General features: G+C 61.0%; 52 protein-coding genes, 4 tRNA genes, 1 pseudogene and 1 riboswitch (1 of these 58 only partly in view). Of the genes and pseudogenes, 40 read left to right on the top strand and 17 right to left on the bottom strand.

Annotated elements, in window-relative coordinates:
* The 7 genes from ACM6IM_RS27650 to astE form a co-directional block, all read left to right on the top strand.
* Positions 1 to 560, top strand: partial view of an aspartate aminotransferase family protein gene (locus ACM6IM_RS27650; RefSeq protein ID WP_201193296.1) — the 3' portion only. Its footprint begins 661 nt before the window's first position; only the last 560 of its 1,221 coding nucleotides appear in the window; its start codon lies off the left edge, out of view; it ends in the stop codon at positions 558 to 560.
* A 126-nt stretch (positions 561 to 686) separates the two neighbouring features.
* The gene (gene aruF, locus ACM6IM_RS27645; RefSeq protein WP_192305789.1) at positions 687 to 1,706 is read left to right on the top strand and encodes an arginine/ornithine succinyltransferase subunit alpha; all 1,020 of its coding nucleotides are present in this window, start codon (positions 687 to 689) and stop codon (positions 1,704 to 1,706) included.
* Positions 1,707 to 1,777: 71 nt separating this feature from the next.
* A complete protein-coding gene (gene astA / locus ACM6IM_RS27640; protein ID WP_414866843.1) occupies positions 1,778 to 2,803 on the top strand; it encodes an arginine N-succinyltransferase in 1,026 nt (341 codons plus the stop codon).
* Positions 2,800 to 4,269 (top strand): succinylglutamate-semialdehyde dehydrogenase, encoded by a 1,470-nt coding sequence (gene astD / locus ACM6IM_RS27635; protein WP_414866918.1) that lies wholly within the window; start codon positions 2,800 to 2,802, stop codon positions 4,267 to 4,269. The genes astA and astD overlap by 4 nt, the downstream gene beginning before the upstream one ends.
* Before the next feature lie 166 nt (positions 4,270 to 4,435).
* Positions 4,436 to 5,782 carry an N-succinylarginine dihydrolase gene (astB, locus tag ACM6IM_RS27630; RefSeq protein WP_192305794.1) on the top strand — a complete coding sequence of 449 codons (1,347 nt, stop codon included), beginning with the start codon at positions 4,436 to 4,438 and terminating at the stop codon, positions 5,780 to 5,782.
* Between the two features lie 19 nt (positions 5,783 to 5,801).
* On the top strand, positions 5,802 to 6,092 hold the full coding sequence (locus ACM6IM_RS27625; protein WP_192305796.1) for a topoisomerase II: 291 nt from the start codon (positions 5,802 to 5,804) through the stop codon (positions 6,090 to 6,092).
* Positions 6,093 to 6,104: 12 nt separating this feature from the next.
* Positions 6,105 to 7,115, top strand: a complete 1,011-nt coding sequence (gene astE, locus ACM6IM_RS27620; protein ID WP_414866842.1) for a succinylglutamate desuccinylase — start codon at positions 6,105 to 6,107, stop codon at positions 7,113 to 7,115.
* Between the two features lie 150 nt (positions 7,116 to 7,265).
* Here the strand turns inward: astE and ACM6IM_RS27615 are convergent, their stop codons facing one another.
* Together ACM6IM_RS27615 and ACM6IM_RS27610 are read right to left on the bottom strand one after the other, a co-directional pair.
* Entirely contained in the window at positions 7,266 to 7,778 is a 513-nt protein-coding gene (locus ACM6IM_RS27615) for a 6,7-dimethyl-8-ribityllumazine synthase (protein ID WP_192305800.1), read from the bottom strand.
* A gap of 103 nt (positions 7,779 to 7,881) precedes the next feature.
* A riboswitch (FMN riboswitch) is annotated at positions 7,882 to 8,052 on the bottom strand.
* A 65-nt stretch (positions 8,053 to 8,117) separates the two neighbouring features.
* A complete protein-coding gene (locus tag ACM6IM_RS27610; protein WP_414866841.1) occupies positions 8,118 to 8,240 on the bottom strand; it encodes a hypothetical protein in 123 nt (40 codons plus the stop codon).
* On the opposite strand from ACM6IM_RS27610, the gene ltaE reads away from it, so the two are divergent.
* The 7 genes from ltaE to ACM6IM_RS27575 all read left to right on the top strand — a co-directional run bounded on the left by ltaE (position 8,239) and on the right by ACM6IM_RS27575 (position 14,208).
* Complete coding sequence (ltaE, locus tag ACM6IM_RS27605) at positions 8,239 to 9,243, top strand: low-specificity L-threonine aldolase (protein ID WP_414866840.1); 1,005 nt, start codon at positions 8,239 to 8,241, stop codon at positions 9,241 to 9,243. The genes ACM6IM_RS27610 and ltaE overlap by 2 nt on opposite strands.
* Before the next feature lie 146 nt (positions 9,244 to 9,389).
* Positions 9,390 to 12,014 (top strand): alanine--tRNA ligase, encoded by a 2,625-nt coding sequence (gene alaS / locus ACM6IM_RS27600; protein WP_201193286.1) that lies wholly within the window; start codon positions 9,390 to 9,392, stop codon positions 12,012 to 12,014.
* A gap of 91 nt (positions 12,015 to 12,105) precedes the next feature.
* On the top strand, positions 12,106 to 13,347 hold the full coding sequence (locus ACM6IM_RS27595; protein ID WP_192305806.1) for an aspartate kinase: 1,242 nt from the start codon (positions 12,106 to 12,108) through the stop codon (positions 13,345 to 13,347).
* Between the two features lie 186 nt (positions 13,348 to 13,533).
* Positions 13,534 to 13,722 (top strand): carbon storage regulator CsrA, encoded by a 189-nt coding sequence (csrA, locus tag ACM6IM_RS27590; RefSeq protein ID WP_002554426.1) that lies wholly within the window; start codon positions 13,534 to 13,536, stop codon positions 13,720 to 13,722.
* A gap of 62 nt (positions 13,723 to 13,784) precedes the next feature.
* Positions 13,785 to 13,875, top strand: a tRNA-Ser gene (locus tag ACM6IM_RS27585).
* A gap of 108 nt (positions 13,876 to 13,983) precedes the next feature.
* A tRNA-Arg gene (locus tag ACM6IM_RS27580) sits at positions 13,984 to 14,060 on the top strand.
* Between the two features lie 71 nt (positions 14,061 to 14,131).
* Positions 14,132 to 14,208 (top strand) — tRNA-Arg (locus ACM6IM_RS27575).
* Between the two features lie 19 nt (positions 14,209 to 14,227).
* On the opposite strand, the gene ACM6IM_RS27570 is transcribed toward ACM6IM_RS27575, so the two are convergent.
* A complete protein-coding gene (locus ACM6IM_RS27570; protein WP_414866839.1) occupies positions 14,228 to 14,740 on the bottom strand; it encodes a cell envelope protein SmpA in 513 nt (170 codons plus the stop codon).
* A gap of 320 nt (positions 14,741 to 15,060) precedes the next feature.
* Between ACM6IM_RS27570 and mgtE the strand changes: the two genes are divergently transcribed.
* The gene (gene mgtE, locus ACM6IM_RS27565; protein ID WP_192305808.1) at positions 15,061 to 16,503 is read left to right on the top strand and encodes a magnesium transporter; all 1,443 of its coding nucleotides are present in this window, start codon (positions 15,061 to 15,063) and stop codon (positions 16,501 to 16,503) included.
* Positions 16,504 to 16,601: 98 nt separating this feature from the next.
* Here the strand turns inward: mgtE and ACM6IM_RS27560 are convergent, their stop codons facing one another.
* Positions 16,602 to 16,928: an Arc family DNA-binding protein gene (locus ACM6IM_RS27560; protein WP_192305810.1), complete on the bottom strand. Its 327-nt coding sequence runs from the start codon at positions 16,926 to 16,928 to the stop codon at positions 16,602 to 16,604.
* 386 nt (positions 16,929 to 17,314) lie between these two features.
* Here ACM6IM_RS27560 and phnN point away from each other — a divergent pair, with 386 nt between their 5' ends.
* Entirely contained in the window at positions 17,315 to 17,887 is a 573-nt protein-coding gene (phnN, locus tag ACM6IM_RS27555; RefSeq protein ID WP_414866838.1) for a phosphonate metabolism protein/1,5-bisphosphokinase (PRPP-forming) PhnN, read from the top strand.
* Here phnN and ACM6IM_RS27550 read toward each other — a convergent pair.
* Both ACM6IM_RS27550 and ACM6IM_RS27545 read right to left on the bottom strand, forming a co-directional pair.
* Complete coding sequence (locus tag ACM6IM_RS27550; RefSeq protein ID WP_192305814.1) at positions 17,862 to 18,041, bottom strand: PA3371 family protein; 180 nt, start codon at positions 18,039 to 18,041, stop codon at positions 17,862 to 17,864. The genes phnN and ACM6IM_RS27550 overlap by 26 nt on opposite strands.
* 23 nt (positions 18,042 to 18,064) lie before the next feature.
* A complete protein-coding gene (locus ACM6IM_RS27545; protein WP_414866837.1) occupies positions 18,065 to 18,298 on the bottom strand; it encodes a hypothetical protein in 234 nt (77 codons plus the stop codon).
* A 292-nt stretch (positions 18,299 to 18,590) separates the two neighbouring features.
* Between ACM6IM_RS27545 and ACM6IM_RS27540 the strand changes: the two genes are divergently transcribed.
* A tRNA-Arg gene (locus ACM6IM_RS27540) sits at positions 18,591 to 18,667 on the top strand.
* A 71-nt stretch (positions 18,668 to 18,738) separates the two neighbouring features.
* Here the strand turns inward: ACM6IM_RS27540 and ACM6IM_RS27535 are convergent.
* Positions 18,739 to 19,602, bottom strand: coding sequence for a methyl-accepting chemotaxis protein (locus ACM6IM_RS27535; RefSeq protein ID WP_412548012.1), 864 nt, complete (start codon positions 19,600 to 19,602; stop codon positions 18,739 to 18,741).
* Positions 19,597 to 20,379, bottom strand: a pseudogene (locus ACM6IM_RS27530) (MCP four helix bundle domain-containing protein); the annotation flags it as partial. The gene ACM6IM_RS27535 and the pseudogene ACM6IM_RS27530, both read right to left, overlap by 6 nt.
* Positions 20,380 to 20,795: 416 nt before the next feature.
* Here ACM6IM_RS27530 and ACM6IM_RS27525 point away from each other — a divergent pair.
* From ACM6IM_RS27525 to ACM6IM_RS27500, 6 genes are all read left to right on the top strand, one after another.
* Positions 20,796 to 22,187 (top strand): c-type cytochrome, encoded by a 1,392-nt coding sequence (locus ACM6IM_RS27525; protein ID WP_414866836.1) that lies wholly within the window; start codon positions 20,796 to 20,798, stop codon positions 22,185 to 22,187.
* 3 nt (positions 22,188 to 22,190) lie between these two features.
* The gene (locus tag ACM6IM_RS27520) at positions 22,191 to 22,745 is read left to right on the top strand and encodes a sugar dehydrogenase complex small subunit (protein WP_414866835.1); all 555 of its coding nucleotides are present in this window, start codon (positions 22,191 to 22,193) and stop codon (positions 22,743 to 22,745) included.
* Positions 22,742 to 24,376, top strand: a complete 1,635-nt coding sequence (locus ACM6IM_RS27515) for a GMC family oxidoreductase (RefSeq protein ID WP_414866834.1) — start codon at positions 22,742 to 22,744, stop codon at positions 24,374 to 24,376. Before ACM6IM_RS27520 ends, ACM6IM_RS27515 begins: the two co-directional genes overlap by 4 nt.
* A 134-nt stretch (positions 24,377 to 24,510) precedes the next feature.
* On the top strand, positions 24,511 to 25,557 hold the full coding sequence (locus tag ACM6IM_RS27510; RefSeq protein WP_414866833.1) for a LacI family DNA-binding transcriptional regulator: 1,047 nt from the start codon (positions 24,511 to 24,513) through the stop codon (positions 25,555 to 25,557).
* A gap of 195 nt (positions 25,558 to 25,752) precedes the next feature.
* On the top strand, positions 25,753 to 27,120 hold the full coding sequence (locus ACM6IM_RS27505; RefSeq protein WP_414866832.1) for an MFS transporter: 1,368 nt from the start codon (positions 25,753 to 25,755) through the stop codon (positions 27,118 to 27,120).
* Between the two features lie 25 nt (positions 27,121 to 27,145).
* A complete protein-coding gene (locus tag ACM6IM_RS27500) occupies positions 27,146 to 28,306 on the top strand; it encodes an L-talarate/galactarate dehydratase (protein ID WP_414866831.1) in 1,161 nt (386 codons plus the stop codon).
* Between the two features lie 129 nt (positions 28,307 to 28,435).
* Here the strand turns inward: ACM6IM_RS27500 and ACM6IM_RS27495 are convergent, their stop codons facing one another.
* The gene (locus tag ACM6IM_RS27495) at positions 28,436 to 28,567 is read right to left on the bottom strand and encodes a hypothetical protein (RefSeq protein ID WP_414866830.1); all 132 of its coding nucleotides are present in this window, start codon (positions 28,565 to 28,567) and stop codon (positions 28,436 to 28,438) included.
* 33 nt (positions 28,568 to 28,600) lie between these two features.
* On the opposite strand from ACM6IM_RS27495, the gene ACM6IM_RS27490 reads away from it, so the two are divergent.
* The 4 genes from ACM6IM_RS27490 to ACM6IM_RS27475 all read left to right on the top strand — a co-directional run bounded on the left by ACM6IM_RS27490 (position 28,601) and on the right by ACM6IM_RS27475 (position 33,799).
* Complete coding sequence (locus ACM6IM_RS27490; RefSeq protein WP_192305833.1) at positions 28,601 to 30,205, top strand: tetratricopeptide repeat-containing response regulator; 1,605 nt, start codon at positions 28,601 to 28,603, stop codon at positions 30,203 to 30,205.
* A complete protein-coding gene (locus tag ACM6IM_RS27485) occupies positions 30,202 to 30,894 on the top strand; it encodes a sensor histidine kinase (protein WP_192305835.1) in 693 nt (230 codons plus the stop codon). The genes ACM6IM_RS27490 and ACM6IM_RS27485 overlap by 4 nt, the downstream gene beginning before the upstream one ends.
* A 193-nt stretch (positions 30,895 to 31,087) precedes the next feature.
* Positions 31,088 to 32,329 (top strand): glutamine synthetase family protein, encoded by a 1,242-nt coding sequence (locus ACM6IM_RS27480; protein WP_201193512.1) that lies wholly within the window; start codon positions 31,088 to 31,090, stop codon positions 32,327 to 32,329.
* 69 nt (positions 32,330 to 32,398) lie between these two features.
* Positions 32,399 to 33,799 (top strand): MFS transporter, encoded by a 1,401-nt coding sequence (locus tag ACM6IM_RS27475; protein ID WP_414866829.1) that lies wholly within the window; start codon positions 32,399 to 32,401, stop codon positions 33,797 to 33,799.
* Positions 33,800 to 33,875: 76 nt separating this feature from the next.
* Here ACM6IM_RS27475 and ACM6IM_RS27470 read toward each other — a convergent pair whose 3' ends face one another.
* From ACM6IM_RS27470 to flgA, 4 genes are all read right to left on the bottom strand, one after another.
* Positions 33,876 to 34,622, bottom strand: coding sequence for a flagellar brake protein (locus tag ACM6IM_RS27470; protein WP_192305839.1), 747 nt, complete (start codon positions 34,620 to 34,622; stop codon positions 33,876 to 33,878).
* Positions 34,623 to 34,714: 92 nt separating this feature from the next.
* Complete coding sequence (locus ACM6IM_RS27465; RefSeq protein WP_192305841.1) at positions 34,715 to 35,182, bottom strand: flagella synthesis protein FlgN; 468 nt, start codon at positions 35,180 to 35,182, stop codon at positions 34,715 to 34,717.
* Positions 35,183 to 35,230: 48 nt separating this feature from the next.
* Positions 35,231 to 35,554 (bottom strand): flagellar biosynthesis anti-sigma factor FlgM, encoded by a 324-nt coding sequence (gene flgM, locus ACM6IM_RS27460; RefSeq protein ID WP_192305843.1) that lies wholly within the window; start codon positions 35,552 to 35,554, stop codon positions 35,231 to 35,233.
* Positions 35,555 to 35,713: 159 nt separating this feature from the next.
* A complete protein-coding gene (gene flgA / locus ACM6IM_RS27455; RefSeq protein ID WP_414866828.1) occupies positions 35,714 to 36,475 on the bottom strand; it encodes a flagellar basal body P-ring formation chaperone FlgA in 762 nt (253 codons plus the stop codon).
* An 81-nt stretch (positions 36,476 to 36,556) separates the two neighbouring features.
* On the opposite strand from flgA, the gene ACM6IM_RS27450 reads away from it, so the two are divergent.
* From ACM6IM_RS27450 to flgE, 6 genes are all read left to right on the top strand, one after another.
* Complete coding sequence (locus ACM6IM_RS27450; RefSeq protein WP_192305847.1) at positions 36,557 to 37,489, top strand: chemotaxis protein CheV; 933 nt, start codon at positions 36,557 to 36,559, stop codon at positions 37,487 to 37,489.
* 46 nt (positions 37,490 to 37,535) lie between these two features.
* Complete coding sequence (cheR, locus tag ACM6IM_RS27445) at positions 37,536 to 38,363, top strand: protein-glutamate O-methyltransferase CheR (protein WP_192305849.1); 828 nt, start codon at positions 37,536 to 37,538, stop codon at positions 38,361 to 38,363.
* A 356-nt stretch (positions 38,364 to 38,719) separates the two neighbouring features.
* Positions 38,720 to 39,127 (top strand): flagellar basal body rod protein FlgB, encoded by a 408-nt coding sequence (gene flgB / locus ACM6IM_RS27440; protein WP_414866827.1) that lies wholly within the window; start codon positions 38,720 to 38,722, stop codon positions 39,125 to 39,127.
* A gap of 3 nt (positions 39,128 to 39,130) precedes the next feature.
* Positions 39,131 to 39,574: a flagellar basal body rod protein FlgC gene (gene flgC / locus ACM6IM_RS27435; RefSeq protein ID WP_192305853.1), complete on the top strand. Its 444-nt coding sequence runs from the start codon at positions 39,131 to 39,133 to the stop codon at positions 39,572 to 39,574.
* Between the two features lie 15 nt (positions 39,575 to 39,589).
* A complete protein-coding gene (flgD, locus tag ACM6IM_RS27430; RefSeq protein ID WP_414866826.1) occupies positions 39,590 to 40,324 on the top strand; it encodes a flagellar hook assembly protein FlgD in 735 nt (244 codons plus the stop codon).
* A 32-nt stretch (positions 40,325 to 40,356) separates the two neighbouring features.
* Entirely contained in the window at positions 40,357 to 41,667 is a 1,311-nt protein-coding gene (flgE, locus tag ACM6IM_RS27425; protein ID WP_192305857.1) for a flagellar hook protein FlgE, read from the top strand.
* Between the two features lie 396 nt (positions 41,668 to 42,063).
* Here the strand turns inward: flgE and ACM6IM_RS27420 are convergent, their stop codons facing one another.
* Positions 42,064 to 44,958 (bottom strand): ribonucleoside-diphosphate reductase subunit alpha, encoded by a 2,895-nt coding sequence (locus ACM6IM_RS27420; protein ID WP_192305859.1) that lies wholly within the window; start codon positions 44,956 to 44,958, stop codon positions 42,064 to 42,066.
* 728 nt (positions 44,959 to 45,686) lie between these two features.
* On the opposite strand from ACM6IM_RS27420, the gene ACM6IM_RS27415 reads away from it, so the two are divergent.
* Positions 45,687 to 46,409 (top strand): response regulator, encoded by a 723-nt coding sequence (locus ACM6IM_RS27415; protein ID WP_414866825.1) that lies wholly within the window; start codon positions 45,687 to 45,689, stop codon positions 46,407 to 46,409.
* On the top strand, positions 46,406 to 48,016 hold the full coding sequence (locus ACM6IM_RS27410; RefSeq protein ID WP_192305863.1) for an ATP-binding protein: 1,611 nt from the start codon (positions 46,406 to 46,408) through the stop codon (positions 48,014 to 48,016). The genes ACM6IM_RS27415 and ACM6IM_RS27410 overlap by 4 nt, the downstream gene beginning before the upstream one ends.
* 96 nt (positions 48,017 to 48,112) lie before the next feature.
* Here the strand turns inward: ACM6IM_RS27410 and ACM6IM_RS27405 are convergent, their stop codons facing one another.
* The gene (locus ACM6IM_RS27405; protein ID WP_414866824.1) at positions 48,113 to 48,838 is read right to left on the bottom strand and encodes a 4'-phosphopantetheinyl transferase family protein; all 726 of its coding nucleotides are present in this window, start codon (positions 48,836 to 48,838) and stop codon (positions 48,113 to 48,115) included.
* A 144-nt stretch (positions 48,839 to 48,982) separates the two neighbouring features.
* Positions 48,983 to 49,774, bottom strand: a complete 792-nt coding sequence (locus ACM6IM_RS27400) for a dienelactone hydrolase family protein (RefSeq protein ID WP_192305867.1) — start codon at positions 49,772 to 49,774, stop codon at positions 48,983 to 48,985.
* Between the two features lie 146 nt (positions 49,775 to 49,920).
* Here ACM6IM_RS27400 and ACM6IM_RS27395 point away from each other — a divergent pair, with 146 nt between their 5' ends.
* The 4 genes from ACM6IM_RS27395 to ACM6IM_RS27380 all read left to right on the top strand — a co-directional run bounded on the left by ACM6IM_RS27395 (position 49,921) and on the right by ACM6IM_RS27380 (position 53,607).
* Positions 49,921 to 50,523: a hypothetical protein gene (locus ACM6IM_RS27395; RefSeq protein WP_201193251.1), complete on the top strand. Its 603-nt coding sequence runs from the start codon at positions 49,921 to 49,923 to the stop codon at positions 50,521 to 50,523.
* 113 nt (positions 50,524 to 50,636) lie between these two features.
* On the top strand, positions 50,637 to 51,314 hold the full coding sequence (locus ACM6IM_RS27390; protein WP_192305871.1) for a response regulator: 678 nt from the start codon (positions 50,637 to 50,639) through the stop codon (positions 51,312 to 51,314).
* Positions 51,311 to 52,657 (top strand): ATP-binding protein, encoded by a 1,347-nt coding sequence (locus ACM6IM_RS27385; RefSeq protein WP_414866823.1) that lies wholly within the window; start codon positions 51,311 to 51,313, stop codon positions 52,655 to 52,657. Before ACM6IM_RS27390 ends, ACM6IM_RS27385 begins: the two co-directional genes overlap by 4 nt.
* A 194-nt stretch (positions 52,658 to 52,851) precedes the next feature.
* Positions 52,852 to 53,607 carry a polysaccharide deacetylase family protein gene (locus tag ACM6IM_RS27380; protein ID WP_414866822.1) on the top strand — a complete coding sequence of 252 codons (756 nt, stop codon included), beginning with the start codon at positions 52,852 to 52,854 and terminating at the stop codon, positions 53,605 to 53,607.
* 70 nt (positions 53,608 to 53,677) lie between these two features.
* On the opposite strand, the gene ACM6IM_RS27375 is transcribed toward ACM6IM_RS27380, so the two are convergent.
* Positions 53,678 to 54,676, bottom strand: a complete 999-nt coding sequence (locus ACM6IM_RS27375) for an AraC family transcriptional regulator (RefSeq protein ID WP_414866821.1) — start codon at positions 54,674 to 54,676, stop codon at positions 53,678 to 53,680.
* Positions 54,677 to 55,013: 337 nt separating this feature from the next.
* Here ACM6IM_RS27375 and ACM6IM_RS27370 point away from each other — a divergent pair, with 337 nt between their 5' ends.
* A complete protein-coding gene (locus tag ACM6IM_RS27370; protein ID WP_201193245.1) occupies positions 55,014 to 56,348 on the top strand; it encodes a dicarboxylate/amino acid:cation symporter in 1,335 nt (444 codons plus the stop codon).
* The last annotated feature ends 112 nt before the right edge of the window (positions 56,349 to 56,460 follow it).

Here is a 56,460-nt window from a genome sequence, read left to right as displayed (position 1 = left end):
CGCTGCTGATCTTCGACGAAGTGCAGACCGGCATGGGCCGCACCGGCCACCTGTTCGCCTACCAGCATTACGGCGTGATCCCGGACATCCTCACCAGCGCCAAGAGCCTGGGCGGCGGTTTCCCGATCGCGGCGATGCTCACCACCGACGCGCTGGCCAAGCACCTGGTGGTCGGCACTCACGGCACCACCTACGGCGGCAACCCGCTGGCGTGCGCCGTGGGCGAAGCGGTGATCGACGTGATCAACACCCCTGAAGTGCTGGCTGGCGTGAAGGCCAAGCATGAAAAATTCAAGGCTCGCCTGCTGCAGATCGGCGAGAAATACGGCCTGTTCAACCAGGTGCGCGGCATGGGCCTGCTGATCGGCTGCGTGCTGACCGATGCCTGGAAAGGCAAGGCCAAGGACATCTTCAACGCCGCTGAAAAAGAAGGCCTGATGGTCCTGCAAGCCGGCCCGGACGTGGTGCGTTTCGCCCCGAGCCTGGTGGTCGAAGACGCCGACATCGATGCCGGTCTGGACCGCTTCGAACGCGCGGCGGCCAAACTGACGCAAGCCTGATGGACCGTTCGGCGCCCGAAGATTCGGGCGCCGATCCCAATGTCATGCCGGGCCGATTTTCCTACGGAAGTTCCAAAGTCGGCCCGGCTTGTTTTTCTCAAAGAATTTTAAGAAAGGAGTGACACCATGCTGGTGATGCGCCCCGCGCAAATGGCTGATCTGGGCGAGGTACAGCGTCTGGCTGCGGACAGTCCGATTGGTGTCACTTCCCTGCCGGATGACGTTGAACGCCTGAGCGACAAGATCGCCGCGAGCGAAGCGTCGTTCGCCGCCGAAGTCAGCTTCAATGGCGAAGAGACCTATTTCTTTGTCCTCGAAGACACCGACACCGGCAAGCTTGCCGGTTGCTCGGCCATTGTCGCTTCGGCCGGTTACTCCGAGCCGTTCTACAGTTTCCGCAATGAAACCTTCGTGCACGCCTCCCGCGAGCTGAAGATTCATAACAAGATCCACGTGCTCTCCCAATGCCACGACCTGACCGGCAACAGCCTGCTGACCAGTTTCTATGTGACGCGCGACCTGGTGGGTTCACCCTGGGCCGAACTCAATTCACGTGGCCGCCTGCTGTTCGTGGCCAGTCACCCGGAGCGCTTCGCCGATTCGGTGGTGACCGAGATCGTCGGCTACAGCGATGAAAACGGCGACTCGCCGTTCTGGGACGCCATCGGCCGCAACTTCTTCGACCTCAACTACGCCGAGGCCGAGCGCCTGTGCGGGCTCAAGAGCCGCACGTTCCTGGCCGAGCTGATGCCGCATTACCCGATCTACGTGCCCCTGTTGCCGGACTCGGCGCAAGAGGCCATGGGCCAGGTGCACCCGCGGGCGCAGATCACCTTCGACATCCTGATGCGCGAAGGCTTCGAGACCGATCACTACATCGACATTTTCGACGGCGGCCCGACCCTGCATGCGCGTGTTTCGGGGATCCGTTCGATTGCCCAGAGCCGCGTGGTGCCGGTGAAAATCGGCGAGACGGTCAAAGGGGTCGGTCGTCAGTACCTGGTGGCCAACGCCCAGTTGCAGGATTACCGCGCCGTGTTGCTCGAGCTCGATTACGCGCCGGGCAAGCCCGTGACCCTGGATCTGCAAGCGGCCGAAGCCCTGGGCGTCGGTGAGGGTGCCAGCGTGCGCCTGGTGGCGGTTTAACGCCTGCTTGCCAACCTGGAAAGCAGCAAGAGTTTCGCGGGTGGCGCAAGCGGCCCGTTTGAGGAGATAGCATGATCGTTCGTCCCGTACGCAGCAGCGATTTACCCGCTCTGATCGACCTGGCCCGCAGCACCGGCACCGGCCTGACCACCTTGCCGGCCAACGAAGAACGCCTGACCCATCGGGTCGGCTGGGCCGAGAAGACCTTCCGCGGCGAAGCCGGGCGCGGCGATGCGGACTACCTGTTCGTGCTCGAAGACGACGACGGCCGTGTGGTGGGCATTTCCGCCATCGCCGGTGCCGTGGGCCTGCGAGAGCCCTGGTACAACTTCCGTGTCGGTCTGACCGTCAGCGCCTCGCAAGAGCTGAACATCTACCGCGAAATCCCCACGCTGTTCCTGGCCAACGACCTGACCGGCAACTCCGAGCTGTGCTCGCTGTTCCTGCACGCCGACTTCCGCACGGGCCTCAACGGCCGCATGCTGTCCAAGGCGCGGTTCATGTTCATCGCCGAGTTCCCGCAGCTGTTCGGCAACAAGATCATCGCCGAAATGCGCGGCGTCTCCGATGAAGCCGGGCGTTCGCCGTTCTGGGAAAGCCTGGGCCGGCACTTCTTCAAGATGGAGTTCAGCCAGGCCGACTACCTGACCGGGGTGGGCAACAAGGCGTTCATCGCCGAATTGATGCCGAAATTCCCGCTGTACACCTGCTTCCTGTCGCCGGACGCGCGCAACGTGATCGGCCAGGTCCACCCGGACACCGAGCCGGCGCTGTCGATGCTCAGGAGCGAAGGTTTCAGCTATCAGGGCTACGTCGACATTTTCGACGCCGGCCCGGCCATCGAATGCGAAACCGCCAAGATCCGTGCGGTGCGCGACAGCCAGGCGCTGGTGCTGGCCATCGGTACGCCGGGCGAGGACGCCACGCCGTTCATCATTCATAACCGCAAGCGCGAAGACTGCCGCATCACCGCCGCACCCGCACGCTTCGCCGCCGGCACGCTGGTGGTTGACCCACTGACCGCCAAACGCCTGCAACTGACCGCAGGCGATCAGGTGCGCGCCGTTCCGTTGTCCGCTGCCCGGGAGTCGAAATAATGAATTCGCTATACATCGCAGGTGAATGGCTGGCCGGCCAGGGCGACGCCTTCCAGTCGTTGAACCCGGTGACCCAGCAAGTGCTGTGGGCGGGCGAGGGCGCCACCGCCGCCCAGGTCGAGTCGGCCGTGCAGGCGGCGCGCCAGGCGTTCCCCGGCTGGGCCCGGCGCACGCTGGATGAGCGCATCTCGGTGCTGGAGGCTTTTGCCGCCGCCCTGAAAACCCACGCCGACGAACTGGCCCGCACCATCGGTGAGGAAACCGGTAAACCCTTGTGGGAAGCAGCGACCGAAGTGACCAGCATGGTCAACAAGATTGCGATCTCGGTGCAGAGCTACCGCGAGCGCACCGGCGAGAAGAGCGGCCCGCTGGGCGACGCCACCGCCGTGTTGCGCCACAAGCCCCACGGTGTGGTGGCGGTGTTCGGCCCCTACAACTTCCCCGGTCACTTGCCCAACGGGCACATCGTGCCGGCGTTGCTGGCCGGTAACAGCGTGCTGTTCAAGCCCAGTGAGCTGACGCCGAAAGTCGCCGAGCTGACCGTCAAGTGCTGGATCGAAGCCGGCCTGCCGGCCGGCGTGCTGAACCTGCTGCAAGGCGCGCGGGAAACCGGCATTGCCCTGGCGGCGAACCCCGGGATCGACGGCCTGTTCTTCACCGGTTCCAGCCGGACCGGCAATCACCTGCACAACCAGTTTGCGGGGCGTCCGGACAAGATCCTCGCCCTGGAAATGGGCGGCAACAACCCGCTGGTGGTCGATCAGGTCGCTGACGTGGAGGCCGCGGTGTACACCATCATTCAGTCGGCGTTCATCTCCGCCGGCCAGCGTTGCACCTGTGCGCGCCGTTTGTTGGTGCCGCAAGGCGCCTGGGGCGATGCGCTGCTGGCGCGGCTGGTGGCGGTCAGTTCGACCCTCGAGGTCGGCGCCTTCGACCAGCAGCCGGCGCCGTTCATGGGCTCGGTGATTTCCCTGGGCGCAGCCAAGGCGTTGCTCGACGCCCAGGCGCACCTGCTGGCCAACGGCGCGGTGGCGCTGCTGGAAATGACTCAACCCGAAGCCCAGGCGGCCTTGCTGACGCCGGGCATCGTCGATGTGACGGCGGTGGCCGAACGTCCGGACGAAGAGCTGTTCGGTCCGTTGCTGCAAGTGATCCGCTACGCTGACTTTGAAGCGGCGATTGCTGAAGCCAACGATACCGCCTACGGCCTGGCGGCCGGCTTGCTGTCGGATTCCGAAGCGCGTTACCAGCAATTCTGGCTGGAAAGCCGCGCCGGCATCGTCAACTGGAACAAACAACTGACCGGTGCCGCGAGCAGCGCACCGTTCGGCGGCGTCGGCGCCTCGGGTAACCACCGTGCCAGCGCCTACTATGCGGCGGATTACTGCGCGTACCCGGTGGCCTCGCTGGAGACGCCGAGCCTGGTGTTACCTGCCACTTTGACGCCGGGCGTGAAGATGGCGTGATGCCAATCGCGAGCAGGCTCGCTCCCACAATGATCGGGGTGTCCACAAGTGGTGTGTACACCTCAATCCTCGCTGTGGGAGCGAGCCTGCTCGCGATGGCCGCGACGCGGTCTTAACCAATTGTCACCTGATGCCTATAACAACAGATTCTCGTGGAGCCTCGCTGATGAAATCCTGTGAAGTCAATTTTGACGGTCTAGTGGGGCCGACCCATAACTACGGCGGTTTGTCCTACGGCAACGTCGCGTCCCAGAGCAACAGCCAGCAGTCTTCGAACCCGAAGGAAGCCGCGCTGCAAGGCCTGGCGAAAATGAAAGCGTTGATGGACATGGGCTTTCAGCAGGGCGTGCTGGCACCGCAGGAGCGTCCTGACGTCGGCGCCCTGCGTCGCCTGGGCTTCAGCGGCACCGATGCGCAAGTGATCGAGCGGGCCGCCCGGGAGGCGATGCCGTTGCTGGTTGCCAGTTGCTCGGCCTCGAGCATGTGGGTGGCCAACGCCGCCACGGTCAGCCCGAGTGCCGACACTGCCGACGGCCGTGTGCATTTCACCGCCGCCAACCTCAACTGCAAATATCACCGCAGCATTGAACACCCGACCACCAGTCGCGTGCTGGGAGCGATGTTCGCCAATCAGCAGCACTTCGCTCACCACGCGGCGTTGCCGGCGGTGGCGCAGTTCGGTGATGAAGGCGCGGCCAACCACACGCGCTTCTGCCGTGACTATGGCGAAGCCGGCGTCGAGTTCTTCGTGTTTGGTCGCAGCGCGTTCGACACCCGCTACCCGGCGCCGCAGAAATACCCGGCCCGCCAGACGCTTGAAGCCTCCCAGGCGGTCGCCCGGTTGCACGGCCTGAAGGATGACGGCGTGGTGTATGCCCAGCAGAATCCGCTGGTGATCGACCAGGGCGTGTTCCACAACGACGTGATCGCGGTCGGTAATGGCGAAGTGCTGTTCTATCACGAGGACGCCTTCCTCGAGACCGACAAGATGCTGGCCGAGTTGCAGGGCAAGCTCGCCAGGGTCGGCGGGACATTCCAGTCGGTGTGCGTACCGCGTTCGGCGGTCACCGTCGAGGACGCAGTGCGTTCCTACCTGTTCAATAGCCAGCTGCTGTCGCGTGCCGACGGCTCCATGCTGTTGATCGTGCCGCAAGAGTGCCAGGGCAACGAGCGGGTCTGGCAATACCTGCAAGGTTTGACCCGCTCGGGCGGCCTGATCCGCGAGGTCAAGGTCTTCGACCTCAAGCAAAGCATGCAGAACGGCGGCGGCCCCGCTTGCCTGAGGCTGCGCGTGGCGCTCAACGAAACCGAACTGGCGGCCGTCAACCCAGGGGTTATCATGACCGCGCCGTTGTACGACACGTTGACCCAATGGGTTGACCGGCACTACCGCGACCGCATGACCGAAACCGATCTGGCGGACCCGCAATTGCTGCTTGAGTGCCGGACGGCACTGGATGAACTGACACAAATCCTTAAACTGGGCGCGGTTTATCCTTTCCAGATCAATTGAAGTCGAGAGCGTAAAAAACATGAGCGATACCCTGCAGCTGATCCTTGAAGACACCGACGGCACGCAACTGGAAACCTCCTGCACCCGAGTCGCGGTCCTGTGGCAAGGCAAGGAGCTGTGGATCCAGCAAGACGGCCGTGGCCAGTTGCTGATCGGTGTGGACGTCGAGGAAGGTGACGCCGAATACGCCAACCTGCTGCTGCGCCCATTGGCGACTAATCTGGTCAGTCTGCAACTGGAAATGGAACCGGCTGACGTCGGTGACGAAGACGGTCACGTTCACGGCCCGGACTGCAATCACGACCACTAAGGAAACCGCTCTATGCTCGCCCTCGGCAAACTGCTTGAACTGACCCTCGCCGGCCGCGAACCGGCGGAGAAGACTCAACTGACTGTCGAAGGCGTGCGCATGCGCTGGTTGAGCGAAGGCGCGCTGGAGGTCCGGCCGCCGGAGGCCCGTGACAATGGCCTGGACCTGCTGCTGTCAGCGGGTATCCACGGCAATGAAACAGCGCCGATCGAGCTGCTGGATCGGCTGTTGCATGACATCGCTCGCGGCGATCTGAAGCCGCGCGCCCGTATCCTGTTCCTGTTCGGCAACCCGGAAGCGATTCGCAAGGGCGAGCGTTTCGTCGAGCAGGACGTCAATCGGCTGTTCAATGGCCGTCACGAACAAAGCAGCGGTTCTGAAGCCTTGCGCGCCTGCGAGCTGGAGCGCCTGGCGGCGAGTTTCTTCAGCCTCCCGGACCGCGAGCGCCTGCATTACGACCTGCACACGGCGATTCGTGGCTCGAAGATCGAGCAGTTCGCGTTGTACCCCTGGAAGGAAGGCCGCCAGCATTCCCGCCAGGAACTGGCTCGCCTGCGTGCCGCCGGCATGGAAGCGGTGCTGTTGCAGAACAAGCCGTCCATCGTCTTCAGCGCCTACACCTACGACAAGCTGGGGGCGGAGTCCTTCACCCTGGAAGTGGGCAAGGCGCGGCCGTTCGGCCAGAACGCGGGGGTCAACGTGAGCCTGCTGGAAACCCGCCTCAAGCAGATCATCGAAGGCAACGAACCGGCGCTCGACGAAACCTCGCTGGACGGCTTGCAGCTGTTCAGCGTGGCGCGGGAAATCATCAAGCACAGTGACAGCTTCCGCCTGAACCTGCCGGCGGACATCGAGAATTTTTCCGAGTTGGAACCGGGTTACCTGCTGGCCGAAGACATCGCCCAGACGCGCTGGATCATCGAGGAAGAGGGCGCTCGCATCATTTTCCCCAATCCCAAGGTCAAGAACGGCCTGCGCGCCGGCATCCTGATCGTGCCGGCCACGGACGAGAACCTGGCCTGAACACCACCCATGACAACTGTGGGAGCGAGCCTGCTCGCGAAGCGGTTCAACAGCAACGATGATGTCGTCTGTTGGTCCGCCTTCGCGAGCAGGCTCGCTCCCACAGTGAACTGAGTGAAGCCTAAGGCCCCACCCGGCCATTGAGTGTATTTAGACCGCCACCGCACGTGGCTCGCTGCGACGCAGTGCCCGTACCTTGCTCAGCGTATCGGCACAGGTTTTCGCTGCTTCCTGGCCCTTGTGCACGAAGTGCTCGAAGAAGAAGGTGTGGTGCAGCTCTTCACCGGCATGGAAATGGTGCGGGGTCAGGGACACCGAGAACACCGGCACTTCGGTTTCCAACTGAACCTGCATCAGGCCGCTGACCACCGACTGGGCGACGAATTCGTGACGGTAGATCCCGCCATCCACCACCAGCGCAGCGGCGACGATGCCGGCGTAACGGCCGGTCTTGGCCAGCAGCTTGGCGTGCAGAGGCATCTCGAAGGCGCCGCCGACTTCGAAGAAGTCGATGTCCGATTCCTGATAACCCTGGGCGATCATTTCGGCGACGAAGCCTTTACGGCTTTGGTCGACAATATCCTTGTGCCAGCAGGCCTGGATGAACGCAACGCGCTCGCCCTGAGGGTGTTTGCTTTTGCTGTCGATTGCGGTGGGTTGCATGTTCTGTCTCCTGTTTAATAAAAAAACAGGGCATATGAATCGAAGGGGATCTGAGGGTACGCACGGTCGCAGGAGTACCTGCGCAGCGGCCCTCTGGCGTCAATCCCGTTCTCTCTTCATCCGGACTATGACCGTCGGCCCCGGGATCACACCGGGTCTGCTGACCTTGTCGCCAGGCACCGCCGAAGCCGTGCTGCCGCCAAGCGCTCGCGGGCTATGCGCATTGCGCGCAATTACCGCCGGTGGGGAGTTGCACCCCGCCCTGAGAACGTTTTGCCGTCAGGATGTCTGGCGGCGCTGCGTTTTTAACACATCTTTCCTGCCTGTGCATCGATGCTTTCAGATGATTGCCATCGATTTTTTTGTTGAATCAGGCGCGCCCAAGGGTTGATTAATGGCGAGGATGACCGCAGTAATCCCACCTTGATCCTTCTTTTTCCCTGCTACCGAGGCCAGATTCATGAGCGTTATCGATCTTCGCAGCGACACCGTCACCCAACCGACTCCAGGGATGCTCGACGCAATGGCCAGGGCGGTCACGGGGGACGACGTCTATGGCGAGGACCCGACGGTCAATCGGCTGGAAGCCGAGCTGGCGCAACGGCTCGGTTTTGCCGCGGCGCTGTTCGTGCCGACGGGCACCATGAGCAACCTGCTGGGCTTGATGGCGCATTGCGAGCGGGGCGAGGAATACATCGTTGGCCAGCAGGCCCACACCTATAAGTACGAAGGCGGTGGCGCGGCGGTGCTCGGATCGATCCAGCCACAGCCGCTGGAAGTGCAGGCCGACGGTTCGCTGGACCTGGCCCAGGTGGCGGCGGCGATCAAGCCGGACGACTTCCACTTCGCCCGTACCCGCTTGCTGGCGCTGGAAAACACCATGCAGGGCAAGGTGCTGCCGCTCGACTACCTGGCCAGGGCGCGACGGTTTACCCGCGAACAGGGCTTGCAACTGCACCTGGACGGCGCGCGCCTGTATAACGCGGCGGTCAAGCTCGGGGTGGATGCCCGCGAGATCGCCCAGCATTTCGATTCGGTGTCGGTGTGCCTGTCCAAGGGCCTGGGTGCACCGGTGGGCTCGGTGTTGTGCGGCTCGAGCGAACTGATCGCCAAGGCCCGACGCCTGCGCAAGATGGTCGGCGGCGGCATGCGCCAGGCCGGGCTGCTGGCCGCTGCGGGGCTGTACGCGCTGGACCACAACGTCGAGCGCCTGGCCGACGACCATGCCAACGCGCAATGGCTGGCCGAGGGCCTGCGCGAAGCCGGTTACGACGTCGAACCGGTGCAGACCAACATGGTGTACGTGCAGATCGGCGACCGGGCCGAAGCACTCAAGGCCTTCGCCGCCGAACGCGGTGTGAAGCTCAGCGCGGCCGCCCGTCTGAGAATGGTTACCCACATGGACGTCAGCCGCGCCCAAATCGAGCAAGTCGTCGCGACATTCGTCGAGTTTTCGCGTAACTGATCGCGTTAGCCGTCCAATTGACCGTTTCTATCGTATAAACACGCTGTACCCCGCGCGCAGGGCCGATATAATGCGGCCCTTTGCCGTCGCTTCGTCTGTTGACGTTTCGAACAGGCCTTTGGCCGCAGCCTCCGTGGAAGAACCTAATGAAAAGCGCAGAAATCCGTGAAGCCTTCCTTCGCTTCTTCGAAGAGCAAGGCCACACCCGTGTAGCCTCCAGCTCTTTGATTCCGGGCAACGACCCAACCCTGCTGTTCACCAACGCGGGGATGAACCAGTTCAAGGACTGCTTCCTGGGCCAGGAAAAGCGCGCGTACACCCGCGCCGTCAGCAGCCAGAAATGCGTGCGCGCCGGCGGCAAGCACAACGACCTGGAAAACGTCGGTTATACCGCCCGTCACCACACCTTCTTCGAAATGCTGGGTAACTTCAGCTTCGGCGACTACTTCAAGCGCGACGCGATCACCTACGCCTGGACCTTCCTGACGTCGGACAAGTGGTTGAACCTGCCGAAGGAAAAGCTCTGGGTCACCGTCTACGCCAGCGATGACGAGGCGTACGACATCTGGACCCGGGAGATCGGCGTTCCGGCCGAGCGCATGGTGCGCATCGGCGACAACAAGGGCGCGCCGTACGCCTCCGACAACTTCTGGACCATGGGCGATACCGGCCCGTGCGGTCCTTGCACCGAGATTTTCTACGATCACGGCGCCGACATCTGGGGCGGCCCGCCAGGCTCGCCGGAAGAAGACGGCGACCGCTACATCGAAATCTGGAACAACGTGTTCATGCAGTTCAACCGCACCGCCGATGGCGTGCTGCACCCGCTGCCAGCACCGTCGGTGGACACCGGCATGGGCCTGGAGCGCATCAGCGCGGTGCTGCAGCACGTTCACTCGAACTATGAAATCGACCTGTTTCAGAGCCTGCTGAACGCTTCGGCCAAGGCCATCGGCTGCACCAACGACGCCCAAGCGTCGCTGAAAGTGGTGGCCGACCACATTCGTTCCTGCGGTTTCCTGATCGCCGACGGCGTGCTGCCGTCCAATGAGGGCCGCGGCTACGTGCTGCGCCGGATCATCCGTCGCGCCTGCCGTCATGGCAACAAACTGGGAGCCAAGGGCAGCTTCTTCTATCAGATCGTCGCGGCCCTGGTCGCCGAGATGGGCGAAGCCTTCCCCGAGCTGAAATCCCAGCAGGCGCACATCGAGCGCGTGCTCAAAGCCGAAGAAGAGCAGTTCGCCAAGACCCTGGAGCAGGGCCTGAAGATCCTCGAGCAGGACCTGGCCGATCTCAAGGGCGACGTGGTGCCGGGCGACGTGGTGTTCAAGCTCTACGACACCTACGGCTTCCCGATGGACCTGACCGGCGACATCGCTCGCGAACGCAACCTGACCCTGGACGAAGCGGGCTTCGAACGCGAAATGGAAGCCCAGCGCGTCCGTGCCCGTTCCGCCAGCTCTTTCGGCATGGACTACAACAGCCTGGTCAAGGTTGACGTGGACACCCAATTCACCGGTTACCACGCCACCAGCGGTTCGGCGAAAGTCGTGGCGCTCTATAAGGACGGGCAATCGGTCGACGTATTGAATGAAGGCGAAGAAGGCGTGGTCGTGCTCGACCAGACGCCGTTCTACGCTGAATCCGGCGGCCAGATCGGCGACTGCGGTTTCATTCAGGCCGGCAACGGTCGTTTCGATGTGCGCGACACCACCAAGACCGGTGGCGCGTTCCTGCACCACGGTGTGCAGGCGTCGGGCAGCCTGACCATTGCTTCGCCGGTTGAAACCCACGTTGAAGCCGACGTGCGTCACGCCACTTCGCTGAACCACTCGGCCACGCACCTGCTGCACGCCGCGTTGCGCAAGGTGCTGGGCGATCATGTCCAGCAGAAAGGCTCGCTGGTCGACAGTCAGCGTCTGCGTTTCGACTTCAGTCACTTCGAGGCGATCAAGCCTGAGCAACTGAAGGCACTGGAAGACATCGTCAACGCCGAGATCCGCAGGAACTCCGCCGTTGAAACCGAAGAAACCGACATCGACACCGCCAAGAAGAAAGGCGCCATGGCGCTGTTTGGCGAGAAGTATGGCGACAACGTGCGTGTGCTGAGCATGGGCGGTGATTTCTCCGTCGAGCTGTGCGGCGGCATCCACGCCAACCGTACCGGCGACATCGGCCTGCTGAAAATCATCAGCGAAGGCGGTGTGGCTGCCGGTGTGCGTCGTATCGAGGCCGTCACCGGTGCGGCAGCCCTGGCTTACTTGAACGCGGCTGAAGAACAACTCAAGGAAGCGGCCAGCCTGGTCAAGGGCAGCCGCGACAACCTGATCGACAAGCTGTCGGCTGTGCTGGAGCGCAACCGTCTGCTGGAGAAGCAACTCGAGCAGTTGCAGGCCAAGGCGGCCAGCGCGGCGGGCGACGATCTGTCGGCTTCTGCCCTGGACGTCAAGGGTGTGAAGGTGCTGGCCGTGCGTCTGGACGGTCAGGACGGCAAGGCGCTGCTGGCGCTGGTCGATCAACTGAAAAACAAACTCGGCCGCGCAGTGATCCTGCTCGGCAGTGTCCATGAGGAAAAGGTCGTTCTGGTTGCAGGCGTGACCAAAGACCTGACTGGCCAACTCAAAGCCGGTGATTTGATGAAGCAGGCCGCTGCGGCAGTGGGCGGGAAGGGCGGTGGTCGTCCGGACATGGCGCAAGGCGGCGGTACCGACGCCGGCGCACTGGACGCCGCACTGGCCCTGACCGTTCCGTTTGTAGAGCAGGGTTTATAAGGCAGTGTGTCCGGCCCGTAGTCTAGTGGCGGGCCGGCTCACTGTTTGAGTGATTATTTGGGCGCCCTTCATGGGCAGAGGCGGCTTTGAAATGGCTTTGATCGTACAGAAATTTGGAGGCACCTCGGTCGGCACTGTCGAGAGAATCGAGCAGGTCGCCGACAAGGTTAAGAAATTCCGCGATGCCGGCGATGACCTGGTGGTTGTGCTGTCTGCAATGAGCGGCGAAACCAACCGTCTGATCGATCTGGCCAAGCAAATCAGCGGCGAAGATCAGCCGGTTCCGCGTGAACTGGACGTGATCGTCTCCACTGGCGAGCAGGTGACGATTGCACTGTTGGCCATGGCGCTGATCAAGCGCGGCGTGCCAGCGGTGTCCTACACCGGTAACCAGGTGCGGATTCTGACGGACAGCGCTCACAATAAAGCGCGTATCTTGCAGATCGATGACCAGAAGATTCGCGGTGACCTGAAGGCCGGTCGTGTGGTGGTGGTCGCCGGTTTCCAGGGCGTCGACGAGCACGGCAACATCACCACGCTGGGTCGTGGCGGTTCAGACACCACCGGCGTGGCGCTGGCGGCAGCCCTGAAGGCTGACGAATGCCAGATCTACACCGACGTCGACGGCGTCTACACCACCGACCCGCGTGTGGTGTCCGTGGCTCAGCGCCTGGACAAGATCACTTTCGAAGAGATGCTGGAAATGGCCAGCCTCGGTTCCAAGGTGCTGCAGATCCGCGCGGTCGAGTTCGCCGGCAAGTACAACGTTCCGCTGCGCGTACTGCACAGCTTCAAGGAGGGTCCGGGCACCCTCATTACTATCGATGAAGAGGAAACCATGGAACAGCCGATCATTTCCGGCATCGCTTTCAACCGCGATGAAGCCAAGCTGACCATCCGTGGCGTGCCAGACACCCCGGGCGTTGCGTTCAAGATTCTCGGCCCGATCAGCGCCGCGAACATCGAAGTCGACATGATCGTGCAGAACGTTGCGCACGATAACACCACCGACTTCACCTTCACCGTGCACCGCAACGATTACCAGGCCGCCCAGGGCGTGCTGGAAAACACGGCGCGTGAAATCGGTGCCCGTGAAGTGGTGGGTGACACCAAGATCGCCAAGGTTTCGATCGTCGGTGTGGGCATGCGTTCGCACGCGGGCGTGGCCAGCCGCATGTTCGAATCCCTGGCCAAGGAAAGCATCAACATCCAGATGATCTCGACCTCGGAAATCAAGGTTTCCGTGGTGATCGAAGAGAAATACCTGGAACTGGCTGTGCGCGCTCTGCACACGGCTTTCGAACTGGACGCACCGGCCCGCCAGGGCGAGTGATGCGTTTGCCGAAGGGCGCGGTCTGACCGCGCCCTTTTGTTTTTTGAATGGCGCAGCTGGAAACTGTTCTTTTGCCTGCGCTGGTCAATACTCAGGCATGTAGGGCGGCGATCGTTCAGGTTGTCGGTCGAATGCCTTTTTTTTGCAGACTGTTGTCCCTGAAATGAAATGCGTGAGGAGATAGGTATGCTGATTCTGACTCGTCGGTGCGCAGAAAGCCTGATTATCGGTGATGGCGAAATCACCGTGACCGTGCTCGGCGTCAAAGGAAATCAAGTACGCATTGGTGTCAACGCACCGAAAGAGGTTGCGGTGCACCGTGAGGAAATTTACCTGCGTATAAAGAAAGAGAAGGACGAAGAACCAAGCCATTAATTTTTATCGTTTTTTATGTTTGCAAACGGGGAAGAAGCTGGTTAATATACGCCCCGTGTTGCGGAGAGCTGGCCGAGTGGCCGAAGGCGCTCCCCTGCTAAGGGAGTACACCTCAAAAGGGTGTCGGGGGTTCGAATCCCCCGTTCTCCGCCATTATTCGCTTAGTACGTTGTAATCTGGCTTCTTCGGTAAGTTGTTGAAATTACTAGAAAAAAGCGCTTTACAAAAAGATTTGACGGCCTATAATGCGCGGCAACAAATGCACTCGTAGCTCAGCTGGATAGAGTACTCGGCTACGAACCGAGCGGTCACAGGTTCGAATCCTGTCGAGTGCACCATTTAAGAGTTGTTTGCAGTGATGTAAATGACTTGGCTTCAACCAGTTGTGATCTGGTATAAAACCACACATGCACTCGTAGCTCAGCTGGATAGAGTACTCGGCTACGAACCGAGCGGTCACAGGTTCGAATCCTGTCGAGTGCACCATACACCAGAAAGCCCGCGTTTAACGCGGGCTTTTTGCTGTCCGGGATTTGGCTTTTCCTTTCGTGCATCCTTTCTCATCGAATTCGACGTGAGCGCTGCGACCCTGCCGAGTGTCGTAGCGGTAGCTCGTGGCGGCGTTGCGCACGGTAATCCTGTCGGGCCTGCCAAGCGCGCTTTCGACATCCTGCTGGCTCATGCCGGCGACAATCCGCTGGTTCATGATGGCTTCCCGGCGTTCCCGGGCGCTGATCAGGTTTCCGCAGGCGTCCTTGCTCTGACCCACTACCGTGGGCTCCTTCCTGAGGTGCTCGGGTGCCTTGCGCGGGTCAGCCTCCGGCATCAGTGCGACCGTGCTGCCGGGTGTGAACGTGCGCACCTCCTGCAGCGAGAGACTCTCCCCGGTCGCGCAGCCCTGAGTGCTGAAGGTGATGTGGCCATCAGTGGACTCGCATCGGTGAACCGTCGCGGCCCCTACCGGGATCGGCAGGCAGAGCAGGGTGGTCAGCAGAAAAGAATGTGTATCCGATGGCATCAATCGTCCTCCATGACGGTCTGACACAAGGTTAGTCCGTACATTTTTCAGCGCGGGTGTGTTTTCTTTTCAGAATGAGTCGTCGCATCTTCATGAATCAGGATGACGCTCAGGTTTGTCTCGCAAGCGCTTGTTTCAGCCAAGATTTTTTAACGTTAAAAACCGTCGGGCGGTGTATCATTGCGCCCGTCAGCCCCGCCGGGGCTTGTGGAATACCTCCATGGACTTACCCAGTAGAAATTCAGTAAACCGTTGTTCCAATCAAGAATTGACTGATTGATCCTCCCGGCGTGCTCCGCTGCTGGGAGTGGAGTTCGCCTATGTCCGAAGTTGAAGTAAAGAAAACACAAGACAGCCTGCAGGATCGCCTCGCTCAGGTCGTTGAGCTGTTGCAGCGCCAGCGGGTCGTCGAAGACCTGACTCATCGCCAGGAAGGTCCGCATCAAGACCGGGTCGAGAGCCTGGTTCACCGGCAAAATCTCGTCGAGCTGCAACGCAAGCTCGATGACCTGCACTCCGCCGACGTCGCCTACATCCTTGAAGCCCTGCCGCTGGACGATCGTCTGACGCTGTGGCAATTGGTCAAGGCTGATCGTGACGGCGACATCCTGCTCGAAGTCTCCGACGCGGTCCGTGAAACCCTGATCGCCGACATGGACGATCACGAGCTCCTGGCGGCGACCAGGGACATGGACGCCGACGAACTCGCCGACCTCGCCTCCGAGCTGCCGCGCGACGTCGTTCATGAGCTGATGGAAACCCTCGATGCGCAACAGCGTGAGCGCGTTCGCTCCGCGTTGTCCTATGACGAGGAGCAGGTCGGTGCGCTGATGGACTTCGAGATGGTGACAATCCGCGAGGATGTCAGTCTCGAAGTGGTCCTGCGCTACCTGCGGCGGCTCAAGGAGCTGCCGGGGCATACCGACAAATTGTTCGTGGTCGATTACGACGGCATCCTCAAAGGCGTGTTGCCGATCAAGCGCCTGCTGGTCAACGATCCGGACAAGCAGGTCTCGGAGGTCATGGCCAGCGACCCGGTGAGCTTCCACCCGGACGAAGATGCCTACGACGCCGCCCAGGCGTTCGAACGTTATGACTTGATCTCGGCGCCGGTGGTCGACAAGAACGGCAAGCTGATCGGTCGACTGACCATCGACGAAATGGTCGACCTGATTCGTGAAGAGAGCGAAAGCGAAGTTCTCAACATGGCGGGTCTGCGTGAAGAGGAAGATATTTTCGCGTCGGTCTGGAAGTCCCTGCGCAACCGCTGGGCCTGGCTGGCGGTCAACCTGATCACGGCGTTCATTGCGTCCCGTGTGATCGGTTTGTTTGAAGGTTCTATCGAGAAGCTGGTGGCCCTCGCGGCCCTGATGCCGATCGTGGCCGGTATCGGCGGCAACTCCGGTAACCAGACCATCACCATGATCGTTCGCGCCATGGCGCTGGACCAAGTGAGCACCGGCAATACCTCGCGACTGATGCGCAAGGAGTTGGCGGTCGCGTTGATCAATGGCCTGGTGTGGGGCGGGGTGATAGGGGTCGTCGCCTATATGCTGTACGGCAGTTGGTCGCTTGGGGTGGTGATGACCGCCGCCATGACGCTCAACCTGCTGCTGGCCGCGTTGATGGGGGTGTTGATCCCCATGACCCTGGCGCGTCTGGGGCGCGACCCGGCGATGGGCGCCAGCGTGATGATCACGGCCATGACCGACAGCGGCGGCTTCTTTATCTTCCTGGGGCTGGCAACGATCTTCCTGCTCTGACGCCTCATACGAAAACCCGCCACCGGCGGGTTTTTTTTGACCTGAATTTCAGGCAAAAAAAAGCCAGCGGTCAGGCTGGCTTTGAGCGTTCAGTTGAATCAGGAGGCGTCTGCGGCCATTTCGGCGTCATGGGCAATCAGCGAAACAAGAGCGTTTTGCTGGCGATGGGAAAGTTGGCGGAAGCGTTGCAGCAGCTCTCGTTCATGCAAAGACAGCTCAGGGCTGTCCAGTCGCATGCTCAGCTCTTCACCCAGTGCGCCTTCCTGAATAAGACTCTGCTCCAGGCGCGCAATGATTTCGGAGTTCATGCTGCGATGGTGATTGCGGGCCACCTCGGCAATGCGTTCACGCATTCCGTCTGGCAGACGTACGACAAACTTGTCAGCCGTACGGCTGGAATAAATTGCCTGTTTCGCTGGGCGCATATATTTAACCGGTTAGTTCAGGGGAGCGGTTCTCGGGATTGGCCGCACGATGTCTGATAGGACAAGCACTTCGACCAAATGTTCAACCTGAATTGAAAGAGGCTCGCATCATGCCTCAAAGTAGCCAGATCATTGGCGTCAATTCTGTGACAAATATTGAACCGGATAAAGGCTTTATGCCAGCACCAATTATCAGAAATGCGGACTGGTTTGAAAAGCGCACCTCGATCCGTATCGCTGACCGCGTCCTGTTGCCCGACAGGCGGTGTCCGGAGACCTCCGAAGGGGCAAACAATGCGAACTCCGTCACATTTCCTTATCTTATACAGAATAGTGGCAAATGGCCGATTTACTAGTGGCAATTCGATCATAGGGGCTGATTCAGGATGGATGGCAGGCTGATTTACCTGATGGGGCCGTCAGGGTCCGGCAAGGACAGCCTTATCGAGGCCGCGCGGCAGCGGTTGCTGACGCAGGGATGCGAAGTCGTGCGTCGGATCATCACGCGTTCGGCGGAAGCGGTGGGGGAGGATGCGATTGGCGTCTCCCGCGAAGAATTTGCGCGCCGCCAGCAGCAGGGGGACTTCGCGTTGCACTGGCATGCCAATGGTCTGGATTACGCGATCCCGGTGTCGATCGATCAATGGCTGCTGGAGGGGCGCGATGTGTTGGTCAACGGCTCTCGTGGGCATCTGAGCCAGGCACGGGCGCGTTACCCAACGCTGCTGCCGATCCTGTTGACGGTCACCGATGATGTGCTGCGCGAGCGGCTACTGCGGCGTGGGCGTGAAAGCCCGGAGGAGATTGATGCGCGGTTGCGGCGCAATCAAATGTTCGTGGCTGATGACGAGGTGGGCGATACCCGCATTTATCGCCTGGACAACTCCGCCGACCTTGCCACGACGGTCGACCATTTGATGGACGTGCTGAAAATCAGCGCAGTACCGGATCGAACTTGATCTTGCGACCGGCAATCAGCGCCAGCACGAACAGCACCGAGAACACACCGCAGGCAATCAGGGGCAGGGTGACCATTGAATCCTGGAACAGGGACAAATGAAGAATCCCGCTCAGAAGGGCGAGAATGAAAAATCCCGCGGCTGACTTGGACATGCTGTGCTCCTTCGGTGATGGGGTCAAAATGCTAGGCGTTCGGAAGAGGGCGCCGGTTGCGAATAACTGTCCTGGGTGACTGGCTGGCCGATCACCTCATGCTGGCTGCCCTGCACCGCCCACTGCGGCGCCTTCTGCAATTGCAGGTAGTGCGGCATGTGCTGGGCCACCGGCTCAGCGCCGTTCTCAGGGGCAAAATGAAAGCCCAGCACAATCGCCAGGGCGACGGCATTCGAAAGTAAAAGGGCTGTGTTCATGAGGCGGGCCTCCATTGTTCTTTGCGAACAACGGAAGCAGCCGGCGTGCCAACAGTCTAACGTCTATTAAATCATTTAAAAACAGTACGTTAGGAGGGTGTGTCGAGGTGCGCGCATTGCAATTTGCATTGATAGCATTTTGCATTGATGCAATTTGCCCGACAAACAAATCCCGCCCTGTCGGAGGGCGCCTGCCTACACTTAAAAAGCCCCACGGACGACATGACAAACGCAGGCATGCCCGTTAACATGCACGCCGTCCATCGCACCGCGTTTCTCGTGGTCGACTTGTGTCTCAGTAGCTCAATTGGATAGAGCATCCCCCTCCTAAGGGGAAGGTTGGCAGTTCGAACCTGCCCTGGGACACCACTCTTCAGCCAGCCAGCGCGATTGCGCGCTGACTGTCACGCTTCAGCTTCCCTGCCCATCAAGCCGCACCGTTACAAGCGGAAACGGCTGACCAGCGTATTGAACGACGCCGCCAGGTTGGACAGTTCCTGGGTTGAAGCGCTGGTCTGATGCGCACCTGCCGCCGTTTGCGTGGAAAGGTCCTGGATGTTGACCAGGTTGCGATCCACTTCCCGCGCCACGTGCGCCTGTTCTTCGGACGCGGTGGCGATCACGAGGTTGCGGTCGTTGATCTGGGAGATGCCGTCGGCAATCAGCTCCAGCGCCTGGCCCGTCGCCTGCGCCAGGCTTTGGGTTTCGCTGACCAGCGACTGGCTTTTACCCATGGCGCCCACGGCTTCGTCGGCACTGTTGCGAACGCTGTTGATCATGCCTTCGATCTCGCCGGTCGAGGCCTGGGTCCTGGCCGCGAGGGCACGGACCTCGTCGGCGACCACGGCAAAACCGCGACCCTGTTCGCCGGCCCGGGCCGCTTCGATGGCGGCGTTCAGTGCCAGAAGGTTGGTCTGCTCGGCGATCCCGCGAATCACATCCAGCACCTTGCCGATGTCCCGCACCTGTTCAGCCAGATCCTTGACCATGGTGGTGGAGGTGGCGATTTCGGTCGTGGCATTGTTGATCGCCGCGACTGCATTTCGCGCCTGGTCGCGGCCATTGCTGGCTTGCAGGCTGGTCGCCTGGGAGGCCTCTGAAGTGGAGACGGCATTGCGCGCCACTTCTTCCACGGCGGAGGTCATTTCCGTGACGGCGGTGGCGGCCTGTTGAATCTCGTCGTTCTGGCGGATCAAGCCACGGCTGCCATTGTCGGTGACGGCAGTCAGCTCTTCAGCGGCGGACGCCAACTGGTCGGCTGCGCTGGCGATCTGCTCGATGGTGTTTTTCAGGCTGCCCTGCATGTCGGCCAGTGCCGTGAGCAGTTGGCCGGCCTCGTCGCGACCGGTGCTGGTGATGTGCTGGGTCAGGTCACCCCCGGCGATGCTGCGGGCGCTCGCAACGGCGTAGGCGATGGGACGGCTGATCAGGCGACTGATGAACAGGCCGAGCAGGATCGCGGCGATGAAGGCGAGCACGATGCCGATGTACAGCGAGGTCTTGGCCGACGACTCCGACAGCACCGAATTCTTGGCCGCTTCACTGACTTGCAGGTCGTTGGATTCGGACATGATGGTCAATTCGTCCATGACCACGCGGTAGGTCTTCTGCAAATCTCCCATGAGCAGGAGGCGGCCGTTCTCCAGGTCGCCGGCCTTCATCAGTTCCAGGTACTTTTGCACGATCGCCTGATACACCGGCCAGACTTTTTCCATCCTGTCGCCCGCGGCTCGCTCGTCGTCGGCCAGCCTGGTTTTCCTGTACTCGACAAAGGCTTTTTCGCTCGCCTGCTGGTTGGCCTTCATCGACGCGAGGAACTCGTCTTTGGTGCTCTGCGGCAAACCGGCGGCCGTGGCGACGTACAGCCGATACATGTCGCGGGTCTGTCCAACTGCCTTGATTTTGGTCTGCGCGATGCCGGCGACAGCCACCAGGTTGTTGCTGAACACCGACCTCAAGCTTGTCGAGAGCTCACTCACGCCCCGGCTGCCCAGCAGGCCGACTCCCAACGTGATGAAGGCACACAGCGCAAAGGCTGTGATCAATTTGGTCGAGAGTTTTGCGTCATTGATCCAACTCATAAGGCATCCTGCGGGCAATTGGGGGGTGGGGAGTTCCGGGTCGAAACTCGTCCAGAAAAAAATCTAGTCGTCGTACGTCTTTCGGCAGAAGACCGAAAGTCTGTAGGGTTGCTTGCTGCTTTTTTGCCATTTTTTGTAACAAAAATGGCCCGGTTTCTCTGCGGAATCCGCATGTTAAAGCGCGATATTTTTATCAACAATCCTTGAGAGTGCCGATTTAGAGCATTCAGCACAAACATACAAAAGATGGCACTTGGCCTTTTCTTCTTGTTGCCAAGTGTTACATTGTGTGAAATATTCCCCGCAAATTCATACGACATCGTACCTCTTGATCTTGGTTTTCAAGGTGAAGGGGACAGGTGTTCCTGTTTTTCACAACCGTGAAAAAACCAAAGCAGTTGCCTGGGGAAGGACTCATGCCGCGTCGCATTGATAAAGGAAAAAGCAGGGCGTATGCCTTTGCAGGTTTGATTACGCTGACGCTCGCCACGGCCGGCGTGGCCCGTGGCGAGTCACTCGACAGCGCCTCGTCCGCCGGCAAGCGCCTGGCTGTAGCCGCCGACTGTGTGGCGTGTCACACCGCACCGGGCGGGAAGGCGTTTGCCGGTGGCTACTCGCTCAGCTCGCCGATGGGCACCATCTTCTCGACCAACATCACGCCTTCGAAAACCGCCGGTATCGGCAACTACACCGCCGAGCAATTCGCCCGCGCCGTACGGGATGGCGTCACGCCTGATGGCACCCACCTGTACCCGGCAATGCCGTACACCTCCTATTCGAAGATGACCGACAGCGACATCGCCGCGCTCTACGATTACTTCATGCATGAAGTGCAGCCGGTCGATACGCCGAACCGGAAAACCGCGCTGGACTTCCCGTTCAGTGTCCGTGCCTCGATGATCGGGTGGAACGCCCTGTTCCACAGCACGCGGCGCTTCACACCGGACCCGGCCAAGTCGGCCGAGGTCAACCGTGGCGACTACCTGGTCAACGGCCTGGCTCACTGCGATACCTGCCACACCCCGCGCAACCTGCTGATGGCGGCTGACAGTGGCAAGCCGCTGGCCGGCGGATCGCTGGGCAGTTGGTATGCCCCCAACATCACCTCCGACAAGGTCAGCGGTATTGGCGCCTGGTCGAGCGACGAGCTCGTCGCGTACCTGCGCACCGGGCATGTCGAGGGCAAGGCCCAGGCCGCTGGCCCCATGGCCGAGGCGGTCGAGCACAGCCTGCAATACCTGAGCGACGCCGATCTCAAGGCCATCGCCACTTACCTGCTGCAGACCACGCCGATCAAGACCGGCGAGGCCAAGGCCCGCCATGAGTACGGTCAGGCGTCGGCCGATGAGCTGACCCTGCGCGGCGGCAAGCCCGAAGACAACCCGGGCTGGCACATTTTCAGCGGCACCTGTGCCAACTGTCACCAGCCAAACGGCCAGGGCAACAAGGAATTTCCTTCGCTGTTCAACAACACCGCCACCGCGCGCAGCGACAACCTGATCGCGACCATCGTGTACGGCGTGCATCGCGAAGTCGGCGGCGTGGCCATCGACATGCCCGGGTTTGGCCCGGACGCGCTGTTCACCGATCGCCTGAACGATCAGCAGATTGCCGACGTCAGCAACTACGTGCTGTCGCGCTACGGCAATGCCGATCGCGTCGTTTCGGCGGCCGATGTGGCGCTGGTCCGTGAAGGTGGCCCGAAGGCGCCGCTGGCGGTGCTGGCGAAGTTCACGGTCCCGGCAGTCATCCTCGTGTGCGTGCTGATCGGCCTGTTGGTGTTTTCCCGTCGTCGCAAGGGAGCCTGAGTAATGGACACTTCAATGACGCACAAGCAAGTTTCGGTTCAAGCCGAAGCCCCGACAGGGTTCTCCCGGCGCAATCTGTTGCGCGGTTCCGTGGCCCTTGGGCTGACGGCGCTGGTCAGCGGCGCAATGCCCTGGCAGTCGGTGCTGGCCGCGCAGGTTTCCAGTGACGACTTCATCGCGCTGTCGCAGTTTCTGGTCAGTCGCCCGGTCAACCCGGTGTTGGCCGCGCGCTACTACGCCGCGCTGGACAAGCGCGCGCCGAATTTCTCGACCAATGCCCTGGCCCTGAAACAACTGATCCAGGCCAAGGGCTACAAGCATGTCGATGAGTACCTGGCCCAGCCCGACGCGGATGCGTCGCTGAAGGCGACGGCCACCAGCATCATCTCGGCCTGGTACCTGGGCATCGTCGGAGAGCCGGCGGATGCGGAGCTGGTCGCTTATTCCCAAGCCATGATGTACCTGCCGACCCACGGCATTCTCATCATCCCAACTTACGGTGGCGGCCCGGCTACATGGGGCGCCAAACCAGCAGCTATTCAGGATGCGAAAGTATGAGCAGCGATCAATTCGATGCCGATGTGGTCATCATCGGCTCCGGCGTCATGGGCGGCCTGATCGCCACGGGTCTGGCCAAGGCGAACAAGTCGGTGATCGTGCTCGAGGCCGGTCCTCGGGTGAATCGCCGTGACGTCGTGGAGACCTTCCGCAATGCCCCGGTCAAGCTGTCGCTGGCCAACGCCAAGTTGCAGGGTGCGGGTTCGCCGTACCCGAGCCTGCCCCACGCGCCGTCCACGTACGGCGATTATCTGCAACAGGTCGGCCCGGTGAAATACAACACCTCCTACCTGCGAGTGGTCGGTGGCACCACCTGGCACTTCGGCTCGTCCCTGTGGCGCATGCTGCCCAACGACTTCCGCCTCAAATCGCTCTACGGTCGTGGTCGTGACTGGCCGATCAGTTATGACGAACTGGAGCCGTTCTACGCCCGCGCCGAACTCGAGCTGGGCGTCTCCGGTGTCGATGGCCAGGATGAAAGCGGGCAGGGCGGCGAAGCATTCCCGCCGCGTTCGATTCCATACCCGATGGAAGGGCTGAAACCGAGCTACATGTTCAAGCGCCTGTCCGAGTTGTTGAGCAAGGGCGGCTACAACCCGATCCTCGAGCCCAATGGTCGGGCCACCCGGCCCTACGGCAAGCGCCCGCCCTGCGCTGGTAACAACAACTGCAACCCGGTGTGCCCGACGGCCGCCAAGTACGACGGTTCGATGCACATCGATGAGGCCGAGCGCCATGGCGCCAAGGTTCTGGACAATTCGGTCGTGTACAGGATCGAAGCCGGCGACGATGGCAAAATCACCGCGATCTGGTACATGCGCCCCGACAAGTCCAAGCACAAGTTGACCGCCCGCGCCTTTGTCCTCGCGGCCTACGGCATTGAATCGCCGAAGCTGTTGCTGATGTCGACATCGGACAAATACCCGAACGGGATTGCCAACTCTTCGGACCAGGTCGGGCGTAACCTGATGGACCACACCGGCATCAGCATGAACGTCATGACCAAGGAAGACATGTGGCCGGGCCAGGGGCCGACGCAATTGCTGGTCTACCTGAACAGCCGCGATGGTGCGTTCCGCGAGCAGTATCCGAGCTACAAGATCAAGGTCCGTAACACCGTGCCGACCTCGCAGATCACCTCGAACCTGATCGCCAAAGGCGTGCTGGGCTCCAAGCTGGATGAGCAGATCCAACTGCAATCGGCGCGCTCGCTGAACTGGGCCGTGGACTTCGAAACCCTGCCGCTCCCGGAAAACCGCGTCACGCCGAGCAAGACCAAGTTCGATGCCATTGGCCTGCCGGTGCCGGAAATCTACTACAGCGTGCCGGACTACTGGCACGCCGGCAAAGAAAAGGCGCTGGAAGACTTCAAGCAGTTCGCCAAACTGCTCGATGCCGACATCGTCAGCACCGACGTGGGCTTCCAGAACCGTCAGCACATCATGGGCACGACCATCATGGGCGACGATCCGAAGGACTCGGTGGTCGACCGCGATTGCCGAACCCATGACCACCCGAACCTGTTCATCGCCGGGACCAGCGTGATGCCATCGTCCTCCTGCGTGAACCCGACACTGACAGGTGCGGCGTTGAGTATCCGCATCGCCGACGTGCTGGTGGGCGAGGTCTGACTCGCGGGTTGTCCCTTGCGTTCGAAATAAAAGCAGTATCGTGAATAATCAGCCCGGCTTTGTTAAGTTGGGCGCCTTCACCTACTGCTTTTTTTGCGACGCCAGGAAACTGCGCCGCGCATTCGGAACTGTTCATGGCCAAGAAACCCGCAGCGCTCTCCACTGACCCATCAGCCTCCAGGACGCCTTCCAGCCTGACCCTGATCGATGTGGCCAAGGTCGCCGGGGTTTCGCCGATGACCGTGTCCAGGGCGTTGCACCGGCCGGAACTGGTCTCCGAAAACACTCGCGAAAAAGTCCGTGAAGCGGTGCGTCAGACCGGTTATGTGCCCAACATGCTGGCCGGTGGTCTGGCCAGTAACAAAAGCCGCCTGGTGGCTATTTTCCTGCCGACCATCGCCAACTCCATTTTTGCCGACACCGTGCAAGCGCTGATGGACCGTCTGACCCAGGCGGGCTACCAGACGCTGCTGGGCCTGACCGGTTATTCGGCGGAACAGGAAGAGAAACTGCTCGAAGCCGTACTCGGAAGACGTCCCGATGGCATCGTGCTGACCGGCACCCTGCATACCGAATCCAGCCGCCTGCGCCTTGCGCAAGCCGGAATTCCGGTGGTGGAGGCCTGGGACCTGAGTGAAGATCCCCTGGACATGCTGGTGGGTTTTTCCCATGAGAAAGTGGGGGAGGCGACCGCCCGGCATCTGGTCGCCAAAGGCTACAAGCGCTTTTCCGTGGTCAGCATCAGCGATCCCCGTGGCTTGCGTCGTTGCCACAGCCTAATGGCCGAGCTCAAGCGCCTGGGCGTTGGCGAGGTGCCCATGGAAGTCCTGGCGCCACCGGCAACGCTGGAAGTCGGACGCGAAGGTCTGCAACGGCTGCTGGATCAGCCCACGCAGCCTGAGATCGTTGTGTGCAGTTCGGACACCGTCGCCCAAGGCGTGTTGGCCGAGGCCGCCAGTCGTGGATTGAAGGTGCCGGAAGATCTCGCCGTCATGGGCTTCGGCGACCTGAGCAGTGCGGCACATGTTTATCCGGCACTGTCCACCGTCAGCGTCGACGGCAAAACCATCGGCCTGCGTGTGGCCCAGGCGCTTCTCGAGCGCTTCGAAAACCCTGCGTCCCAGCATGATCCGGTGCGCATCGACACCGGTTTCACCCTCATCGACCGCGCCAGCACCTGAACTGAAAATCGGTTTGGCGACAGGTGCAGGGTTGAATGATTGCGCAATCAGTGTAGTATCGATTCGAAGGTCGCCCCGTTCTGCCGAGGGCGACCTTTTTAAAAGCCAATAATGATTGCGCAATCATTAGCTGTTCACGGGAGCTTCAAGGGCCATACGGATTCACCGCTGCAACTCACAATAAGGAAAACAACAGTGATCAATCCCACGCAGTCGATAGCGAAGACCAACGTCCGCTATCTCATTCTTGTGATGATTTTCATCGTCACGGTGTTCAACTACGTTGACCGGGCAACGCTGTCGATTGCCGCCCCCAGCATGCGCACCGATCTTGGCTTCGACGCCATGACCATGGGCATTGCCTTCTCGGCATTCGGCTGGGCGTACACCTCGATGCAGCTCCCGGGCGGCATCATTCTCGACCGCTTCGGCTCCCGGCTTGTGCTGGGAATGAGCCTGATCATCTGGTCGGTCTTCACCTTCCTGCAGGGCTACGTCGACCTGTTCAGCTCGGCCTTCCTCGCGCTTTTTGTCCTGCGCTTCATGATGGGGATTGCCGAAGCGCCAGCGTTCCCGGCCAACAACCGCCTGACGGTGATGTGGTTCCCGCGACACGAGCGTGGCCTGGCCACGGCGGTGTTCCAGTCGGCCCAGTATTTTGCCCTGGCCGCGTTCACCCCTTTGATGGTGTGGCTGGTCAGCACCTGGGGTTGGCAGCATGTGTTCTGGGTCACCGGCGGCGCGGGCATCCTGATTGGCCTGCTGTGGTTTCGCATGGTCCACGAGCCGCGCAAGGACAAGCGCGCCAACCAGGCGGAAATCGATTACATCGAAGCCGGCGGCGGCCTGCCCACCCTCGGTGACGTGAAGACCCCCTTCAGTTGGAAAAGAATGAAGGCCATCGGCGGCAACCGGATGATGGCAGGTATCTACCTGGGCCAGTTCTGCCTGACGTCCATCACCTGGTTTTTCCTGACCTGGTTCCCCACCTACCTGATCGAAGCCAAGGGCATGACCATGCTCAAGGTCGGCCTGGTAGCGGCCATTCCACCCATTGCCGGTTGCCTGGGCGGCATGATCGGCGGGGGCTGGTCGGACTGGATGCTGCGCAAGGGGTTCAGCCTCACTGCTGCACGCAAGACGCCGATCATCTGCGGATTGTTGCTCTCCAGCAGCATCGTGATCGCCAACTACACCCAGTCGATTGCCCTGGTCATTCTGGTGATGTCGATTGCCTTTTTTGCCAAGGGCGTCGGCAACCTGGGCTGGTGCATCGTCGGCGATGTTTCCCCGGCCCGGGCCATGGGCGTGAGCGGGGCGATGTTCAACTTCTGCGGCAACCTGGCCAGCATCGTCACCCCGATCGCCATCGGCGTGATGATCAACCAGCTGGGCTCCTTCGACGTCGCGCTGATGTACGTGGCCGGCATGGGCTTGCTGGGCGCGTTCGCCTATCTGTTCATCGTCGGCCCACTCAAGCGCCTGGAGCTCGATGACTTTGAAGACCCGGCGGCGCAGCCCGTCGAAAACGCCCCGTTGAATTCCGAACCGTCCCGTTCCTGAGCCTTTTCAATCCAAGGAGAGCCCCATGCTCGCACAACAACCTTCCATCAAGTCCTCCGATGACGACCGTATCGCCTGGGTGCGCGTGTCGTCGGTCATTCTGCCGCTGGCCAACCCGATCAGTGATGCCAAGGTCCTGACCGGCCGGCAGAAGCCGATGACCGAGATCGCCATTCTGTTCGCGGAAATCGAAACCATCGACGGCCATCGCGGCCTGGGCTTCAGCTACTCGAAACGTGCAGGCGGTCCAGGGCAATTCGCCCACGCCCAGGAAATTGCCCCCGCTTTGATCGGTGAAAACCCCAGCGACATCGCCAAGCTCTGGACCAAGCTGTGCTGGGCCGGCGCCTCGGTCGGGCGCAGCGGTATGTCGACCCAGGCCATCGGCGCGTTCGATGTGGCGCTGTGGGACTTGAAGGCCAAGCGCGCCAACCTGTCGCTGGCGCGCCTGCTGGGTGCCCAGCGTGATTCGGTGCGCTGCTACAACACCTCCGGTGGTTTCCTCCACACCCCACTGGATCAATTGATGAAGAACACCGACCTGTCCCGGGAAAAGGGCATTGGCGGGATCAAGTTGAAAGTCGGACAACCGGATTGCGCCATCGACATCCAGCGCGTCAGCACCGTGCGCAAGCACCTGGGCGACCAATTCCCGCTGATGGTCGATGCCAACCAGCAGTGGGATCGCCCAACGGCCCAGCGCATGTGCCGTCAGTTCGAAGCGTACAACCTGATCTGGATCGAAGAACCGTTGGATTGCTACGACGCCGAAGGCCACGCCGCGCTGGCGCAGCAATTCGATACGCCGATTGCCACCGGTGAAATGCTCACCAGCGTCGCCGAGCATGCCGAGTTCATCAAGTTGCGCGGCGCCGATTTCCTGATGCCCGATGCGCCACGGGTAGGCGGCATCACGCCGTACCTGAAGGTCGCGGCCATGGCCGAGCAGGCCGGTTTGATGCTGGCGCCGCATTTCGCCATGGAGCTGCACGTGCACTTGGCGGCGGCTTATCCGACCGAGCCGTGGGTCGAGCACTTCGAATGGCTCGAGCCGCTGTTCAACGAGCGCCTGGAAACCCGCGACGGCCGCATGCTGGTGCCGACCCGGCCGGGCCTGGGGCTGACCCTCAGCGAGCAGGTCAAACCCTGGACGGCGCAGGCAGCCGAGGTCGGTACGCGTCCCTGACCCACCGTCGGTCGTTCGCTGTCGTGGCGCAGCGGGCGACCGTTTATGGCTCGTGCTGAGCACACCCGTCACGGGTGCGCAGGTGACGCGCCAGGCGATGGCGGATCCGGTCTTCGAAAACCTGGAGGGCTATTTCGACAACGCACGGCTGGTGACGCCGGTCGCGTTGTAGAGCATCCGGTGATTTTTGGCGGTGGAAGACATTTGCGTGCCCATTCCTTCAAGTGAACGGCCTTGCTGGCCGATAACGTGGACAGCCATGATCTTCTACTTAAAATTGCCTGGAAATCTTCGATGCTGTCGTATCACCAAAAGCGTTTTCTGATCGTCGATGATTTCTCCGATTTCCGTAGCTCGGTCCGCTCCATGCTGCGCGAACTGGGCGTCAAGGACGTCGACACGGCTGACACCGGCGAGCAGGCGCTGAAGATGTGTTCGCAGAAGGCCTACGATTTCATCCTGCAGGACTTCCATCTCGGCGACGGCAAGAAAAATGGACAGCAGGTGCTCGAAGACCTGATGTCCGAAAAATTGATCAGCCATGAAGCCGTGTTCGTCATGGTCACCGCCGAGACCAGCCAGGCCATGGTGCTCAGCGCCCTGGAGCACGAGCCCGACGCTTACCTGACCAAGCCGTTCAACCGCTCGGGCCTGGCCCAGCGCCTGGAGCGTCTGGAGCAGCGCAAGACCTTGCTCAAGCCGATCCTGCAGGCCCTCGACCGTGGCAAACCGGCCGAAGTGCTCAATGCCTGCATCGCCCTGTGCAAGCAGGACATCCGCTATTCGCCACTGTGCCTGCGCTACCGCGCCGATGCCCTGCGTGACCTGAATCAGAATGAAGCGCTGGAGCGCCTGTACGACAGCATCATTGCCGACCGGCCGTTGCCTTGGGCTTTTGCCGGGTTGGGTCAGCTGCTGTTCAAGCGCGGACAAGTCGCCCAGGCCAAGGGCGTCTATGAAAAAGCCCTGAAGGTATTCCCGATGATGCCGGCGCTGTACGACGGCATGGCGGATGTGCTGGTTGCCGAAGGTGACACCAAGGGCGCGCAGCAGGTGTTGGAGGAGGCGATTCGTTTGTCGCCGCTGGCCGTGCGCCGCCAGGCGCTGCTGGGCAAGTTGGCGATGGCCAACGAAGATTTCGACACGGCGTCCCGGGCGTACCGGCAGGCGGTCAGCCAGGGCGCGCAATCGCGTTTCAAGGATGCCGAAAGCAACCTCGGCCTGGCCCATGCCCTGATCAGCAAAGGCAGTGACAGGGGGCTGGATACCCGCACGCGCCTGGAGATCAACACCACCCTGAGCGCCGTGGCCAAGGAAAACCCCGGTGACCCGGGCCTGCAGATTCGTGCACGGCTGATGAAGGCCACCAGCCTGTTGCTCAACGATGCCGAAACCGCGGACAAACTCACCGAACAAGCCATGCTGCGCCTCGATGGCATGGAGCAGTTCATGAGCGCCGAAGCTGCGCTGCTGGTGGCCAAGCAGTTGCAGATGCTCGGCCAGGCCGATGCGGGGGCGTCGATGCTGAAAAACTGCGCGGAAATCTACGGCGACGACCCGAACGTGATGAAAGGCATCGCCAAGCTGACCGATGACCCCAACATCCTCAACTCCAGCAACGCGGCAGCCGATCTCAATCGCCAGGGCGTGCGGGTGTACAAGACCGGCAACCTGGCGGAAGCACGGACCGTGTTCCGCAAAGCCCTGGCGATGCAGCCAAAGAACATCAGTATCGCGCTGAACATGGCGCAGTCGCTGCTGCATGGCACGGACACCAGTGTGCCGTCGGCGGAACTGGAAGAGTGTCGGGCCTGCCTGAAAATGGTCGGCCTGATGCCGGACACCGATGCGCGCTTCCCGCGTTACCAGAAACTGAAAATCAAGGCGTTTGGCGAATGAACAAGGACGACCCGTCACTGGATTTTTCCACGGTGATTGCCTCCACCGTGCATGACATGAAGAACTCCCTGACCCTGCTGATGCAGGCCCACAGCCAATGGCTGGAACGTTTGCCCGACCCACAGGGGCAGACGCCGGAGCAGGGCGTGATCGAGTTCGAGTTCGCCCACCTCAACGGCATGCTCGTGCAGCTGCTGGGGCTGTACAAGCTCGGCGTCAACCAGATGCCGTTGCAACCGGCCTATCACGAACTGGACGATTTCATCGAGGCGCAGCTGGCCTGTCATCAGGACGTGTTCGCCAGTCGCGGCATCATGGCGACTTATGAAGTGGACCCGCTGAGCCCGTTGGGCTTTTTCGACCGGGAGCTGATCGCGTCGGTGCTGGGCAACTGCATCAATAACGCCGTTCGTTACGCTCGCCACGCGGTGTTGATCAGTGTCAGCGATGAAGCCGGGCAACTGGTGCTGACGATCAATGACGATGGCGACGGGTATCCGACCGAGATGATCGAGCGTCAGGCGGACTACGTGCAGGGCATCAACCACAGCAGTGGCAGTACCGGCCTGGGCCTGTATTTCGCCGGACGGATTGCGGCGTTGCACCAGCGCAACGGCGTGGGCGGGTACACGCGGATCAGCAATGGTGGTCCGTTGGGCGGCGGTGTGTTCAGCCTATATCTGCCGTGATGTTTTTGTTTTTCGCTGCTTGATATTCCGAACAGGTGCAGCCTATTTTGTACGGTCGCCGTTCGCGGCTTGCACTACAAGGGAATGCGTCATGACGACCGATGGCCAGGGTTCACTCGCACAGCGATTGACCGGCATTGATGAAATTGAGTGTGTGACGCCAGATCTCAATGGCGTGCCGCGCGGCAAGGTCATGACCGCCGAAGGGTTTCTCGAAGGGCGGCGCTTGCAGATGGCGCGTGGCGTGCTGCTGCAATGCATCATGGGCGGTTACCCGCCCGCCCGTTTTTATGGCAGCGATGACGGCGACCTGGCGCTGGTGGCCGATCCCGCGCAGATTCATCGCTTGCCCTGGAGCCAGCCGCCACGGGCCTTCGCGATCTGCGATGCCGATGAGCTGACGGGCGAAAGCTCGCGCCTGTCGACACGAGGCCAGCTCAAAGCCGTGATCGCACGCTATGCAGCGCTCGGCCTGGCACCGGTGGTGGCCACGGAACTGGAGTTCTTTGTCTTCGCGCCCAACCCCGACCCGACACAACCCTTCCAGCCGCCGCTGGGCCTGGACGGCCGTCGCGAAGATGGCCAGTCGGCATTCAGTGTCAGCTCCAACAACGGCTTGCGCCCGTTCTTCAAGGAAGTCTATGACGCCATGGCGGCGCTGGGCCTGCCCCGCGACACCTTCATGCATGAGATGGGCGTCAGCCAGTTCGAGATCAACCTGCTGCACGGCGATGCGCTGCTGCTGGCCGACCAGACGTTCCTGTTCAAGCATCTGCTCAAGGAAGTCGCGCTCAAGCATGGCCTGACCGTGGTCTGCATGGCCAAGCCACTGGCGCATACGCCGGGCAGTTCGATGCACATCCACCAGAGTATCGTCGAGATCGGCAGTGGTCGGAACGTGTTCAGCGACGAGGCGGGAGAGCCGACCGCGACCTTCCGTCATTTCATCGGCGGGCAGCAGGCCGCGATGGCGGACTTCACCGCGTTGTTTGCGCCGAACGTGAATTCCTACCAGCGCTTGTGCCACCCCTTCGCGTCTCCCAATAATGCCTGCTGGTCCCACGACAACCGTGCGGCCGGCTTGCGCATCCCGGCCAGCTCGCCGGTTGCGCGTCGGGTCGAGAATCGCTTGCCGGGTGCGGATGCCAACCCGTATCTGGCGATTGCCGCCAGCCTGGCAGCGGGTTTGCATGGGATTGAGAACCGGCTGGAGCCCAGTGCGGCGATCCAGGGTGAGTTCGAAGTGCCGGATAATCTTTCGTTGCCCTGTACCTTGCACGCCGCTCTCGAGCGTCTGAACCGTAGCCAATTGGCCAAGGAACTGTTCGGCAAGGAATTCATCGAAGGCTACGTGGCTTCGAAGACCCTGGAATTGACCAGCTTCTTTAATGAAATTACCCCCTGGGAGCGCCGTGTCCTGGCTGCCCAGGCCTGACGAACCTTCGTCTTCGGGCTATCTTTGCGCTAGCCCGTTTCTCACCGCAAGGAGCCGCTCGGAACGCCGATGCGCCAAATCTGGAAAGCCTTTCGAGCACTGTATTTCGCCTCGCTGATGATGTTGATCGGCTCCGGCCTGCTGAGTACTTACCTGGGCTTGCGCCTGGCGGCTGACAACGTCGACAGCCTGTGGGTCGGTGCGTTGATGGCGGCCAACTACTTCGGCCTGGTGCTGGGGGGCAAGATCGGACACCGGCTGATCGCCCGGGTCGGGCATATCCGGGCCTATTCGGCCTGTGCCGGGATCGTCGGCGCGGCGGTGCTGGGCCATGGCCTGGTGGACTGGCTGCCGGCGTGGATCTTCCTGCGGATCATCGTCGGCCTCGGCATGATGTGCCAGTACATGGTGATCGAGAGCTGGCTCAACGAACAGGCCGACGCCTCCCAGCGCGGAACGGTGTTCAGTGGCTACATGATCGCGTCCTACCTGGGGCTGGTGCTGGGCCAATTGATTCTGGTCATGCACCCGGCGCTCGGTCCGGAGCTGTTGATGCTGGTTGCCCTGTGCTTCGCCCTGTGCCTGGTGCCGGTGGCCCTGACCCGGCGCATTCACCCGGCACCCCTGCGCCCGGCGCCGATGGAGCCGCGATTCTTCATCAAACGCGTGCCGCAGTCGTTGAGTACGGTGCTGGGCGCGGGCTTGATCATCGGTTCGTTCTACGGCCTGGCACCCCTGTATGCCTCGCAGCAGGGGTTGTCCACGGAGCAGGTCGGTCTGTTCATGGGTAGCTGCATTTTTGCCGGCCTGTTGGTGCAGTGGCCGCTGGGCTGGTTGTCCGACCGTTATGACCGGGCGCTGTTGATCCGTTGCTTCGCCATGGTGCTGGTGGTGGCCGGATTGCCGCTGGCGATCATCCCGCAGGTACCGTTGGAAGTGCTGTTCATCATGGGGTTCATCTGCTCGCTGGTGAAGTTCTGCCTGTACCCACTGGCGGTCGCGTTCTCCAATGACCACGTCGAAGCGGACCGGCGGGTGTCGCTGACGGCCATGCTGCTGGTGACCTACGGGGTCGGCGCCAGTATCGGGCCGCTGGTTGCCGGTGTGCTGATGAAGATGTTCGGCAGCCACATGCTTTACGCATTCTTCAGCTTCTTTGCCTTGGTGCTGGTGTGGCGGATTCGTCCGAAAGCGGTCACCAACCTGCACCAGGTGGACGATGCACCGCTGCACCACGTGGCGATGCCGGACAGCATGTCGAGCTCGCCATTGGTGGCTGCGCTTGATCCCCGGGTCGATGAGCAGTCGGTGCAGGAGCAGATGCAGAGTCCAGTCAATCCTGAGCCTGAGCCTCAGCCGGAGCCTGAACCGGAGCCTGAATCCGAGCCACAGGCCGAAGCGCGTACCGCGCCGCCAGCAGAAGGGGCGGACGCAGAGCGTGAAAAAAACATCCCTGATGCCATTCCTTGAAAACCTGGCATAAAAGACGGGCATAAAAAACGGGCAGTCACCGCAAGGGGCTGCCCGTTTTCGTTGGCGCCTGCTGTTACAGGTCGTCTTTGTCGAAGCGCCGCGCTTCACGTTGAAGCTGATAGACGAATCGTTCGACCTGACGCTGCACCAGCCCGCTCATGTTATGGAAGCGGATGCCGGCGAAGGTGGTGGAGATTTTCTCTTCGAAATGCAGGTAGCGCAGTTCGACCGGCGCGGTCATTTTGCCGAAGGGCAGGGCGGCGGCAAAACGGTCGTAGACCTGGCCCAGTTGCAGGTTGCCGGTGATGTCGCCATCGAAACGCAACTTGCAGCCCGTGGCGGAAATGTCCAGCAGCTTGCCACGGATCGGCGCCTTGAGCTTTTCGCCGTCGAGGTCGATGTCGACCAGTTGTGCCAGCTTCAGGGCTGCGCGAAAGGCGTTGCGGCGCTGGTGGTAAACCACCTCGTCGGGCAGAGGGGCCAGGTAGCAGCGGTTGTCACCCGACTCGTCGATGGTCGGTTGGCCGTTGCTTTCCCAGGCGATACGCACGCCTTCATGAAAACCTTCGACCCGGAACGGTTCGCCGGCCAGCATGAAGCGTTCGCCGTCGCGCGGGATCATTTCGTCGAGCTTGATCGTGCCGCGTTCGCGATCAACGTCGACCAGATAGCTCTGGAAGCGCTGGGTGCGTTCGTGGAAAGTGATGATCAGCGGATCATGGCTGTCTTGCAATTGGCGCAGGTTGCCGGAGATCTCCAAAGGCGTGCTAAGCACCTTGGGTGGTTGCGGGGCATCTTCCGCGTTTAAGGCATTGGACACGGTTAATCAATCTCCAGACAAAATATGACTACGGCTGGCCAGTATATTGCCAGCATGTTGCGAGTCTTGATAGGGCGTGAGCATTTGCAGGCTCAAGCCTGACTGAGCGGACGCGGCTTCGCAAGCTTCGCGGTTGATCCGCGTGCATCATAAAGTGCTGGCGGTTCGCCGCCTGTGAGGATTTTCAGCTGGTTGGCCGTGGCGGCCTGCTGAACCAGAATCGACTGGCCATTATTGGCATTCGCCGCCTGGCATTGGGCTAGAAGAGCGGTCAGGGCATCGCTCTGCTCCAGCAGTTGCGTGCCGACACTCGATTGGCTGGCCAATTGCTCCAGTCCGCTGCGATTGATTGGCAGGTTCAGACTGGCGAGGATTTCACTGCGCTTGCGGCCATGCTGTTCGAGCAGAATGATCATTGCCTGCTTCTGCGCCAGAATGTCTTCGAGCAGTGGCATGTCACGACCGTGCAAGGCGATGGACTCGGTTTGCAGTAACTCCAGCAAGTATTGAGCGGGAGCAAAGTCGTCGTTGATCAGTTGCAATAAATTAGTGTCGTGCATGGCTGGCCTTGGGTTTTAAGCGTCCAAAAGCCTGGCGCAGGCCGAGGCCTAGCGCTGGGCTTCGAAGTTAAGCAGTTTGCTGGCTACACGGTTGCTGTCGACTTTATAGCTGCCATCGGCAATCGCTGCTTTCAACTCCGCCACGCGGGCTTTGTCGACGGCAGGCTGATCGCGCAGCTTGTCAGTGACCTGTTGCAACTGCTGAGCCTCATTGCTGAGGTGTACCGATTCCCCGCTTTTAACGGTGGCCTGTTCGGCCGGGGTATTCAGCGCTGCGGACTGGCCGGCTTCGGCGGTGTCCTTGGCGGCACTGGTACGTGTACTGCCCGTCAGTGGCGAGGAGCTGTTCAAACGGCTGAAATCGATGACCATGGTAAAAAACCTCTGAGTATTTGGACGCTTGCCATGTTTTCGGCCATCCCTGTGAAAACTTTAGACTCATTTTATCAATGAGCCCGCAAGCGCCAGCACGTCTGCTGCCTGCGCCACAGTTTAGGGAACAGCCCGGGGCAATGCCACCTCTTCAGGTCCCTACATGGCCACTTCCACCTGCCCTGGCGCGGTCACTTGCGCCTTGATGACCCGTCGAGAGTTGAGGTTTTTCACGCGAATCTGTTCGTTCATGCCGCCGTTGGACAGCGCTTCGCCGGGCATTCGTACGCTCAGCGTGCCGCTGCGGGCGGTAATCACCACCTGATCGCCCTTGCGAATGACTTCCGTCTGTTCGAGATTGACCAGGGTAATCACCTGGTCGGCGACCATTGGTCGGGTCAGTCGCTGCCCGATCGCCTGGTCCGGGGTCGTCAGGTAGCCCTGGGTGATCACGCTGATGTCTCGCTCGCGCAGAATCACGTCGGCAGGCTCGACAATGTCGGCCCGACGCAAGGGACGGGTGGTGGTCACGACGTCGCGGAACAGGCGGACTTGAGCGGGTACGAACACCGTCCACGGGGAACTGCCTTCGCAGCGAACCTTGACCGTTACCCGGCCCAGCGGCTTGGCCGGGCTCTCGAGGGAGGCTGTCAATTCCTTGTCGCACATGGGCATGCGCAGGCGTGGATCGAGCTTGTTGACCTGGATTTCGTAGCGACCTTCCGTTTGACTGGTGGCCAGGTAGTCCTCTACGGTGAATTCAAGAAAGCCCTGAGTGACGCCGATAAGCATGTCAGGCAAGGTAACTTCGTCAGCAAGGGCAGGGGTGCCAGCGTTGAACAGGCAGGCGGCCGACATCCCGCAGAGCAATCTGCGGGCGGTGGATGTCAGGCGTCGGAAAAATGTCGGTTCTGTGTTCATAAGAGTTAAAAAGCAAGCGCCGTGCCGTTTAGTGATGAATGTGCGTCGCAACACAACTAGCGTTGGTGTAGGAGTCAGTGCATGGCGGGTGTAATGGATTCGGTGAACCAGCGCACGCAACTGGTGGGGCAGAATCGCCTGGAGCTGTTGTTGTTCCGTCTTGACGGCCAGCAGCTGTACGGGATCAATGTGTTCAAGGTTCGCGAGGTGCTGCAATGCCCCGCGCTGACCCTGATGCCCAAGTCCAGTCCTGTGGTGTGCGGTGTGGCAAATATCCGGGGGGCGACCATTCCGATCCTCGATCTGGCGATGGCGACCGGTTCCGGAGCGTTGAAAGATCAAAGCAATCCCTTCGTCATCATCACGGAGTACAACACCAAGACCCAGGGTTTCCTGGTGCGCTCGGTGGAGCGCATCGTCAACATGAACTGGGAAGAGATCCATCCGCCGCCCAAGGGCACCGGACGCGATCATTACCTGACCGCTGTGACTCGGGTCGACAATCAGTTGGTCGAAATCATCGACGTCGAGAAAGTGCTGGCGGAAGTGTCGCCGACACCGGAAGCGATTTCCGTCGGTGTGGTCGATCACGAGACCCAGCACAAGGCGTTATCGTTGCGGGTGTTGACCGTTGATGATTCCTCGGTGGCGCGCAAGCAGGTGACACGTTGCCTGCAGACGGTCGGTGTCGAAGTGGTGGCGTTGAACGACGGGCGGCAAGCGCTGGACTACCTGCGCAAGCTGGTCGACGAGGGCAAGAAGCCGGAAGAGGAATTCCTGATGATGATTTCCGACATCGAGATGCCGGAAATGGACGGGTATACCCTGACGGCCGAGATCCGCAACGACCCACGCATGCAAAAGCTTCACATCATCCTGCATACTTCATTGTCGGGTGTGTTCAATCAGGCGATGGTCAAGAAGGTCGGTGCCGATGACTTCCTGGCCAAATTCCGTCCTGACGACCTGGCATCCCGGGTGGTTGACCGGATCAAAGCAGCAGATATCAGCTAGGGGCCTGTTGCCCCTGGCGGTTCACACGATTTAAGAGGCGGCATCATTGTCTACGGGTAATTTGGATTTCGAACAGTTCCGGGTCTTCCTGGAAAAAGCCTGTGGCATCTTGCTGGGTGAAAACAAGCAGTACCTCGTCTCGAGCCGTCTCAACAAACTGATGGAGCAGCAAGGCATCAAGTCCCTGGGTGAGCTGGTTCAGCGCATCCAGAGCCAGCCGCGCAGCGGTTTGCGCGAAATGGTGGTCGATGCCATGACGACCAACGAAACCCTGTGGTTTCGTGACACCTATCCGTTTGAAGTGTTGAAGAACAAGGTGCTGCCGGAGGCGATCAAGGCGGCTCCCGGCCAGCGGTTGCGCATCTGGTCGGCAGCCTGTTCGTCGGGGCAGGAACCGTATTCGCTGTCGATGGCCATCGACGAGTTCGAGCGGGTCAACCTGGGGCAGTTGAAAATGGGGGTGCAGATCGTTGCCACCGACCTGTCGGGTTCCATGCTGATCAACTGCAAGACCGGCGAATACGACAGCCTGGCGATCGGACGAGGTTTGTCGCCGGAACGCCTGCAACGCTATTTCGACCCGAAAGGTCCCGGGCGCTGGGCGGTCAAGGCGCCGATCAAGAGCCGGGTGGAGTTCCGCGCCTTCAACCTGCTGGACAGTTACGCGAGCCTCGGCAAGTTCGACATCGTGTTCTGCCGCAACGTATTGATCTACTTTTCCGCCGAGGTGAAGAAAGACATCCTGTTGCGCATCCACAGCACGCTCAAGCCTGGCGGTTACCTGTTCCTCGGTGCTTCCGAAGCGCTGAATGGTCTGCCGGATCATTATCAGATGGTCCAGTGCAGCCCGGGGATCATCTACCAGGCGAAGTGACGGGTGTCTGTCGAGCAAAAAAAACGGGAGTCCTCAGGGGCTCCCGTTTTTTTATGCGTGGTTTTTCTCCTGCCAGGCACCCCCCCTGTGGGAGCGGGCTTGCTCGCGAAAGCGGTGAGTCAGGTAAAGCAATCTTGGCTGACCCACCGCCATCGCGAGCAAGCCCGCTCCCACAAGGAAGGTGTCTGTCAGAAAGCGGCAGAAAAGCGGCAGACGGCGGAAACCCGTTGCCGCTTTTCTGGCATTGCCGTCGGGGCAGCGCACGCAAAGCCCCGGAAACAGGGGGCTTGATGAGTTGGCACGGCGCTTGCTATCTCCATCGTACGAAAAATCAGGTCACCCGAAGGTTTCCCGACATGAGCATCAGCTTCGATAAAGCGCTCGGTATCCACGAACAAGCCCTGGGCTTCCGCGCCCAGCGTGCCGAAGTCCTGGCCAACAACATCGCCAACGCCGACACCCCGAACTACAAGGCTCGGGACCTGGACTTCTCGAAAGTGCTCACCGAGCAGAGCGAGAAGGCCAAGAACGGTACTTTCGCCTTGAACAGGACCAACAGCCGTCATATCGAAGCCGAAGGCCTGGGCAATGGCGACGAGTCGCTGATGTACCGCACGCCGATGCAGCCGTCGATCGACCAGAACACCGTCGACGCCCAGCTGGAGCAGTCGAACTACGCGGAAAACTCGGTCAACTTCCAGGCCAGTTTCACTCTGCTCAACAGCAAATTCAAAGGGCTGGTTTCAGCCCTGCGTGGAGAATAAGTCATGTCGCTAGCCAGCGTTTTCAACATTGCCGGTAGCGGCATGAGCGCCCAGACCACCCGTTTGAACACCGTGGCCTCGAACATCGCCAACGCCGAAACCGTCTCGTCGAGCATCGACCAGACCTACCGCGCGCGTCACCCGGTGTTCGCCACCATGTTCCAGGGCGGCCAGAGTGGCGGCAGCGATTCGCTGTTCCAGAACCAGGACGCGGCAGGCCAGGGCGTGCAGGTGCTGGGCGTGGTCGAGGACCAGAGCAACCTGGAAGCTCGCTACGAACCGAATCATCCGGCGGCCGACGCCAAGGGTTATGTCTACTACCCGAACGTCAACGTCGTGGAAGAAATGGCCGACATGATTTCCGCCAGCCGTTCGTTCCAGACCAACGCGGAAATGATGAACACCGCCAAAGCCATGATGCAGAAGGTCCTGACCCTCGGTCAGTGATAAGGGGCGACGCAGATGAGTGTTACTGATACCACCAGCGGCCTGAGTCTGAACGACATCCTGGCCAACTCTTCGGTCAAGACCAACACCAGCGCCGACGGCCTGGCAGCCGCCACCAACAGTGCCGCCGGCAAAAAAGCCCTGGGCAAGGACGCGTTCCTCCAGTTGCTGGTGACCCAGCTGAAAAACCAGAACCCGCTGGAGCCTCAGGACAACGGCGAGTTCGTTGCCCAGTTGGCGCAATTCAGCAGCCTGGAAGGCATCACCACGCTCAACGACACCGTCGGCGGCCTGGCGACCAACCTGGCGGGCAGCCTGAGCTCGTCCCAGGCGTTGCAGGCGTCGTCGCTGGTGGGCCGTTCGGTCATCGCACCGGGCGACAAGGCGGTGGTCGACACCTCCAAGAGTTTCACCGGCACCGTCGCCGTACCGGCGGCGGCCGATCCGGTCAAGGTCAAGATCACCGATGCCGATGGCAAGGTGATCCGCACCATCGACCTGGGCAGCCAGAAAGCCGGCAACGCCAGCTTCATCTGGGATGGCAAGAACGAGGCGGGCGAAGTGGCCGCAGCGGGTACATACACCTTCGCCGCCAGCGCGACCTACGACAGCAAGGCGACCTCACTGGTCACCTACCTGCCGGCCACCGTCACCAGCGTGACCATCAGCCAGACCGGCGGTGAATTGATGCTCAACCTCGCCGGCCTGGGCAGCGTTGCCCTGTCCAAAGTACAAACCATTGGTATGTAAGAGCCGACTAACCCGGCACAAAGGAGTGGAACATGTCTTTTAACATCGGCCTTAGCGGTCTCTATGCAGCCAACAAACAACTGGACGTGACCGGCAACAACATCGCCAACGTCGCGACCGTCGGTTTCAAATCGTCCCGTGCAGAATTCGAAGACGTGTACTCGGCGACTCGCCTGGGCACCGGCAGCAAGACCATCGGCAACGGTGTGCGCCTGGCCAACGTTTCCCAGCAGTTCACCCAGGGTGATATCAACAACACCGGCAACGTGCTGGACATGGGGATCAACGGTTCGGGCTTCTTCGTGCTGAACGAAAACGGCTCGCTGTCCTACACCCGTGCCGGTACGTTCAAGGTCGACAAGGACGGTTACGTCACCAACTCCGACGGCACCGCGCGCCTGCAAGGCTACGGCGTGGATGCCAATGGCAAGATCCAGAACGGCGTGTTGACCGACCTGCGCATCGACACCTCGAACCTGGCACCCAAAAACACCAGCTCCATTTCGTCGACGATCAACCTGAACTCCACCGCGGTGGAAATCAACGAGACGACCAACCCGTTCGACCCGAGCAAATCCGAATCCTTCACCAAGCAATTCGGCACCAAGGTCTACGACGCCCAGGGTAACGAGCACACCATGGATCAATACATGGTGAAGACGGCCCCGAACACCTGGAAGGTCTACACCCTGATCGATGGTCGCAACCCCAACGGCAGCGATCCTACCGATCCGCTGACGCCTCCGGTGGCTTCGACCATGGCGTTCGACCAGACCGGCAAGCTGACTTCCGTCACCACTCCGGCCACCCCGACGCCGATCGTCAGCCCTGACCTGAACATCACCGGTTGGGTGCCTGGCACCGTGACCAACGGCGTGTGGAAGGCCAACGGCGCTTCCGCCGGACCGATTTCGGTGTCCATGTCCAACACCACGCAGTTCAACGCCGATACCGCGCGTTCGATCCCTGTCCAGGACGGTTACGCCACGGGCCAGATCACCAGCCTGACCATCGACGGCAGCGGCGTCATGCTGGCCAACTTCAGCAACAGCAAGAGCAAGCCGATCGGTCAGATCGCGCTGGCCAGCTTCACCAACGAACAAGGCCTGCAGCCCGTGGGCGGCACCAGCTGGAAAGAGACCTACGCGTCGGGTATCCCGGGTTACGATGCTCCGCAAACCGGCACCCTGGGCTCGATCAACTCCAACTCGCTGGAAGAGTCCAACGTCAACCTGACCAGCGAACTGGTGGACCTGATCAAGGCGCAGAGCAACTACCAGGCGAACGCCAAGACCATCTCGACCCAGAGCACCATCATGCAGACCATCATTCAGATGACCTGATGCTGGACAGCGTGGCCTGAAGAACCCCTCGAAAGAGGGGTTTTTTTATGGCCGGAATTTGACTTGAACCGGGTGGGGTCGAGCCTGCTCGAGAGGGGCGTCAACGATGACGCGGGCATGCTGATGCACCGCAGCGCTCTCGCGTCCATCGCGAGCGGGCTCGCCCCGACAGGGCCTGCGGCGACGCACCTCACTGCAGGAGCGAGCTTGCTCCGGGCGGCGTTCCGACGAAGAACATTCAGGCGCCGCGGGCTGTCAGGCCGCGAACGTTATCGCTGACGACCATGCGAACACGTTCGCTCCTGCAGAATAAGGCAGACAAAAGAAAACCCCCGACAATCCAGAGGACTGATCGGGGGTTCGGGACGGGCGCCTTGCGGCGCCTGCCGGCTCAGCTTATTGGCAAGCTTCGCAATCCGGCTCGTCGATGGCGCAGGCCTTCGGCACTGGAGCAGGACCTGCCGGCGCGGCCAGGACCGAGTCGTCACCGTGGTTGCCGCCGCTGGAAACAGCGTTCAGCTTGCCGGTGTTGATGGTCGACTTCTCGGTGCTGGTCGCGGCCAGGGCACGGAGGTAGTAGGTGGTTTTCAGGCCACGGTACCAGGCCATGCGGTAGGTCACGTCCAGCTTCTTGCCCGAAGCGCCAGCGATGTACAGGTTCAGCGACTGAGCCTGGTCGATCCACTTCTGACGACGGCTGGCCGCGTCGACGATCCACTTGGTGTCCACTTCGAACGCCGTGGCATAGAGCTCTTTGAGCTCTTGCGGGATGCGCTCGATCTGCTGCACCGAACCGTCGTAGTACTTCAGGTCGTTGATCATGACCGAGTCCCACAGACCGCGAGCCTTGAGGTCGCGAACCAGGTACGGGTTGATCACGGTGAATTCGCCCGACAGGTTCGATTTCACGTAGAGGTTCTGATAGGTCGGTTCGATCGACTGCGACACGCCGGTGATGTTGGCGATGGTCGCGGTCGGTGCGATGGCCATGATGTTCGAGTTACGGATGCCTTTCTGTACACGGGCGCGAACCGGTGCCCAGTCCAGGGTTTCCTTCAGGTCGACATCGATGTACTTCTGGCCACGGGCTTCGATCAGGATCTGTTGCGAATCCAGCGGCAGGATGCCCTTGGACCACAGCGAACCCTGGAACGTCTCGTAGGCGCCGCGCTCGTCGGCCAGGTCGCAGGACGCCTGGATCGCGAAGTAGCTGACCGCTTCCATGGAGGTGTCGGCGAACTGCACGGCAGCATCGGAACCGTAAGGAATGTGCTGCAGGTACAGCGCATCCTGGAAGCCCATGATGCCCAGGCCGACCGGACGGTGCTTGAAGTTGGAGTTCTTCGCTTGTGGCACCGAGTAGTAGTTGATGTCGATCACGTTGTCGAGCATGCGCACGGCAGTGTTCACGGTGCGTTGCAGCTTGGCGGTGTCGAGCTTGCCGTCCACGATGTGGTTCGGCAGGTTGATCGAACCCAGGTTGCAGACAGCGATCTCGTCCTTGTTGGTGTTCAAGGTGATCTCGGTGCACAGGTTCGAGCTGTGGACCACGCCCACGTGCTGCTGAGGGCTGCGCAGGTTGCACGGGTCCTTGAAGGTCAGCCATGGGTGGCCGGTTTCAAACAGCATGGACAGCATTTTGCGCCACAGGTCTTTGGCCTGGATGGTCTTGAACAGCTTGACCTTGCCCGGGTACTCGGTCAGGGCTTCGTAGTACTCGTAACGCTCTTCGAAGGCCTTGCCGGTCAGGTCGTGCAGGTCCGGTACTTCGGACGGCGAGAACAGGGTCCACTTGCCGTCGTCGAAGACACGCTTCATGAACAGGTCAGGGATCCAGTTGGCGGTGTTCATGTCGTGGGTACGACGACGATCGTCACCGGTGTTCTTGCGCAGTTCGATGAACTCTTCGATGTCCATGTGCCAGGTTTCCAGGTAGGCACAGACAGCGCCTTTGCGCTTGCCACCCTGGTTGACGGCGACGGCGGTGTCGTTCACCACTTTGAGGAACGGAACCACGCCCTGGGACTTGCCGTTGGTGCCCTTGATGTACGAACCGAGCGCACGCACCGGGGTCCAGTCGTTGCCCAGGCCGCCGGCGAATTTCGACAGCATGGCGTTGTCGTGGATCGCGTGATAGATGCCCGACAGGTCATCCGGCACGGTGGTCAGGTAGCAGCTGGACAACTGAGGGCGCAGGGTGCCGGCGTTGAACAGGGTCGGGGTCGACGCCATGTAGTCGAAGGACGACAACAGGTTGTAGAACTCGATCGCACGGGCTTCGCGGTCTTTCTCTTCGATTGCCAGGCCCATGGCCACGCGCATGAAGAAGATCTGCGGCAGTTCGAAACGCACGCCATCCTTGTGGATGAAGTAGCGGTCGTACAGGGTTTGCAGGCCCAGGTAAGTAAACTGCTGGTCGCGTTCGTGATTGATCGCCTTGCCGAGTTTTTCCAGGTCGAAGCTGGCCAGCTCAGGGTTCAGCAGCTCGTATTCGATACCCTTGGCGACGTAGGCAGGCAGGGCCTTGGCGTACAGGTCGGCCATTTCGTGGTGGGTGGCGCTCTCGGCGACACCGAGGAAGCCCAGGCCTTCGGCACGCAGGGTGTCCATCAGCAGACGGGCGGTGACGAACGAGTAGTTCGGCTCACGCTCGACCAGGGTACGGGCGGTCATCACCAGGGCGGTGTTGACGTCGTTCAGGGCCACGCCGTCGTACAGGTTTTTCAGGGTTTCGCGCTGGATCAGGTCGCCGTCGACTTCTTCCAGGCCTTCGCACGCTTCGGTAACGATGGTGTTCAGGCGGCCCATGTCCAACGGCGCCAGGCTACCGTCGGCACGGGTGATGCGGATCGAAGGGTGAGCGTTGACGGCCGCTTCGGCCGGGGTGTGCGCCGCACGCTCCTTGGCACGCGAATCACGGTAGATCACGTAGTCGCGGGCGACTTTCTGCTCGCCGGCACGCATCAGGGCCAGTTCGACCTGGTCCTGGATTTCTTCGATGTGGATGGTGCCGCCCGATGGCATGCGACGCTTGAAGGTCGCGGTGACCTGTTCGGTCAGGCGGGCCACGGTGTCATGGATTCGCGACGAGGCGGCGGCGGTGCCGCCCTCAACTGCGAGGAACGCCTTGGTGATGGCGACGGTGATTTTGTCATCGGTGTAAGCCACGACAGTGCCGTTACGCTTGATCACGCGCAACTGGCCAGGCGCGGTGGCGGACAGATCCGAATTCGAATCCACAGCCTGCGGCAAGGTGCCTTGCGGGTTCTCGCGAGTTGTGTCGGTTTGCATGGGGGGGTGTCTCCACATTCTCTATGTTTGTTTGAGCACCATCACGGTGCCCACCGTTCTGTCCTGAAGCACTACAACCGACGGGCGTCGGGCATAACAACTTCGGGACAGTAGGAAAAAGGCCAATGATGCCGCGTCCTTGCCGAAGTCTTTGGCAGCGAGCCTGGGCTCGTCGCCGGATTCCATTCCGGGTGGCAGTCATGTCTGCAACACCCGTACCGTCGTGGCCCTACCGGCCTGAAGAAAACGGTGCCATCCGCGGGAGCGGTTTGGGCTTGTAAAATGACGCTTGGTTCAACCGGCAACAGGCAATAAAGCGCTTGAGTTCCCGGTCTGAAATGTGGTTGGGCTTCTAAGGGAAAACCCTACATGTAGGGTTTTTTTAGCGCCGTGCTACAAGATAATGCGTTTTGGGGGGTGTTGCAACGTACTACCTGTGGATAACCCTGTGCGTAAATTGTGTGTGAAGGGTTCAATCCTCGTGTAGGCCGCGAGACTGCTGGATCGAGCGAATTTTCACTGATTTTCAATGAGCGAAAAGAGCTGTCCGGATTTCGAAGGGCGCGAACCGTATCACAAAAAACCGGGCTGTCCGAACGCATTTGCCGGCTTGTGTTCTGGACGAGTGGCGTTTATACAATCGGCCGGAACGTACGCATTCTTATCCTCCCCAATCATTACAAAAAGACGGGCGGATCCTTCCTTATTGTTGGCAAGCAGAGGTCACCGTGGAGCAAGAAGCCTGGCAGGTACTGATTGTGGAAGACGACCAGCGTCTGGCCGAACTGACCCGCGATTACCTGCAAGCCAATGGCCTGCGCGTGTCGATCGAGGGCAATGGCGCTCTGGCCGCCACCCGCATCATCAAGGAGAAACCGGACCTGGTGATCCTCGACCTGATGCTGCCCGGCGAAGATGGCCTGAGCATCTGCCGCAAGGTGCGCAACCAGTATGACGGCCCGATCCTGATGCTCACCGCCCGTACCGACGACACCGATCAGATTCTCGGCCTGGACCTGGGCGCCGACGATTACGTGTGCAAGCCGGTGCGTCCGCGCCTGTTGCTCGCCCGTATCCAGGCGTTGCTGCGGCGCAGTGAGTCCCCGGAGCCGGTGCCGGAAAAACTCCGTCGCCTGCAGTTCGGCCCGCTGGTGGTGGACAACGCCTTGCGCGAAGCCTGGCTGCATGACAATGGCATCGAACTGACCAGCGCCGAGTTCGACCTGCTGTGGCTGCTGGTGGCCAATGCCGGGCGAATCCTGTCGCGTGAGGAGATTTTCACCGCGTTGCGCGGCATCGGTTATGACGGCCAGGATCGCTCCATCGATGTGCGCATCTCGCGCATTCGCCCGAAAATCGGTGACGACCCCGACCATCCACGGCTGATCAAGACCATCCGCAGCAAAGGTTATCTGTTCGTGCCCGAAGCCTGTGTAGACCCTTCCCTGTGAACTCGATCTTCCTGCGCATTTACGGCGGCATGTGCGCGGCGCTGATCCTGGTGGCGGTGCTCGGCGTGCTCGCTTTGCACATGCTCAATCAGGTGCGCAGCGAGCAGTACCGCGAGCGCCTGGCCCACGGCACGTTTTCACTGATGGCCGACAACCTGCAACCGATGAACGAAACCCAGCGTCACCGTGCCTTGCTGGTGTGGGAGCGCTTGCTCGGGATTCCGCTGGCGCTGAAGACCTTCGCCCAGACCGACCTCGACTTGACCCAGCGCACCCGCGTGCTGCGCGGCCAGGCCCTGGTGGAGCAGACCGGCCCCCATGCGGCCAAGGTCTATCGGCTGGTCAGCGAACACGAACAGTTGATGCTCATGGGGGAAGTGCAGCAGATCAGCGAGCAACTGGCCCGGGCGACGATTTACCTGCTGGCCGACGAACTGGTGCGCGTGCCGGTGGCCGAGCAGCCCAGGCGCCTGGCGCAGATAAAGGAAGAAAAGGGTTTCGGTTTCGATCTGCGGCTGGTCACGGTCGATCAGGCCGACATGGACGAAGACCAGAGTCGCCGCGTGTCGGAAGGTGACACGGTGATGGCCTTGGGCAAGGAGGGCGATTCGATCCGGGTGTTTGCCGGCATGGTCGGCACGCCATGGGTGCTGGAAATCGGCCCGTTGTACCAGATGAATCCCTATCCGCCGGAATGGCTGGTGCTGATTGCGGCGCTGGGTTTGAGCCTGATCGGCCTGATCGTCTATTTGCTGGTGCGGCAACTGGAGCGCCGTTTGCGCGGCCTCGAGGCTGCCGCCACGCGCATTGCCAAGGGCAGCCTGGAAACCCGTGTGCCGGCCCGCGGTGCGGATTCGGTCGGGCGCCTGGCGTCGGCCTTCAACGGCATGGCCGAACACTTGCAGCAGTTGCTGGCGGTCCAGCGCGAGCTGGTGCGCGCCGTGTCGCACGAGTTGCGCACGCCGGTGGCGCGCCTGCGCTTCGGTCTGGAGATGATCGGCTCGGCCACCACCCCGCAGGCCCTGGAAAAATATTGCGAAGGCATGGACCACGACATCGAGGACCTCGATCGGTTGGTGGACGAGATGCTCACCTATGCGCGATTGGAGCAAGGGTCGCCGGCGCTGAATTTCCAGCGCATCGACCTCGACGCCTTGGTCAATCAGGTGATCGAGGAGTTGGCGCCGTTGCGCGCCGACGTCACGGTACAGCGCGGTTTATGCCTGTCGGCGGCCGATTGCGACGATGCCTGGGTCGAGGCGGAGCCGCGTTACCTGCACCGGGCCATTCAAAACCTGGTGAGCAACGCCATGCGCCACGCGCAATCGCGGGTGACCGTCAGCTACCAGGTGGGGCAGCAGCGGTGTCGGGTGGATATCGAGGACGACGGGCCGGGGGTTCCCGAGTCGGCGTGGGAGAAAATTTTCACGCCATTCCTGCGCCTCGATGACAGCCGGACCCGCGCCTCGGGTGGGCATGGCCTGGGGTTGTCCATCGTGCGGCGCATCATCCACTGGCATGATGGCCGGGCGTTGATCAGCAAGAGCAAGAGCCTGGGCGGGGCGTGTTTCAGCTTGAGCTGGCCGCGCAATCAGGAGAAACACTGACATCGTCGTTGTCTGCAGAGCTTGTCGCGAACAGGACAACGCGCTCCACCCTGTGGGGGCGAGCCTGCTCGCGATGAGGCCCGAACAAAAAAGCCTTCAGGCCTGGATGCTGACCAGGCTCAACAGCTGTCCATCCTTCACCCCGAACTGCGCATCCAGCTCGGTGCCATGGCGCCATTCACTGGACAGGTCGGTCAGCAGGCGCAGGCGCACGGTCCCGGCCTCGCTCCACTCCAGCACCTCGGCGTGCTCGAAGTAAAAGCGCTGTTGCACGATCGGGTACAGCGCCTTGAACAGGCTTTCCTTCACTGAGAAGGTGAGGGTCACCAGCAGCGCCAGTTGATCGTGGCGGCCGGCGGCCATGCGCTGCAGCTCGGCGGGGGTGAGGATTTCCCCGGCCAGGCGTTCTGCCCGTTCGGGATCGAGCAGGTTTTCCAGGTCCATGCCCAGGCCGCGCCAATGGCTTTTGCGCGCGACGATCGCCGCTGCCCGGCCGGTGCTGTGGGTGATCGAACCACTGATGTGCGCCGGCCAGACCGGCGCGCGGTCATCGCCTATGGCCGGGACCACGTTCAGCCCCTCCAGTTGTTGCAGCGCAGCCCGCGCGCAAATACGCCCGGCAAGAAATTCGGCCTGGCGCTTGGCCACCGAGCGCTGGATGGTCGCCGGCGGCTCGATGGCGCTGCGGCGAAAATCATCGACGGTCAATTTCGAGCTGTTGAAATGCGTGCTCAGCAGCACGGTCTCGGGCAGCATAAACGGCAGCGGCCAATCGGCATCGAGCGGGGCGCAACAGGCGGGCAGGGCGGGAAGAGCGTTCATGGGGGCATTTTGCCGGGTTGGCTCGTTGGAGGGTAGTCCGGCGTTGGACCGAAGGACACCATCCGCGCGGGCCCGCTCCCCCATTGAACGCATTTCAATGGGGGAACGAGCCCGCTCGCGATGAGGCCACCCCGGCCTGGCTGATCAACCAAAGATCTTCTTGAAAAACGCCTGCATGTCGGCCCAGGACTTTTCATCCGCCGCCTTGTTGTAACCAATGTCCGGCCCGCCATGATCGCCATGGCCCAGGCGATCCGCATCCGGGTTGCTGAAGCCGTGCTTGGCCCCGTCAAGGCTGACGAAGGTGTAGTCGGCCCCGGCCTTGTCCATCTCGTTCTTGAACGCCGCCACGTTTTCTGCCGTGACCATGCTATCCAGCGCCCCATGCTCGACCAGGATTTTCGCCTTTACCTTGCCAGGCTCGGCCGGTGTCTGGGTCGCCAGCGCGCCGTGGAAGCTCACCACGCCGGCCAGCGGTACGCCCTGGCGGGCCGCATTTAGTACCACCGCGCCGCCGAAGCAATAACCGATCGCCGCCACTTTGTCCGGATCGGTCTGTGCCTGTTGCTTCAACAGGTCGAGACCGGCCTTGAAGCGTGCGCTGGAAGCGGCGCTGTCCTTCAAGGCCGCCTGCATGAAGGCCAGGGCGTCCTTGGGGTGTTCGGTGTTCTTGCCATCGCCGTACATGTCGATGGCCAGCGCGCTGTAGCCCAGGGCCGCAAGGTCACGGGCGCGGCGCTTGGTGTAGTCGTTGAGCCCCCACCATTCGTGCACCACCACCACGCCCGGGCGTTTGCCCTGGATGGCATCGTCGTAGGCGTAGTAACCGATCAAGGCTGTGCCGTCGGCGCTTTTATAGGGAATTTCCTGGGTCTTGATCGCGGCGTGGCCAAGCCCGCTCAAGGCCAGCAAAAGGACAGCGAGGAATACGCGCATGCTCGAATCTCCTGCAAGGAAGGGGTTAAACAGCCGGTTCGATCTGGTTCAGCTCAGGTTCAGAGAGCGTTCAGGGGCAGTTCAGGGCGGAGTGAGTAACCTTGCGCCATACCCGAAAAGCACATCGCACTCGAGGAAACACGCCAATGACGACGTTAAAAAAACTGCTGCTGGCTTTCACGGTGATGGGCGCAAGCGTAGCGGCTCACGCGACCGACGATAACTTTGCCAGCCTAACTTTTGGACAGACCAGCGACAAGGTCAAGAAGTCCAGCGCCCTGGACGCCAACCTCAATCACCCGAACGCCGACGGCGTGATCGGCAAGGACAACACCTGGGGTGTGCGTCTGGGTCAGCAAAACAGCCAGGGTCGTTACTACGCCACCTACGACAACGTGTCGGGTTCGCACAATGGCATTAAACTGCGTCAGGAAAACCTGCTGGGCAGCTACGACCTCTTCTATCCGGTGGGCGGCAGCACGAAATTGTTTGGCGGCGCCACCGCCGGTCTGACCAAGCTGACCCAGGACTCGCCGGGCTACAGCCGCGACAGCGATATCGGTTACGCCGTCGGTGGCCAGTTGGGTGTGTTGCAGCAGGTTTCGCAAAACACCTCGGTGGAACTGGGTTACCGTTACCTGCGCAGCAATGCCAGCACCGAGATGAGCCAGAGCGGTGGCAGCAAACAGGGGTCGCTGGACTTGACCAGCAGCGCCCAGACTTACTTGTCCGCCAACTACGCTTTCTGAACAGCGTAGCGCAAGACCGACACCGGATCCGCCCCGCGGCTGATCCGGCGTCGCCATGTTAGCCATCGAGGTGGGTGCACCTCTGGAGAGGTTGATTTGCCCGGGAGAGCGTTATGAAATTGCTGGTCGTCGAAGATGAAGCGCTGTTGCGCCATCACCTGCAAACCCGCCTGACAGACAGCGGTCATGTCGTCGAATCGGTGGGCAATGCCGTCGATGCGCTGTACCAGACCGAGCAGTTCAACCATGACCTGGCGGTGATCGATCTCGGCCTGCCGGGAATGGGCGGGCTCGACCTGATTCGCCAGTTGCGCTCGGGCGGCAAGACCTTTCCCATCCTGATCCTCACCGCGCGCGGCAACTGGCAGGACAAGGTCGAAGGCCTTGCCGCCGGTGCCGACGACTACGTGGTCAAGCCGTTCCAGTTCGAGGAACTCGACGCGCGCCTCAATGCCCTGCTGCGCCGTTCCAGCGGTTTCACCCAGTCGACCATCGTCGCCGGGCCGCTGCTGCTCGACCTCAATCGCAAGCAGGCGACGCTCGACGAGCAGCCGCTGGCGCTGACCGCGTATGAATACCGGATCCTCGAGTACCTGATGCGCCATCACCAGCAAGTGGTGGCCAAGGACCGCTTGATGGAACAGCTCTATCCGGATGACGACGAGCGCGATCCGAACGTGATCGAAGTGTTGGTCGGCCGTCTGCGCCGCAAACTCGAAGGCCCGGCGGGGTTCAAGCCGATCGACACCGTGCGTGGCCTCGGCTACCTGTTCAATGAGCGCTGCACTTGATCCGTTCGCTTCGTGTCCGTTTGATGTTGGCCGCCACCCTGCTGGCGGTGTTGTTCATGCTGGCACTGTTGCCGGCGATGCAGGGGGCGTTCAGCCTGGCGTTGCAGGACTCCATCGAGCAACGCCTGGCGTCGGACGTCACCACGTTGATCTCGGCCGCGCGGGTCGAGGGCAATCGCCTGCAGATGCCGGCGCAGTTGCCCGATGAGCGTTTCAACCTGACCGACAGCCGCCTGCTCGGCTACATCTACGACCGCGACGGCCATCTGGTCTGGCGCTCGAAGGGCACCCGCGAAGAACACATCAACTACAAACCGCGTTATGACGGGCGCGGCAACGAATTCGCGCGGATCAGCGAAGCCGACGGCCAGGATTATTTCGTCTATGACGTCGAGGTCAAACTGCTCGGCGGCAAGAGCGCGGCGTTTAGCATTGTCACCCTGCAACCGGTGCGCGAGTACGAAGTCACCCTCGAAGGCCTGCGGGAAAATCTCTACCTGGGATTTGGCGCGGCGCTGCTGGTGCTCCTGGCCTTGTTGTGGATCGGCCTGACCTGGGGCTTGCAGGCGCTGCGCCGGCTGAGCCAGGAGCTCGACGAAATCGAAAGCGGCGCTCGCGAAAGCCTCAGCGAACAGCACCCGCGCGAACTGTTGCGCCTGACCGGTTCGCTCAACCGTTTGTTGCACAGCGAGCGCGAGCAGCGCAGCCGTTATCGCGACTCCCTGGATGACCTGGCGCACAGCCTGAAAACCCCGTTGGCGGTGTTGCAGGGCGTCAGCGAAGACATGGCCCAGCGCCCCCAGGACCGGGACCAGGCCTGGGTGCTGCAAACCCAGATCGAACGCATGAGTCAGCAGATCAGCTATCAATTGCAGCGCGCCAGCCTGCGCAAAAGCGGTCTGGTGCGCCATCAGGTGCGCCTGCAACCGGTGCTGCAAAGCCTGTGCGACACGCTGGACAAGGTCTACCGCGACAAGCGCGTGCGGGTGGCCTTCGACCTGCCGGAGCAATGCTGCGTGCCGATCGAACAGGGCGCATTGCTGGAAATGCTGGGTAACCTGCTGGAGAACGCCTATCGCCTGTGCCTGGGCGAAGTGCGCATCAGCGTGCACGAAAGCTTGAGTGGGATTGAGTTGTGCGTCGAGGATGACGGGCCGGGGGTGCCGCCGGACCAGCGTGCGCGGATCCTGGAACGCGGCGAGCGCCTGGACCGTCAGCACCCGGGGCAGGGCATCGGGTTGGCAGTGGTCAAGGACATCATCGAGAGCTACAGCGCCCGGCTGACCCTGGGGGATTCGCCGATGGGCGGAGCGGCGTTTCGCATACATTTCCCCACCCCTTGAGCGTGACGGGATAGTGCATGGAGTGATATCGCTTCCCGCACTGGGTATTAAACGACCGGCAACAATGTTTTGTTGGCTTTAAGTGCTTGGCTGACAGGTAATAAGCAACGCTCTTTCAACTGCAGGTATCCGTAGGATTACGGCTTGAGGTTGTTATGGGCCAACTCATTACATGTCACCCAGAGAGCGAACAAATGGACAATAAAAAAGTGTGGCTTACGTTTGATGATGGACCTCGGCAAACTCACACCGAAACAGTGCTCGATACACTGGCGAAGTCCGATATCAAGGCAACTTTCTTTGTGGTAGGTCACCTGGTTGCCAAACAGGCCGACCGTATTCGACGCATCCTCGATGAAGGGCACCGGATCGGTAATCACACTTACGATCATCTCAGGCTGGTCGGCCAGGACCCAGACACCATCATCGAGCAAATCCAGAAGACCGAACAGGCGCTGGCGCCCTTTCAAGATCCGGACCCGATCATGCGCCCGCCTTACGGCGCCCACGACGCGCTGGTCGATCGGACAGTAGCCGGTCTTGGGTATCGGCAGGTGCTCTGGAGTGTGGATACCTTGGACTGGAATCCCGATTATCGACAGGGAGGCTGGGTCACCCATGGTATTGAACAAATCAGAAACAAAAAGAACTCGATCGTCCTGATGCACGATATTCATGCGACCACGGCCAATCATCTCGATTTATTCATTGAACAAATTAAACAACTGGGTGATGTGGAGTTTGCGTCACCTGCAACATTGGCGATTCCGCCCGTCACTCAGTTGAATATGTATGTTGTTGTGAAGGGGGATACCTTGGCAAAGATCGCCCGAGAGTTTTATGGGGAGGCTGCCAGGTTTACGCTGATTTTCAATGCGAACCGCTCGGTGCTGGAACATCCGGACAAGATATATCCTGGCTTGTCGCTGGTCATTCCGCGTTTAGAGTAAGTTTCCACCCCTATGGACGGGTAGGTTCCCCTAATGGCATTGGACACGGCGCCTGACGAGCGCTGGAACTTCAGTTCTCCTGCGCCCGATAGGCGCCCGGTGTCAGGCCCGTCCACTTCTTGAACGCCCGATGAAACGCCGATGGCTCGGAAAACCCCAGTTGCTCGGCAATCTGCTGCAGTGACAGGTCTGCGCGGCCCAAGTGATAAATGGCGATGTCCCGCCGCAACTGGTCCTTCAACTCCTGAAAACTCGAACCCTCTTCGCGCAGGTGCCGGCGCAGCGTTTGCGGACTGATGTGCAGGTGCGCGGCCACGGCTTCCAGGTCCGGCCAGCGCGCACTGTCGCTACTGAGCAGGCGGCGCAGTCGACTGCTCAGGCTGTCGCCGTCGTCCGGGCGCGACAACAAGTCAGCGGGGGAGCGTTCAAGGAAATGCTTGAGGGTTCGCTCGTCCTGCAGCAACGGCATGCTCAGGTAACGACTGTGGAACAACAGGCTGCTCTGCGGCGCACCGAACACCAATGGGCAGGGGAACAACAAGTCGTATTCGGCCCCATGCGCTGGCTTTGCATAACTGAACGTCGCCTGCTCCAGCCGGATGCGTTGCCCGATCAGCCAACTGCCGAGCCGATGCCAGACCATCAACTGGCTCTCGGTGAGGAAGTGGTCCGGGTCGTGGAACTGCGAGTCGTCGAGGCTCAGGCGGATCAGTGGGTCTTCGCGGGTCAGGGTCAGGCGCGGACCGTCCGGGAATAGGCTATAAAACAATAAGCCACGGTGCAGTGCCCGATCGAGATTGCGGCAGTGAATCACGGCATGACACATCATCGCAAAACTGCCGGTCTTGCTCGGAACCGGCCCGAAGCCGAGGTATTCGTCATCGAGCGCCAGCCACAAACCCTGGATCAACCGGGTGAACTGTTCGGGCGCGATTCTCGCGCGCGGTTCATCCAGCAACTCGGGGCTGATGCCGAGCTGGTGCAGCAGTTCCGAGCAGTCACGACCCAGGCGGCGCGCACCACCGAGGGCGGCGCGGGCGAAATGACTGGCGATGGTGCGTTCGCGCATAACAGGCAGATCCGTCATTGAACGACGAATGGTAATCGTGCTGTCTGGCCTTCAACAAGGCGGATATCCGCCAAATTGCAGGACGAGGTCTGGCGGATGGGCGGAAATCCGCCACTGTTTTGCAACACGTTCATGGCAAGGTGGATCGGTAACCCCTGATGGCAAAAGGCTTACAGGCATTTTGAGCAAAGTGGCACGCCACTTGCGATAGAACGGGCAGATGCCTGCCTCCGTGCAGCTCGAAAAAACAAATCCCTCCAGTGCAGGAGGGTTCGCAAATGAGGTGTCGTCGACAACAGATGGATGTTGTCGCGGGACGCTCTTGAGGAACTTTGCAATGACGACTCGTCAGCCACTGTACAAATCCCTGTATGCCCAGGTGATCGTTGCCATCGTTATCGGCATTCTGCTCGGTCACTACTATCCGCAGCTCGGTGTGGCGGTCAAGCCACTGGGTGACGGGTTCATCAAACTGATCAAAATGGTCATCGCCCCGATCATCTTCTGCACCGTCGTCAGCGGTATCGCCGGCATGCAGAACATGAAGTCGGTAGGCAAGACCGGCGGCTACGCGCTGCTGTACTTCGAAATCGTCTCGACCATCGCCTTGCTGGTTGGCCTGATCGTGGTCAACATCGTCCAGCCGGGCAATGGCATGCACATCGACGTGAGCACCCTGGATGCCTCGAAAGTGGCCCAGTACGTTTCCGCCGGTGCTGATCAAAGCGTCGTCGGCTTCATCCTGAACGTCATTCCATCGACCATCGTTGGCGCATTCGCCACCGGCGATATCCTGCAAGTGCTGATGTTCTCGGTGATCTTCGGTTTCGCCCTGCATCGCCTGGGTGCCTACGGCAAGCCGGTCCTGGACTTCATCGATCGCTTCGCCCACGTGATGTTCAACATCATCAACATGATCATGAAGCTCGCGCCGATCGGTGCCTTCGGTGCCATGGCCTTCACCATCGGTGCCTACGGTGTCGGTTCGCTGGTACAACTGGGTCAATTGATGGCCTGCTTCTACATCACCTGCCTGCTGTTCATCCTGATCGTGCTGGGCGGTATCGCTCGTGCCCACGGCTTCAGCGTCCTGAAACTGATCCGCTACATCCGTGAAGAGCTGCTGATCGTACTGGGTACTTCTTCCTCGGAATCGGTACTGCCGCGCATGCTGATCAAGATGGAACGCCTGGGTGCGAAGAAATCCGTCGTGGGTCTGGTGATCCCGACCGGTTACTCGTTCAACCTCGACGGTACCGCGATCTACCTGACCATGGCGGCAGTGTTCATCGCTCAGGCGACCGACACCCACATGGACATTACTCACCAGATCACCCTGCTGGTGGTGCTGCTGCTGTCCTCCAAAGGTGCTGCTGGCGTGACCGGCAGTGGTTTCATCGTGTTGGCCGCCACCCTGTCCGCAGTCGGTCACCTGCCGGTCGCCGGCCTGGCGCTGATCCTCGGTATTGACCGTTTCATGTCCGAAGCCCGTGCCCTGACCAACCTGGTCGGTAACGCGGTGGCGACCGTCGTTGTGGCCAAGTGGGTCAAGGAACTGGACACCGACGTGCTGCAGGCCGAGCTGGCTTCTGGCGGTCGCGGCATTGCCGAAGAGCGTGCCGAAGACGACCTGGGTGTGGCCGAAGGCCCAACCCCGAGCAGCGTCAAGTAAACCCTGCTGCAAACGAGAAAACCCGCTTCGGCGGGTTTTTTCATGCCTGCGATTTGAGCATAACGGTCACAGTTGCTGACACATCGGGTGATTGCCGCAACGCCATCGGCTG

The sequence above is a fragment of the Pseudomonas sp. IT-P12 genome (assembly GCF_949767465.1).
Classification (GTDB): Bacteria; Pseudomonadota; Gammaproteobacteria; order Pseudomonadales; family Pseudomonadaceae; genus Aquipseudomonas.
This window is presented reverse-complemented; position numbering and strand designations above follow the sequence as displayed.

Coding starts and splice junctions, on each gene's coding strand:
- aruF (WP_192305789.1), top strand. CDS start 687: ATGCTGGTGATGCGCCCCGCGCAAATGGCTGATCTGGGCGAGGTACAG.
- astA (WP_414866843.1), top strand. CDS start 1,778: ATGATCGTTCGTCCCGTACGCAGCAGCGATTTACCCGCTCTGATCGAC.
- astB (WP_192305794.1), top strand. CDS start 4,436: ATGAAATCCTGTGAAGTCAATTTTGACGGTCTAGTGGGGCCGACCCAT.
- ACM6IM_RS27625 (WP_192305796.1), top strand. CDS start 5,802: ATGAGCGATACCCTGCAGCTGATCCTTGAAGACACCGACGGCACGCAA.
- astE (WP_414866842.1), top strand. CDS start 6,105: ATGCTCGCCCTCGGCAAACTGCTTGAACTGACCCTCGCCGGCCGCGAA.
- ACM6IM_RS27615 (WP_192305800.1), bottom strand. CDS start 7,778: ATGCAACCCACCGCAATCGACAGCAAAAGCAAACACCCTCAGGGCGAG.
- ltaE (WP_414866840.1), top strand. CDS start 8,239: ATGAGCGTTATCGATCTTCGCAGCGACACCGTCACCCAACCGACTCCA.
- ACM6IM_RS27610 (WP_414866841.1), bottom strand. CDS start 8,240: ATGAATCTGGCCTCGGTAGCAGGGAAAAAGAAGGATCAAGGTGGGATT.
- alaS (WP_201193286.1), top strand. CDS start 9,390: ATGAAAAGCGCAGAAATCCGTGAAGCCTTCCTTCGCTTCTTCGAAGAG.
- ACM6IM_RS27595 (WP_192305806.1), top strand. CDS start 12,106: ATGGCTTTGATCGTACAGAAATTTGGAGGCACCTCGGTCGGCACTGTC.
- csrA (WP_002554426.1), top strand. CDS start 13,534: ATGCTGATTCTGACTCGTCGGTGCGCAGAAAGCCTGATTATCGGTGAT.
- ACM6IM_RS27570 (WP_414866839.1), bottom strand. CDS start 14,740: ATGCCATCGGATACACATTCTTTTCTGCTGACCACCCTGCTCTGCCTG.
- mgtE (WP_192305808.1), top strand. CDS start 15,061: ATGTCCGAAGTTGAAGTAAAGAAAACACAAGACAGCCTGCAGGATCGC.
- ACM6IM_RS27560 (WP_192305810.1), bottom strand. CDS start 16,928: ATGCGCCCAGCGAAACAGGCAATTTATTCCAGCCGTACGGCTGACAAG.
- phnN (WP_414866838.1), top strand. CDS start 17,315: ATGGATGGCAGGCTGATTTACCTGATGGGGCCGTCAGGGTCCGGCAAG.
- ACM6IM_RS27550 (WP_192305814.1), bottom strand. CDS start 18,041: ATGTCCAAGTCAGCCGCGGGATTTTTCATTCTCGCCCTTCTGAGCGGG.
- ACM6IM_RS27545 (WP_414866837.1), bottom strand. CDS start 18,298: ATGAACACAGCCCTTTTACTTTCGAATGCCGTCGCCCTGGCGATTGTG.
- ACM6IM_RS27535 (WP_412548012.1), bottom strand. CDS start 19,602: ATGCAGGGCAGCCTGAAAAACACCATCGAGCAGATCGCCAGCGCAGCC.
- ACM6IM_RS27525 (WP_414866836.1), top strand. CDS start 20,796: ATGCCGCGTCGCATTGATAAAGGAAAAAGCAGGGCGTATGCCTTTGCA.
- ACM6IM_RS27520 (WP_414866835.1), top strand. CDS start 22,191: ATGGACACTTCAATGACGCACAAGCAAGTTTCGGTTCAAGCCGAAGCC.
- ACM6IM_RS27515 (WP_414866834.1), top strand. CDS start 22,742: ATGAGCAGCGATCAATTCGATGCCGATGTGGTCATCATCGGCTCCGGC.
- ACM6IM_RS27510 (WP_414866833.1), top strand. CDS start 24,511: ATGGCCAAGAAACCCGCAGCGCTCTCCACTGACCCATCAGCCTCCAGG.
- ACM6IM_RS27500 (WP_414866831.1), top strand. CDS start 27,146: ATGCTCGCACAACAACCTTCCATCAAGTCCTCCGATGACGACCGTATC.
- ACM6IM_RS27495 (WP_414866830.1), bottom strand. CDS start 28,567: ATGGCTGTCCACGTTATCGGCCAGCAAGGCCGTTCACTTGAAGGAATG.
- ACM6IM_RS27490 (WP_192305833.1), top strand. CDS start 28,601: ATGCTGTCGTATCACCAAAAGCGTTTTCTGATCGTCGATGATTTCTCC.
- ACM6IM_RS27485 (WP_192305835.1), top strand. CDS start 30,202: ATGAACAAGGACGACCCGTCACTGGATTTTTCCACGGTGATTGCCTCC.
- ACM6IM_RS27480 (WP_201193512.1), top strand. CDS start 31,088: ATGACCGCCGAAGGGTTTCTCGAAGGGCGGCGCTTGCAGATGGCGCGT.
- ACM6IM_RS27475 (WP_414866829.1), top strand. CDS start 32,399: ATGCGCCAAATCTGGAAAGCCTTTCGAGCACTGTATTTCGCCTCGCTG.
- ACM6IM_RS27465 (WP_192305841.1), bottom strand. CDS start 35,182: ATGCACGACACTAATTTATTGCAACTGATCAACGACGACTTTGCTCCC.
- flgM (WP_192305843.1), bottom strand. CDS start 35,554: ATGGTCATCGATTTCAGCCGTTTGAACAGCTCCTCGCCACTGACGGGC.
- flgA (WP_414866828.1), bottom strand. CDS start 36,475: ATGAACACAGAACCGACATTTTTCCGACGCCTGACATCCACCGCCCGC.
- ACM6IM_RS27450 (WP_192305847.1), top strand. CDS start 36,557: ATGGCGGGTGTAATGGATTCGGTGAACCAGCGCACGCAACTGGTGGGG.
- flgB (WP_414866827.1), top strand. CDS start 38,720: ATGAGCATCAGCTTCGATAAAGCGCTCGGTATCCACGAACAAGCCCTG.
- flgC (WP_192305853.1), top strand. CDS start 39,131: ATGTCGCTAGCCAGCGTTTTCAACATTGCCGGTAGCGGCATGAGCGCC.
- flgD (WP_414866826.1), top strand. CDS start 39,590: ATGAGTGTTACTGATACCACCAGCGGCCTGAGTCTGAACGACATCCTG.
- flgE (WP_192305857.1), top strand. CDS start 40,357: ATGTCTTTTAACATCGGCCTTAGCGGTCTCTATGCAGCCAACAAACAA.
- ACM6IM_RS27420 (WP_192305859.1), bottom strand. CDS start 44,958: ATGCAAACCGACACAACTCGCGAGAACCCGCAAGGCACCTTGCCGCAG.
- ACM6IM_RS27405 (WP_414866824.1), bottom strand. CDS start 48,838: ATGAACGCTCTTCCCGCCCTGCCCGCCTGTTGCGCCCCGCTCGATGCC.
- ACM6IM_RS27400 (WP_192305867.1), bottom strand. CDS start 49,774: ATGCGCGTATTCCTCGCTGTCCTTTTGCTGGCCTTGAGCGGGCTTGGC.
- ACM6IM_RS27395 (WP_201193251.1), top strand. CDS start 49,921: ATGACGACGTTAAAAAAACTGCTGCTGGCTTTCACGGTGATGGGCGCA.
- ACM6IM_RS27390 (WP_192305871.1), top strand. CDS start 50,637: ATGAAATTGCTGGTCGTCGAAGATGAAGCGCTGTTGCGCCATCACCTG.
- ACM6IM_RS27380 (WP_414866822.1), top strand. CDS start 52,852: ATGGACAATAAAAAAGTGTGGCTTACGTTTGATGATGGACCTCGGCAA.
- ACM6IM_RS27375 (WP_414866821.1), bottom strand. CDS start 54,676: ATGCGCGAACGCACCATCGCCAGTCATTTCGCCCGCGCCGCCCTCGGT.
- ACM6IM_RS27370 (WP_201193245.1), top strand. CDS start 55,014: ATGACGACTCGTCAGCCACTGTACAAATCCCTGTATGCCCAGGTGATC.